This window comes from Novosphingobium sp. ZW T3_23 (genome assembly GCF_044987305.1).
In the GTDB taxonomy this organism is placed as follows: domain Bacteria; phylum Pseudomonadota; class Alphaproteobacteria; order Sphingomonadales; family Sphingomonadaceae; genus Novosphingobium.
Genome location: NZ_JBJDRF010000012.1, coordinates 57,069 through 104,163, shown reverse-complemented (window position 1 = coordinate 104,163; position 47,095 = coordinate 57,069). Strand labels below are relative to the sequence as shown.

The following is a 47,095-nucleotide window of genomic DNA, read 5'->3' as shown; positions in this document are numbered from 1 at the left end:
GCGTTCCCATCACGGCGCGTGCGTAGATTGCCTCTGCAATTGCGCTTCGGCCCAGTGTCTCGGTCGTCAGTTGCAACAACAAGAGCGAAACCAGGCCAAGCCACCACGCCGGATGGACGCGGCCGTAGCGCAGCTTGTCCCGGACGATGCCCGCTACGGGAAAAGCGATCATGCCAATGAAGACTGCAGTCAGCATCGAGTACATAAGCAGGGGCGCGGGTAGCAGCCGTCCGAAAGATGGACCCATGATCGCTGCCATGCCGCATATTATCAGGCGTGGATGCCATTCGCGATCGCGCCGCTTGACCACGGCCCCAATCAAAAGCGTCGCGAACAGTATCACGCTTAACGGGTTCATCAATACAAATTGCGCGGGTAAGAAGAAGAACGGCACCGCAGCTTTTTGGGCGCTCCATATCGTGGACATGGTGCCGACGATGACCATCGCCAAAGCCCAGCCTACCGCCAGCCAGCCCAATTTGCGATGAAGGGTCAGTGATCCCGCCGCTCCAAGCGAGACCTGAGACACGAACAGCAAAACCCACCCCATGAACAATATCGCGTGAACATGTACCGCAACGGGCGCCTGGAACGACGATATGCCCATGATTGCAAAGAACGAAAAAGCGCCTACGTTTATCAGCGCCATAACGATCGCCGTGATTACAAAGAACCGCGCGTCTGGTGCAAATACTGATCTTTGCGTAGTGGTCAACGCCATCTCAAACGTCCTGAGGTTCGCTTGGCTGATGGAATGTGATACAGCAGTCATCGCGGTCTTCATAGCTCATCAAAGGGATGAGAAAAGCATTGATATCGACGGTAACGCAGAGCTGTACCGGCCTCATGCGCGAGATACTTCTATTACCCATAGTTTGTCATTGTTGGATTTTTGAAGGGACTATCCCGGACAGTCAGTCTGTGCGGTTTGATCCTTGACGCTGCGTCTTTTTCCGCATTCCACTTTTGCTAGAATCTCGATGGAGAGGCAGGCCGTCGAACTGAAAATTCAAAATCGCCAAGTAAACTGACACAAACGGGTGCTTTCATCCGGACGTCCGACGCCTTGGATTGGGACAGAGCAGCCGCTATCCTCGAAAATCATACAGCCAGCTTCTGGCCCATTTGCTGCCGTAGCAGCCTCAGAGACTTCTGCTTGAAACAGCATATGCTGGGTGTCGAGGGAGCGAATGAGGCATATCAAGCGTGCTCTAACAAGACGTCGCGCAAAACGAAGGTGGCGGTCATGCGCTTCACGCCCGGCAACCGTTCTACTAAAGCACACCGAAGAAGCTCGAAACTCTCCGGGCTGGGCACCTGAATCCGCAGGCGATAGGACATGTCTTGGCTCACGAACAGGCATTCGCGGACCCCGGGACAGCTTCGCACGGCCTCCTCGAAACGTGCGTGACAGTCATAGGCCTCATGGTGCAGGCACACGTCCACGAGCACGTCGATCATGCCACCGGCGGCCGGCACTGTCATGATGCAGCCCCTAGAATAGGTTCCGTATCAGCAGCTTGCTCCGAACTTGCTGCGGTCACTCTGACGACTGCAAGCTCGCGATCGCGACCACTGCGATCCGGCCAGGAAATGACTTGTCCTTGCTGCAACCCGATCAGGCCAACCCCGACGGGCGTGAGGATCGATATTCGATGTGCAGCGATGTCCGCTTCGCCCGGATAAACCAGTTGCAGGGTGCGAGATGAACCGTTTGCCGCGTCAAGGAATTCGACGTGGCAATTCATGGAAACGGTGCTGGGGGGAAGCGTTCCGGCGTCGTGCAGTGTCGCGCGCGCCAACTCCGCAAGGAGGAGTTCAGCGACGGCCGGATGGCGATGCTCGGCCGCCAGCGCCAGATTGGTGAGAGTATCGGCCTCATCGACGATGAGGTGTATCGGCGGCCGTTCGACCGTTATCCTGGTATTCATGGTGCTGGCTATCCGCAAGAGAGTGGTCGCTGCACAAGGCAGCGGACGTTTTCTTGACATCCCCGGGCCAGGTGCGCGATGCACCGAACCCGGGGCTAGTTGCCTGCGAGAAGCTGTCCCCCGTGATGGGCGAACCGGATATGACGACGTGGTCCGTGCATAGACGCAGCAGCATGCCTTGCTTACGGCGGCGCGTCAAATTGGGTAAGCTTGCCTTTGCGCCGGGATGATGAAGACAATCTTCAGCCGGAATGTTACAGAGCGGGCATGATGTCCTTGTTCTCCTCGAAAAAGCCTGAGTTTGCTATTGATTTCGGCACGGCGAATGTTCGCGTCGTTCATCGCTCCGAGGGCATCCTGTTCGATGAGCCGTCACTTTGCTGCTTCACAGGCCCATTCGGCGCGGAGCAACTTCTCGCCGCTGGAAAGACTGCCTGGGCGATGCTGGACCGAACGCCGAGCCACATGCGGATCAAGCACCCGCTTCGCCGCGGCGTCCTTCAGGATATCGATGCCGCTACGCACATGTTGCGCTACGCGCTTCGCAGTTCGATGGGGCGAACGCGTCTGGGTGGCACGCGCGTCCTGATCGGAGTACCTGCGGACGCTACCCAGGCAGAACGCGCGGCCCTGCTGACTGCAACGAGTGACGCGGGAATCGGCGCCGTCCGGCTTGTGCCCGAGCCTCTGGCGGCGGCGGTCGGCGCCGAGCTTCCCATTGAGCGTCCTGCCGGTACCATGATTGTCGAATGCGGTGCAGGGACGAGCGAAGTAGCCGTCATCTCATTGGGCGGTATTTGCCGGACGCGCTCGGTTCGTGTCGGCGGCGCATCGCTGTCTCGCGCCATCGCTGACGACCTTCACCTGCGGCACAAATTGCTCATCGGCGATCTCACCGCAGAGCGCGTCATGGAAGAGTACAGCGAGGTCAAGCAAAACGCGGACCGTTCGGCATCCATTGAGGTGAAGGGCCGCAGTCTGCTCACCCAAATGCCAGCGGCGCTCTCGCTTTCCAGTACGGAGCTCGATCTCGTCGCGGAAAAGCATTTCCGCGTCATCATTGACGCTGTGCGTCAACTTCTCAGCGAAACCCCGCCGGAGCTTAGCCATGACATTCTCGTCGACGGCATCGTTCTGACCGGCGGTGGCGCACTTTCCCCCCTGCTGGGATCGCTTATGTCCCAAGAAACCGGTCTGGCGGTGCGTATAGCCGTCGACACGCGCGACTGCGTAGTCAAAGGCCTACAAGCTATGCTCCATTAAGATTGGCTTTAGCGGACTGGCGCCTCATAATATTCTTTGAAGACTGTCTGACAGATTTGAACCATGTATTCGGCTTTTCTGAAGCTGACGACCACGTTATGGGACATAACTGCCGATTGCCGCCGCCGCTGAGACGACCGGTTATGCTGAAACCGGCCATTTTTTAACGAGCGAAAAGAACTGCGACGAAGACTAGCCGATTTCGAAATCTCAACTTACGGGCTGGAAGGACCAGATCGCTGCCCGTCGGTGCAGGTCTTCAATCCTGACATGGCAACGTTGCGAAACTTCAGATCTTGACGCATTGATCGCCGCCCGTTCGAGCTGGGCGGTGGAAAGGAGATTTACGTTGGAGATCGATGGTCAATCTAGGGAGAACACGGAAGTCGTAAGCCGGCAACTCGAAGCTTATAATGCACGCGACATTGATAAATTTATGTCTTTCTGGGCAAGCGATGCGGAGGTCTTTGCATGGCCCTCAGAGACAATCGCTAAAGGCTGGGACCAGATCCGGGCCCGTCACATCGATCGGTTCAAGGAACCCGACCTATTCGCTCACCTCATCACGCGCGTTGCCGTCGGCGGCATGGTCGTGGATCGGGAAATTGTCACGCGTAACTTTCCAGAGGGTCGAGCGAAGCTCGACGTCATCGGCATCTATGAAGTTGAGAAAGGTATGATTAGGCGGGCTTGGTTCAAGCAAGGCCTTCCTGTCTTCGGATGATGATCTGCGCTCAGGTATTTCCGCTTTCCTCCCATCCGCGAATTCGCTTCGCCGGGGAGCGCGTGGGCCAGCGTACCTGCCCGGCTTTTGCCGCCCCTTCAGACGACCAGTATCGGCTTAGGCCGCCACTGCGGCATACGAATTGGAATGGCGTAAGCTGGTCGCGAATTGCCGGAAATACACGATCCGCAATGCAGGGTCGGAATATTTAACGTTCGACCTCAGGTCATTCGAATTCAATCGTTTCGGCGGGTCGCATCGCGAGAAACGTACCAACTTCCAGGCCACGCGTTTGCATACCGGCGGCAAGGCGCAGCGCTGGGTCGTCTTTCGCTTCGTCGGTAAGTTTGAACGTGCCCCAATGAATGCCAACAGCCGCCCGAGCCTCCAGGTCCAGCATGATCTGAATGGCATCGTCAGGGTCGGTGTGCTGCGCCGCCATGAACCAGCGCGGTTCATAGGCCCCGATGGGTAGCAGGGCGACATCGACCGGCCCGAACCGCAGGCGCAGATCCCGGAAGATCGCGCCCGTGCCATAGCCGGTGTCTCCGGCAAAATAGATCAGCCGATCGGCTGACCGCAGCATGAAGCCACCCCAGAGCGCCATGCGACGGTCCCGGGGGCCGCGGGATGACCAGTGCAGGGCCGGTACGATATTTACCTCCGTGCCGGGCGCGATTTCGAAGCGGTCGAACCAGTCCCCCGATTTGACGCGGGCGCCCGGAATGTGGCGATGGATGATGCTGTCATTGCCCAGCGGCGTGATGATCGGCGCGCCGTGGCGAGCCTGCAGGTCCCTCAAGGTTGCTATGTCGAGATGGTCGTAATGATTGTGCGACAAGAGGACGGCATCGATGGGCGGCAGGTCATCCATCCTTATGCCGGGCGCGGTCACGCGGCGTGGCCCGGCGAAAGCCAAAGGGCTCGCGCGGTCCGACCAGACCGGATCGGTGAGGATGTTGAACCCGGCAGTCTGGATCAGCAGCGAGGCATGGCCGACCATGGTGATCCGCAACCCGGGCACCCGCTCCTCCGGCACGACGGGGGAAACCGGCACGGATGTCGGCCATCTGACCTTAGCCGCGGTGCGATACCAGCGCATGATATCGCCGAGCGACCGATCCGTCTCCGGTTCTCCCGCAGGATTCAGGAAACGATGCCCGTCAAAGTGGGGGGAGACCGGCCCGGCATAATAGCGGTTTTTCAATGGCACCGGCCTCCGGCCCCAGAAGCTCACGCCTCCTTTGCCCAAGCGATGGCGTCAGGTCCAGCCGGCAGCACGGCCGGGCAATCCGGATCGTTCCCTGCGCGGAACACCGCATCCGCAACATCCTGGCCTACCGTCACCGTACCATCGGCTGCTTCCATCATCGCGGCCAGTGTCTGCTGCGCATAATCAGCGTAGGCTTCCGGAAAGCCGCCATCCTCCATGATCCGGCTCCGCGCCGTATCGCCAAAGCTGGTCGACGGCGCCATGCCGGGCATGACGATCCGGACGCTGATGCCAAACGGCGAGAGCTCGTGTGCGGCGGATTCGGTAAGGGCGTTCAGGGCCGCCTTGCTGGCGCGGTAGACGGAAAGCAAAGGCAAGGGCTTGTAGAGCGAGCTGGAACTAACGTTCACGATCACGCCCGAGCGCCGCGCACGCATTTCCGGCAGTACGGCCTGCATCATCGCAATCGTGCCGAACAGGTTGGTCTCGAAGAGATCGCGCACCGTTTCCAGAGGCGTGCCTTCCAGCGCGTTCAGCCAACCCGCGCCGGCATTGTTAACCAGAACGTCGATCGGCCCGGCCTCGGCGATCGCAGCCGCGATGCTGTCCGCATCCGTGACGTCTAGTGGCAGGACGCGCAAGTGGTCGGATGTAGGCAAGGTGCTGGCGGCAGGGTCGCGCATGGTGGCGAAGACGCGCCAACCGTGATCGAGGAAATGGAGGGCCGTATCGCGACCGAAGCCAGTGGAGCAGCCGGTGATGAGGACGGTCTTCATCGTAAATTCCTTGCAGGGAAGCGTGGGAACCCCCTAGATATGAAGGGTTCTTCAGTTTTGGTATTCGCATATGACTCGTCCGTCGCCTGCCTTGCTCAAACCCCGCAAAGCGCCGCAACAGGCGCGATCCGCCGTGACGATCGAGGCGATTCACGTGGCGACCATTCAGGTTTTGCTGGCCGGCGGAGTGGGACGCCTTACCACCACCCGCGTGGCGGAGCGGGCGGGTGTCTCGGTAGGGACAATGTACCAATATTATCCGCACAAGCAGGCGTTGCTTTTTGCGCTGGTGGAGCGCCAGTTCGATCTCATCGAGACGGCCATGCGGGATGCAGCTACGCGGTTAATGGGATGCGACCTCAAAGCGATCGCGAATGGATTGGCCACTGCCTGGCTTGACGCGAAAATGGCGGACATGGTCGTGTCCCGCGCCATTTACGGCATCGCCGCCGAATTCGACCTGTCTGAACTCATGAGCCGCGCGGCGCGCTGCATGACGGAGGCGATCGACGCGCTCCTTGCCAGCGCCGAAGATGCGCGCTTCGCCGACCGTTCGTCCGTCGCCTTCATGCTCGCGGCGCTGCTGGGCGGTTCGGTGCGCGTCGTCATGGAGGCGGAGCCTTCGGAAGAGAATTTCGCTCGCCTGCGCCGCGAACTGCCTCAAGCCTGCCACGCCTATCTCGCAGCCGCTAATCTAGCCACAACCTAATAAGTTGACCTTGCACACCCCTGAACCGCGAAATGTGTCAGAATGGCTGAGCCAGCCTCAGAATAAAGGTGATGCGCAGGCAGTTGCTGCTCTGCGAGATCGAGTTTCCCGGATGGCTGGTCCACGGAATAGCCGCCGTTCGCGCTTGTGCGGCACGACGGCAATTGCTGGTCGGAAGCTGCTGGAGCGTCCGCAGTTTATCGGGAGTAGCCCAACTTCCGATAGCTGTCATTTCTTAACTAAATATAGAATCCCATACTTTTGACAGAGCTTTTGCCAACGACTTGCCCGCTGACCCTGCGATAGCACCTACTACTGCGCCGGCAGGTCCGCCAGCTACACCACCAGACACGCCGCCGGCCACTGCACCTTTAGCATCGGCTTTGATCACATCTTTCGTATCTTGATTTCCTTCCCTCGCAATCGCCGTTCCCTGTATTCCCGCGCCAAGGATTTCGTAAAAGGGATTGTCAGGAGAGTAGATTGAAGATCGGCCCGACCGGAGAATGGCGATTGCGGTTCCCAGGCCGGTCGACAATCCTTCAATCTGATCATTGGTTTTGTCGCTCATCAGACCAGATAGCAATTTGTCGAGATCATCAGCGCCGTCGCACGCATCAATCTGGCGCTCGATCCCCGCCAATACTTGCTTTGTTTTTGCATTCAAGGTCACGTCTCCGCCTCGACCTTGCATGTGCTTCAATACATTCAAGGATGATCGCCGGGCACGCTCGTCCAGGGATGGAAGTCGAGCCAATGCGCCGATCAAGGCTTCCTCGGATATCTCCTTGCCAGCTCTCCGATCAGCGGAGAAAATCCGCGTAAGCGCAAGCGCGTGCGTCATACCCGCTTCGACGATTATGTTATGATCTTCGAAACTGATTTCTGGAGCTTCGCCATGTTGTGCGGCACTGAACCAATCAGGATTCCAGTCAGAAAAAATCATGCCCCATATGCCAATCGGAAGCCTGCCAAAGCTGAAGGGCCCTTTCGGGCTAGTTCGCGCAAGCGTCCGTAACGCAAGAGCTTGGATCTCGGTGTCAAGATCTTTAGCGATCTCCAATGGAAGCTCGACTTCGCCGAAATCGACCACGAATCTGGATCCGCGGCGTTGAACGAGATTAGCCATCTAATCCTCCATACATCCACAGGCCTTTTATTCGGGTCGGCTCACACAACTTCTGTAATTACGAGTGAGCAAACTTTGCAGGCCTGCAATCCGTTTTGGGCGAACCACCTGCATTGTGATCTGATCCCACATTTTGGGGTGTGCAAGCTTGCTTGCTCCGCCAAATGCACCAGCATTGCGTCGCTAACGCCGCATCGGGAATTGGAAAAATGAACGCATTTGGCTTCAATGCACGTCGCTGCAAACCGAAAATGCCGGCCTTTGGCTTCCGACATTTCAGTAGCATCAACAAAATCTCGATCAATCGGCCAAGGTTTCCCTAAGTAGTCAACGATCCCATTTCCGCCGACTACGCCTATCAGGCTTGATCCATTCTGGGATCGAGCACTTGGGCAAATTAATTGATCGGATGACATACTCTATCTCCGCACTGACGGATCGAGTCTTTATCAAATATAACTATCAATATGATAGTCTTTCTCGATAAACCACCTAATGGTTGTATACAACCTAGCCATTTGGCGTAATCAATTTGGCTTAGCTCTATTGGATATGCCTCTCGCTTTCCGCCTGGAACGCGCGTCTGTGTAAGGCTGGCTCATCATATCGGATTGGGCCCGGCGTTGGTGTTCAAGGCCAATAAGGGTCCCCAGGCGAGTGCGCAGCAATGAACGGGCGGGTTCGATCAACCGGATCGAGCACCCAGCAATAAGGCCCCGTTCCGTTATTCCGAAATCTTCACCTAGGATCGCGCGCCCTTACGACCGCGCGGAGCGAAACAAGTTTACAGCAGAAACTTTGCCGTTGCGGGCGACAAGTAGGTCGTATCCGATCGCTTGCCCAGCCTCGAGATTCCAAATTCCCGAAGAGATCACCGCCGCTATGTGTACGAAGCAATCCGCCCCGCCATTTTCAGCCGCGATGAAGCCGTACCCTTTCCGCGCGTTGAAAAACACAACCTTGCCTAACGGCATCCGCCCCGTCCCCTCGAAATGAAAAATCTCTTTACACTGCGCAAGCGAGTCAACGATTGCACAAGTGAACACATCAGCGCCGGGTTAAAGGTACGTCGCAAAGGGGGACAGGTTTCCGGGACGAGATGTCGATTTTCGCTGTAAAGTGCGGCGCGCCGCTACGGGAGAGTTCGTGGATAGCGCTAGCTGCGTCACGCATACGCGTCTTGAATTCGCTATGCCCGGAATGGTGGTGCCCCGCCGGTTCCTGGTCGGATTGATTGGAAGATGGCAGCAATTACCGCGAGCGTCAGGTTCAGGATTTAGCCGACGTCGCCGAATTGGTCCGGGAATGGCGGCGGATTCAACCGGTCGTCGCAGCGCTTCAAAAGGTGAGGCAGGCGATGGATATCAAGAAGCGACGTTCAGATCGGTGCACGCGATCGCAACTGCGGTCGCCTGGCAGGCCACCGGTTGCCCAGCGGCATGAGCGTGCGATGTTCTGGGAGTATGTTGCTGCCGGAATGAGCCGAGGTAGCAGCGGCCAAAGCTGGATTGTCACAACCGGTTGGAAGCCGTTAGTTTCGGGAGGCAGGCGGTATGTCACCAGCGGAGTTCAGGCGTTCGGCTAAGCCCTTGTCGGGCAGGTATTTGTCACTGACGAAACGAGAAGAAATCGCGTTGCTACTGGTCCAGGGGCATAGCGTGTGTGAGATCGCGCGCCGGCTCGGTAGAGCAGCCTCGACGGTTTCCCGCGAGATCCGGCGCAACGCGGCGACCCGTATTGGCAATTTCGAATATCGTGCGACGACAGCTCAGTGGCATGCCGAACGCGCAGCGCGCCGACCGAAGGTCGCTAAGCTCGCGGCCCACGACACTCTACGGTGCTGGGTCGAAGACCGTTTGAGCGGGGCAGTTGCCAAGCCCGGAGATAAGCCTGTCACCGGACCCACGGTCTCCTGGAAGGGGCGGCGACATGGGCCGCGGCGGAACCGGCGCTGGTCAAAGGCATGGAGTCCGGAACAGATTGCCAGGCGTCTGCCCATCGACTTTCCGGATGACCACAGCATTCGCATCAGTCACGAAGCCATATATCAGGCGCTGTTCGTACAAGGCCGCGGGGCCCTGCGCCGTGATCTTACCGCACGTCTGCGTAGCGGACGTGCTCTACGTGTGCCTCGAGCGCGTGTTGGCCAGCGCGGCAAAGGCTTCGTGTCACCTGAGATCATGATCAGCGAGCGTCCTGCTGAAGCCGACGAGGGGGCCGTACCGGGTCACTGGGAAGGCGACCTTATCCTCGGGATCGGCAGCTCGGCGATCGGCGCGCTGGTAGAACGCACCGCACGCTTCACGATGTTACTGCACCTGCTGCGCATGGAAGGCTACGGTGCTGCCCCCGGGGATCAAGAACGGACCAGCGCTGGCCGGACACGGTGCCGAGGCGGTGCGGGATGCCATCTCCCGCACCATCACCACCTTCCCCCGAGAGCTGCGACGATCGCTCACTTGGGATCAGGGCGCGGAGATGGTTCAGCATGCTCGCTTGAAACTCGACGCCGGCGTGCAGGTCTACTTCTGCGACCCGCAAAGCCCGTGGCAACGCGGCTCCAACGAGAATACCAACGGGCTATTGCGCCAGTACTTTCCCAAAGGCACCGACCGCAGCATGCATAGCGCACCGATCTGTCCCTATATAGCCAGGCCAAGCTAAGTGCCGTTGCCAAGCAACTCAACGAAAGACCAAGGAAATCGCTCGAATACCAAACCCCCGCCGAGCGGTTTCAAGCTTGTGTTGCCGCCACCCATTGAACCCACCGGCGCTCACGGTATGTCCGGATTTAGTCGCGAGCGGGTGGTATGCGGGCGATTATGGTTGCCAGACGAACTTGTCGCGGCTGCGAAGTGATCGTCGATAAAGTTCATTCGGTATCATCGGCTCGTTAGGCTGCGTCCACCGAGCGTACCCCTCACGGGTCCACACCATCCGCAATTCGTCATCGAATTCACCGTTCAGGCCGGCCCCATCGCAAGGGCCTCCAACCAATTTTATCCGGCTCAAACTAAATCCTCCGCATCCGAAAAAGCTGATTATGAGAACCAAGTGCAATAGCGGCGCGAAGGTTTCAATGGCTGAGATGGAGCGGGCCGGGGAAGGCCGGTTTCGGATTAAAAATCGTGCAAAGCCGAGATCTGCAAGGTTCTGGCGGGAGCGGACACCCAGAGGGCCAGCTCGGAAAGGCTTAAGTTGGTCGACAGCTACGACGTCTATCGTGTCGCAAAAGCCATGTCTTCCGATTGGTTAGGCCGGAATCGTGTTGTCGATAAAGCCGGGATAACCGGTGGATAACGGGCGCGTGATGGTTAGCACCGAGACTGCGCCGCCATTAGAAGCACGCGCTCGCTCGAGCCCGGACCCGCCCTCGTTTTCGGTCACGATCCTGTCACGCCGAATGACCGGGGTCGAACTGGCTGCAGCTTGCAAGAACCAGCAGTTGACCGAAGTCGAGCTTGGCAAAGCGATCGGATATCGGGATCCGGCTCGTTCGGTACGCCGCCTTGAGGCATCGGTCGCGGTCAATTCGCGGGCGCTCAATATGATCAAGGTGACTTTCGGCGCGGTCGACCAGGACAATGTGCGGGAACGCGGGTCGCGCCGGCGCGTGCCCCATCCTGACCAACTTTCTTTCGCCTTCTGATCGAGACCCGTAGCCTCACGGTTTGTGGGTTCGAGGAGTACCCATGCGCCCCTTCCTCTCCTGAGGCTAAGCATCGCTGGTCGCTTGGTTGATCTGGAGTTGCCCTCTGGTAAGCGGAATTTTAGATTACTCGGGGCATATCGCGTGACGTTGACGCCGCCATTTCGGATGGATCGGTGGAATTGTCGCGAATTTGACGCAGCACAATGCTATGTGCCCCTGTCGCTGTCAGGTCGGCAAACCGACCGAGGCGACTGGAGGAGTTTGAATGAGCATCTACACGCTGAAGTTCCCGGACGACGGGAACGCGGGCGCGCTGCGCCTGGACTTCGATGCAGAAGACGCCGCTGAAGCCCTGGTCAGTGCCCACCGGCAGGCAGGTGGCCTTCGCTCAGGGGGGGCCGCAGAACTGTGGCAGGGCGCTCGTAAACTGTGCACGATCCGCCGCGCACCGAACAGCAGTGACGAAGCGCGCCGATCTACCAGGTTTCAGACGACCTGAGGCCTGAATGAAATGCGGTAGCCCAAAGCACGACCCTGCAAATCCTTGGATCATCGCTTCTGACTGGCGATTGCCGCCGATCATGTGCTCGTGATCTGCTGCGGCGCTCGCATCTGGTGGCGGATCAAGCACTTCTTCCGGGAGGTACGGCGAGCCGGCCCATGACCCCTACCTTGCGGTTTACTCACAGTCGGGGCTTGAGGCTTCTCCTCGACCATTGTTGCCCGTAATTTCTTGGGAGCGATGATCACGCGCATCTTCAGGTTGCCGCCGTGTCTTTCGAGATCGCGCTCGGTGCTGGCGGGATTGCCTATCCTCCCTCTTCGGGTCGTAGACGAAACAGACGAGGGTCTGGCAATCGGAATCGCGCTCGTCGCGCGCGCGATCGATGATCAATTCCTCGCCGAGATCCTCTGCTTTCATCGAGGCCCGTGTTTTCTTGACTTCGATGACGATCTGCTTGTCCTTCAGTAAGAATTCGACCAGCTAGGGCGCACCGGGTTGGCTTGGCGAATATTCCTCGGGCCGGACATCGCCGAAGTGCAGGCCAAGGATCATGTGCAGGAGATCCTGTACGTCATATTCGTCATTGATAGTGAGCGCGCCGCGATCTCCATGCCGGTTCTGCAGCTGGCAGGCGGCGGTGTGAAAGCGCAGGCAGAGCTTTTCGATCGGGGCCAACCGATCGGGCGCGTTTTCCGCCGCATCATCGCCGAGGCTACACTCTTCGATCTCGCAAACCACCGGATCCAGCACCGCCGCGGCATGTTCCAGACCACTGCGATACGCTTTCGCGAACTCCCGGTCAGGCGTGTCGGTCATGAACATGGCCGCCGAGTATCCGACCCTTTTGAAATCGTGGAGGTTTCGGGTCTAAGCACCAAACATGCGTTCGATCGCGATCTCGGTATCACGCTTCCACTTGGTGAAGTCGGGGCTCGACGCGCTGACACCCAGCAGAGCAGTTGTGGCAGCCCGCTGACGCTGCACGATAGTGATCGACTGTTCCTTTTCCATTCTGCCTGCTCCCACAGCCGAAAGGGCTGGGCCAGCCAAAGTTGCTTTTGAACAAAACCTTTTAGCTGGTGAACAGGCCATTCCTGACAAAGATGCCCGATTGGGGCCCAGTGGGCAATGGTCGGTTCTTGTCTTTGGCGGTCGTGCCGAGCGGTCTATGGTGCCGTCACCGGTAGGACAAATCCGCAGCAGCGCTTCCCCAGAGCTGCCGCGAACCTGTCCGTACCGTAGATCAGGAGTTTCAGCCGCCGGTTGCGGGCGCCACCTCGTTCACTGCTACAGAGGCAGTGCCGGTTTCGGGCTCTGCCTTCCCTGCCGTTTTTGCCTTGGAAGCGGCCTTGGCCGACTTCACCGAGTTCGGCTTGGACTTGGGAGCCACTTTGGCAGCGGCCGACTTACCCGGGGCAGTCTTCGCAGCGGCTTTCTTGGCAGGCGCTGCAGCGTTTGCCGTCTGAGCAGTAGCAGCGCTGGTCTCTGCCGAAGGCAAAGCAATGCCAAGCGTCTTGCGGGCCTTGGGCGCGGGGGCCGGGGCCGCTGCGGTGCTCGGCTGTGCGGTTTCGGTGGTCTTGGGACGCGCCATGCGGCGCGCGGGCGTCTTGGCGGGGGCCTTTTGCTTTTCCGCAGCCGGTGCAGCCGCCTGTGCTTTGGCTGCAGCAGTCTTGCCAGGGGCCGCCTCGACAGTCGGCGTCGTCGTGGCAGCCGGGACAGGGGGCGTCTTTGCTGGCGCCTTTGCCGGTGCCGCCTTGGGCTTGGTTACCTTTGTCGTCTTTGCTGTCTTCCCGGCGCCCGAGGAAGCAGAGGTGTCGGCCTTGGCGGCGACTTTAACTGCGCCGGCCTTGGGTGCCGGAGTCTTCGCTGCGGGTGCCGTCTCCGGCGCGGCAGTACGACCGCCGAGGCCGCTCGCCTTGGCAAACGCGCGGCGCTTGTCGGAATAGCTGGGCGCGACCAGCGGGTAATCCGCAGGCAGCTTGTAGCGCGCGCGGTACTCCTCCGGGCTGAGGCCGTTGTTGGAGAGATGGCGCTTCAGGGCCTTATAGGGCTTGCCGTCGATCAGGCTGAGGATGTGATCTCGCGAGGCCAGGCTCTCTTCGATCGATACTGCAGGGCTATATTCGTTCTGCGTTTCCGCTTTCGCAGTGACGTCCCCGGCTAGCGCTGCGCGGGTGGTTTCTATCAGTGCAGCGAGGTTGTCACTGGGCACCGGATTGTTGGCGACATAAGCGCTCAGCAATTCTACGGTAAGGCGTGCCAGTTCTGGCTGCTCGGTCTCGGCCATGAAGAATTTCCCTTTCTTGGGGAGGATAGAAGGGCGCTTGTCGGCCTTGTGGCCGGTCATGTAAAGTCCAATGTTAAACTCGGTACCGTTGCCCCGGACTTTATCTCAGGTCTGCGGAGCAGGCGATCAACGGAGCGCTAATCTGCCTTCTTTGTCGAAGACTTTCACTAGTGGACAGTTGTGGATCCGGGAACATCCTCCGGATCAGATATGTGTCCGTCCTTCATCCTGTGTTCGCGGTGCCGCTCCCGCCTGGCGGCGTCCTGAAGGACGGCAAAGAGTGTTCGAAGCCATTTACTGTAGAAGTACTGGCACCCATGTTCATCCCGATCGCCAGGGAAGGGCGGTGTGGCGGATACCCTCTGCCGCGTGTCCCGCGCTCTATCTACGCGATGCGTCCCGCATCGCTAGCTCGGGAGGAATGGGGCGCGGGAATTGGCCTCGCACGCTAGCCGGGAAGAACCCGGCGAGGTCGGGAATGGGAGAAGAGGGGGACCTTTGAAGGTGTCGCTTCGGGATTTTCCGAAAGCGGCAGTGTCAAAGGAGAAGTCAGATGAACATTGGTGAATTCCAGCTCCGCAACGGTCGTCTCATGGGTTCGATCGCGACCCGGACCATTGATCTGCCCCACCTCGGTTTGCGGCCGATCGAAAGCGAGAACGATCGCGCCCCGATCTACGAGATCGTCGCGCTCAATGTCGGTAATCGCTGGGTCCAGATCGGGGCGCTTTGGGAGGCCGTCGCCCGCAATACCACGGGGGAAGCCTTCCTCCAGGGCTCGATCGACGATCCCAGCCTTCCCGAACCGCTCCCGATCGCGCTCTTCGGCACCGAGCAGGAAGGCCTGCGCGTCGCATGGCGTCGGCCCCAGCGCCGCGACGACTTCGGGTCCGCGACACGGACCGGTCGGCGCGATTATGAGGGTGGAAGCGAGGGCAGCGCCGGAGGCGGTTTCGGTGACAGCACGGCGGATGGCGATGGTTCGCTCTCGGGCAGCCTCGGCGAGGAACTCGACGACGAGATCGCCTTCTGAGCACCCGTTCGCAGCCGGGGGGCGCACTTTATGCGTCCCCCGGTTTTCCCCTCCTACCAACTGCGGGAGACACGCGATGTCCCGTTCTTCGTCCATCGATCGCTTCGCCGATCTCAAGACCCTCTATGCCGAAATGACTGCTACACCCGAGTTTCGCGCGGCTTTTGGAGATCCCATGCCGCTCTCGATCGCGGAGCCCGGGGATGACCCTGCCGAGCACGAGATGCCCGAGCCGCTGGCCGCGCAGGCCGACTGTGGCGGTATCATCGCGACCATCTTCGATCTCTTCACCGGAACCCGTCTCGAGCCGCTTGCAGCGGACCTTGCATGGGGCTTCGTCAATTCCTTCCACTTCGTTGCCAGCAAGCTTGAGCGGCGCGAGGACGCGCTGGCGGACGAGATTGGCGAAATGGCCCGGTCCCCTGACATGAGCGAAGTCTTCACCGGTCAGCTTGAAGAGAAGCAACTCCTTTGCCGGTCGATGGCCGAGCAGCGTGAGGCGCTCGAATGCATGCGCGATTATGCGGCCGAGACTTACCGCGCGCTGTCGGGATGGCCCTGGTCCCCCGCGCGCGGAAGCAGAGTGTCACCAGCCTCATCGGCCAGCCAGATCGCGGCGCAGGACTTCCTTCGCCAGCGTGCGCTGATCGCGCGAGAGAAGCATATGCCGCAAGGCCCCATCGTGGTCTTTTCCGGCCCGGCGCAGTGGCATGACTGGGAGCCGATCTGGGACCGGCTCGACCAGATCCGCACCCGCATCCCGTCGATGACGCTGGTGACGACGGGGCAGCGCAAGGGTGCAGATGCGATAGCGGCTGCATGGGCGGCAAGGCCGGAAGTTGGCGTGCCGCTGGTAGCCTACGGGCTCTACGGTTCGGGGCGCAAGGTCGCCTTCACCCGCAACCGCAAGCTTGTCGAGCTGCAACCGGTCGAGGCGGTGCTGTGCGAAGGTTCGGGTCTCCAGGCCAATCTCTATCAGCTTCTCAGGAAAGCCGGGATTCCAATCCATGCCTTTCGCAAGAGTGGGCAGGCGGCCGATCCGGTTCCACCGGGAATGCACAGGCCGCGCCTGCGCGTCGTAGCCTGAGGGAGGACAAGCCATGGCAATACCCCGCACCTTCCGGCGCAACTTCGACACACTGAAACGTGCCGCGCGCGACGGTCATCTCGCGCTTCTTGAGTGTACCTGCGCGGTGACCGGTGAGCGGCGCTACGTCATCTGCGCGGTGGGGCACGATGAGAAAGGGTTCGTCTTTACGCCCTTCGGCCACCTCCATGAGGGTAATCCCTTCGAGTCCTACGTCCCACCGGCTTCGTGAATGAAAAGGCGCGCCCGCTTTCAAAAGAAAGTGGGCGCGTTGTTCTATGAAGGACAGTTGTGCCCTGCCGAATTGGCCCTCAGGGGGCATTGAGCCCCCTTCGGGCCAGCTCTCCCATCTCTCTCAGGATCTTCAAGCGTGGCACGGGATCGCGGCGGCCTCAAGGACGATGGGGCCCCACCATTTTGCTTCGCAAAATCGTTGCCCCCATCGCCGCTGGCGCGGTCACGGGGCTGAAGCCCCGCGATCCTTGACCCCGCCGCTCGGAGCCCGTGCCGATGAAGGGACCTCTTCAAGACAAGGAGGTTTCGATGACAAAGGCTTCAAGGATTTCCCGCAGCTTCACCGAGATTGCCGACCTGCTCGCCGAAGATACGACCGAACCGGCCGACAGCTTCGCAGCAGCTTTTGCCGAAGGCGCATGCGAAGTGCGGCTTGCCGCGAGCGATGAATGCGTCAACACCGAGATGCCCGACGGCCGGGAGGTGCAGCTGGCGATCGAGATGATGGCGACGACGCTCTTCGATGTTCTGCGCGATACCCGCCTCGAGCGTCTCGGCGAGCGCATCGCATGGGGCGTCGTGCACAGCTTCCACAAGGTCGCGAGTAGCCTCGAAGGCGAGGCGGACCACGCAGCGCGCAAGCTCCGCGATCTCGTACGCGAAAACGACGGCAGCGAGATTGCTACGGCGGAGATCGAGGAGGTGCAGACGCTCTGTCATGGTCTCGACGAGGCGGTGGAGGCGGTAGCCTGCATGCGCGACCACGCAGCGCAGATGTTCCATGCCGAGACCGGCCATCCGTGGTCGGCGCCGCGCGCCACGCTCACTTCGGGCAAGCGCACGGCCTCGGTGATTGCGGCTGCCGATTTCCTCGCCGCGCGGCGGCAGCGGCGCATCGAGGCGCAGGCGCCGAGCGGACCGATCGTGCTCTTCTCAGGCGGGCAGATCTGGGAAGACCATGCCCGGATCTGGGGCGAACTCGAAGCGATCCGCACCCGTATTCCGGCGATGATCCTCGCCACGACCGCACAGGACAAGGGCTGCGATGCGATAGCGGCGGCATGGGCGGCCCGCTCGGGGATCAGGCTGGTGGCGTTCACGCTCGACCGGCGCCTGGGCAAGCGCGCGGGCTTTGCGCGCAACGAGGCGATGATGCGGCTTCATCCCGTTGAAGCGGTGGTCTGCGAAGGCTCGGGGCTCCAGTCGCACCTTGCAAGGCTGGTGCGGGACGGCGGGGTGCCTGCGCATTTCATAGCGGCGGATGCAGCAAGGACCCGGCATCGGGGGTGAAAAGGCGATGAGGTGGAGCCGGCGAGGGCGGGGGCCTTCGCCGGCTCCATTTTTTTGCGAGAGGTGGGAGATCGCCGGGCTCAGGGACCCGGCTAGAGGCCGGGTCCGTCGCCCGCCGATGCGGCGCCCTGGTCGGGTGCCGGCCTCCTGCGCGCGGCTCCGCCGTGCTCGTCGCTGGGACGCCGTTCCGGCGCAGTTGGGGCTTTGGGGGGGACCGGCTGAAGCGGCTTGAGTGCGGTGAGTGTTGCGCTGCCGCCAAGCCGAATGGCGTGGCCGACGATCTCGCGGAACTCACGCTCCGAGAGGCGTTCGACGGCGAGCTCGCCGCAGATCGCGCCGTAGCCGGATCGAAGGGTACGGCGCACGGCTTCCGCTTCATCGGCGAGCCTCTTCTGGTCGCTCTCGATCTTGGCGAGGCGCTCGCGTTCGGACATCTTAGGCATTAATAGACTCCTCATGGAGGAGGCCTGCCCGCCGCAGTGATCTTCCCCAAATCGCGCCTGGCGCGCAAGGCAGGATTTGCTGCGGGCCTGCGGCCCGCGAAGAACAAGAGGTCCCCTCCCGGGGAGCCCCGCGCCTTCCGGCACGAGGCAGCGCAGCGGGCAGGCCGCTGCGTAGCAGCGACGCACGCCGCGAGGGCGTCTGTAATGCACCGTACGCACGGGTGCTGCGATGCGAATCGCGAGCTTTTCTGCGGGGTCGGACCGTCTCGATCCGTCCGCCGCGAGGTCACAGAACGTCGGATATGTCGGACACCGCCGCAGCTTGCCCGGCGCAAGTCCTTGATCGCCATTGGCACCGAACGTCGCAGATGTCGGACGTTTCAAATCCTTGAGAACTCCGTGGTTTCCTGCTATCGATGGTAGGCTTCACCACGTGCCGGCGCAGCATGGAACTGCGCATGGCAAGGATTACCATCCGTCTCGGCGACGACCTGTTCGAGCGCGTGCTCGATCAGGCAGTGACGCTCGGCACCACTCCCTCGGGTTATATTCGCGATGTTCTCGAGCGTTTCGAGGGCAACGATCCCGCCGGCTATCATGCCCGTTTCGACGAACTCCACGCGACTGCGATCCAGACCCTGGCGATCCTCGCCAAGTCGGTCGGTGTCCGCGCGCCCGCCATCCTGGAAGAAGGACTAGGCGAAGCGCGGCGGCTCCTGCGAGAACGGGGGCTGCTCGATCCCGAGCAGGACCGCCCGTGAGTATCTTCCGGCACGACACCCTCGGTTCCTGGACCCGGGGCGGGCAGGCCATCGTCCACAACCTTCGCATGACGACACAGGTCTTTTACCAGACTTGCCTCGCTGGCCTCGTCGTCTGGATCGGCGGCGTCGTCTGGTACGCGCTCGAACGCTCCAGCGAGTACGAGCGCTACGTCATGACCATGATGGGACAGGCTCTCCTCCTGGGAGATACGGTTCCCGGAAACCAGACCCCCATGCTGTTCCGCTCCGAGCGCGGAATGGAATACTGGACGACACCTGCGGCTTTGATGGATGCGGAGGTAGCCCGTGAGACGCTTCGCGCAGTTGAAGGTTACCTCCTGCACGGCGCGGCGCTTTCGGGCGCTTTTGCCCTCACCATGCTGCTTTGGGCCTGGTTCTACTTCACCCGGACGGGGAGGGGGCTCGGCTCCAACCAGTTCCTGCGCGGGGCCCGCTTCGGCACCGTCCGGCAAGTCCGCCGGGCGCTTTGGGCGCAGGCGCAAGGCAGCTTCGAGATCGGCGGCGTCCGGGTACCGGATGCCTTCGAGCCAGAGCACATCCTCATCTGCGGGGCTCCCGGAACGGGCAAGACGAACATCATCGTCAAGATGCTCGCGGGGATTCGGACAGCAGGGCGCCGGGCGATCGTCTACGACACCGCCGGCACTTTCGTGGAGAAGTTCTATCGGCCCGGGATCGATGTGCTGCTCAACCCGCTGGATGTACGCTCCGACCGCTGGTCGCCCTGGACCGATGTCCCCCGCGACTATCATTACGACCAGATCGCGGAATCCACGATCCCGGACAAGTCCGGCGATCCGTTTTGGGCCAAGGCCGCGCGCGGTACCCTGGTGGCAGTCATGCGCAAGCTTGCACGGCAGGAGCGCACGCTCGTCTCGATCCTCCTCGACACACTGCTGCGATCCAAGCTGAAGGATCTGGCCGCCTTCGCCGCCGGTACCGACGCGGCCGCTTTTATCTCGACAGAAGGTGAGCGGACGTCGGCCGGCATCCAGGCCGAACTCGCCTCGGTGCTGCGCAGCTTTTCCTACCTAGACGATACCGCAGACGGGCTTTCGATCCGCGATTGGGTGGCCAACGAAAGGGACGACAGCTGGCTCTTCATCACCGTGAAGGCTGACCAGTTGCCCTCGCTTCGCCCCCTGATCACGGTCTGGCTCGATATCGCGATCAGCGCAATCATGAGCCTGTCGCCGGATCGCAATCGCAGGCTCTACTGCGTGATCGACGAACTGCCCTCACTTCACAAGCTTCCCTCGCTCTCGGACTTTCTCGCGCGTGCCAGGAAGTACGGCGGCTGCGGTGTGCTCGGTTTCCAGAGCTACCCGCAGCTGGAGGCTACTTACGGCACTCAGGATGCGGCGGCAATCACCGGCTATTGCTCGACCTGGGTCGCGCTCCGGGCCAATGACACACCGACCGCGAAGCACGTCAGCGAGAACCTCGGACAGGTCGAACAGGTCGAAGCCAACGAGGGCATGTCGTACGGCGTGAACGATATGCGGGACGGCGTGAACCTCTCGCGCATGCAGGTAACCCGGCCGTTGGTCATGCATACTGAGGTAACAAACCTTCCGAACCTGGCGGGCTACTTACGCTTCGGCCGTGATCTCCCGGTCGTGCGGTTCGAGGACAGCTTCCACAAGGTCGCTTCCATCGCGGTTGCCTTCGAGGAGAAGCTCGATGCACCCGTCTGTCTTGCCGTTCGGGAGGAACCGTACCCATCGGAGCCGCAACAGCCGCAACCGGAAGCCAGCGCTAAACGAAGGCCTGCAAAGCGGCGTACCCATCCGAAATCGGATTCTGCCGCGTCTCCGATGCTTCCGCTGGAGGCCGAACGTGGGCCTGTGACGCCCGGGCAGCAGAATGGAGAACTCGAGACCGAGCCGGCGGCGAGCGAGCCGGAACCGCTTACCCTTCTCGGCAAGCCGGCCGACTTTCGGCTCCATCAGCATGGTCGCCGCGTTGGCGCGCGCGATACCGCGAGGCCGGCATGATCCACCCTCGGCGCCTGAAGGGCACACCGAAAAACCTTGCGCGGTACTACACCGTCGGGGACTACTACACGAAGGGGGAGGGTGAGCGCTCGGAGTGGGGCGGCCTGATCGCAAGGGAACTGCGTCTCTCCGGCAAAGTCGACCCTGCGACGCTCCGCGATCTGCTTGAAGGTAAGATTGGCGAGGTGCGACTGGGCCGCCGGCGAAGCGATGGCACGATCGAGCACCACCCTGGCTGGGACTTTGCCGTCAACGCCCCGAAGTCCGTGTCGATCATGGCTCTGGTGATGGGCGATGAGCGCATCGCCGCCGCACATGAGGCGGCAGTCACCACGGCGCTGGCTTACCTTGAGGAGTACGCGACACTTCGCCGCCGTTCAGAGGGCGAAATAGCCCACGAGACGACGGGCCGGCTCGTCTACGCCCGCTTCACAGAGCATGCATCGCGCGAACTCGACCCCCACCTTCATACCCATGTCGTCATCATGAATATGACCAACAGGGCGCCGAGCAGCCCGATGGCAAGCCTTGAAACCAGGGCCATGTACGCCGAACAGAAGGTCGCGGGACAGGTCTATCGAAACCAGCTTGCGCACCGGATCCGGGAGCTTGGTTATGAGGTCGATTTCGATCCGCGCCGTGGACTGTTCGAGATCCGCGACGTTCCCCAGGATCTCTTACGCGAAATGTCCCAGCGCGCAGAGCAGATCGACGCCCATGCCAAGGAGCATGGCCTGGAAGGCCAGGCGGCGCGGCGAAAATCCTTCTATGAAACGAGGGGCCCCAAGGCGCGCGCCACGCTTCAGGATCTGCGCGAGCGCTGGGCTGCTCAGGTGGGACAGCATCGCGCAGCGCTTGAAGGGGTCCAGGAAACCGCCTCGGAAAGAGGCAATCGCTCAATCGGGCCAACCCCGGCCTTAGCGGCGCGCGCGATGCTGTTTGGTATGCGACATTCGGAAGGGCGCGAGGCCGTGAATAACCTCGGACAACTCCTTCGTGCAGGACTGGCTTCCCATCTCGGCGAAGTTCGGCTGTCCGATATTCGTCCGCTCGCCGAGGATCACGAGGCAAGGCGCAAGCTGCTGGAGGCGCGGCAGTCTACCGGCGACCTGGTCCTGACCCGGGGGCGGACCACGCGGCGAACCGCCCGCCTCGAACTTGCTCTCTCCGATCATCTGGCCCTTTCGCTGAATGACGCCGCCCCGCTCGCCACCGAGGCTCGCCTGCGCGAGGCAAGCGAAAAGCATGGTCTGATCCCGGCGCAGGCGACAGGGTTGCTGCACCTTGGAACTAGCCCTGACCGGCTGGTCGGCGTGCACGGTGTCGCCGGTGCGGGCAAGTCGACCCTGGTGGGCGCTTTGCATGACGCCAGCGATGAGCGTTTCACGATGATCGCTCTGGCACCAACCTCCTCAGCTGCGGCGGAACTCGGCAAGCGGGCAGGCATCGAGAGCCGGACGGTTGCCAGCCTTCTCGCGCGTGGAGGAAGGGGGCTCGACGAGAACTCCGTCCTTATCCTCGATGAGGCAGGACAGCTCGGTAACCGGCAAGCCGTCCGCTTGCTTCAACTCAGCAGGCTCTCAGGAGCCCGCCTCATCCTGCTTGGCGACAATCGCCAAACCGGTGCGATCGAACAGGGGAAGCCGTTTTGGTTGATGCAGCAACTCGGTCTCTCTCGGGTGGATCTGATGGTGTCGGTTCGTCAGGAAACCAGGGCGATGAAAGCGGCCGTCGCGCTGGCCCGGGCCGGCGATTATGCGAGCTCACTCGACAATCTCGACAAGGTCTTCACTGCGGAGAAGCCGGAAGAGCTAGCCGGCGGACTCGTGGGCGAATGGACGCGATTGAAGCCAGAAACGCGCAGTACGACGAACATTCTCGTATTGGACAATGCCACGCGCCTCATCGTGAACTCGAAGGTGCGGGAGGCGCTCAGGACAGAGGGCGCCATCGGGGCGGAGGACGTGCGATTGTCCGTCCTGACGCCGGCAGGGTTGTCTGATGCCGAGAAGCGCTATGCCCGGTTCTACTCCCAAGGACAGGTTCTCACGTTTTCAAGTGACATTGCCCGCCTCGGGATCGCCCGGGACGGGGAGTATCGGGTCGTTCGGATGGTGGCAGATGATAGAGAACGTCAGGTGCTGGAACTTGCCGATGAGAACGGACGCATCCTCCGATGGAACCCGGGGCTGGACAAACCGCAGCGGTTAAATGCCTTCAACGAGGAAGATCGGAAACTGACGCAAGGGGATCGCATCCAGTGGCGGCTGGTGAGTCATGATCTCGATGTCAAAAATGCCGAGCGCGGGACCGTTGAGGTACTCGAGGGCACCCGCGCGACGATACGCTGGGACACTGATAGACGGCGCCAGTCAATCGATCTGGCCGCCCACAAGACCTGGGACCACGGCTATGCAGAAACGATCTACGCCGCCCAGTCAAAGACTTACGACCGGGTGTACGTCTTGGCGCCGCTTGGATCGCCGCTGGTAAATGGGCAGAACTACTACACCGCCATCACTCGCGCCCGCTTTGGCGTAAAGCTCTGGACCCAGGACAAGGAAAAGCTAGCGAAATTTTTGTCACGCCGGTCGGGCGAAAAGACCTCTGCTCTGGAGGGGCTTGGTCGCATCGCAAAAGATAACGTCAAGGGAAGGGCGCTTCGCCATTCCGAGAGGTGGGATCGCCTGCGTGAGGAGCAGTGGACCGTGCGGACTCAGCGCAGGGAGCGACTGGCCGCGCTGCGTGAAACTCGCCAGCGTGGCCAGCCCAAGGGGCTCGCTGCAGACCTTGCAGAACGGGGCCGGTCGGCGGCGAAAACTCTCGACGCATGGTTGCAGTCCCTTTTTTCCTCGGACCGTTCCGATCGCGGCGAAGCCAAAAACGTACCTGAGCACGAAAATTTGCCCAGGCAAGGCGCACACGAAAATGGAGAGAACCGTGACCGGTAGGCAACTAAGGCTCACAGCCGGTTTCACCTTGATGATCATGAGCGTGGTTTCGACCGAGATTAAAGCGCGTCCCGCTTTGAACGAGCAACACGAAGCCGCTATCGGGGAATGCATCCGTCACGCAGCGTCCGGCCGGGCTTGGTTGGAGCGAACCCTTTGGGGCCTTAGGGATCAGGAAGCCGGATGGATTGGGGCCGAGGTGCCCAACACCAACGGTACTCATGATCTGGGCCCATTGCAGATTAATAGCTGGTGGATACCCCGGCTGTCAGTACTTATCGGCCGCCCTCCAGAAGTCGTCCGGGCTTGGCTCATTCGTGACGCGTGCTTCAACATCCAGGTGGCTCGCTGGATCTTTCTTACCGAGCTGCGCTCCAATCGAAACTATTGGAAAGCGATTGGCGCCTTCCACAGTCCCACCGTTTGGAGACAGCGTAACTATGCTCTTGCCGTGTCGCGCAAAGTTACGGCGCGCTTCCGGGGAGATTGACTGGAATTAGAACGTTTTCATGTTGCCCCTGAGGGCGCGCGAAAAGTGGCGCGATGGACGAGAAAGCGTAGGGATCAGCTCGCCACCAAGGTCAGGAACCTACCGCAATCCTGATTGCAGAGACATCTGCGCCGGCGCGGCCGGCCAGGCCCGGCAATTCGTAAGTGGCAGCGACCGTTGTAACGGTGGGCTAGCGAAATAAAATGCCCCGCCCTGCAATATCATTGCGGATCGTGACAGCGGCGACCCCGGCCTCGCCCATCGCATGGCTGATCTGGTCGAGACCTTTGGCAACATCTCCCGCCGCGTAAAGGCCAGGAATGGAAGTGCGTTGATGATCGTCCACGACGAGGCACCCATCGTGGGTGCCTTCCGCCCCGATCGCCGTCGCAAGTTCGGATCGGATAACCGAGCCCAGCGCTGGGTAGACGCTATCAAATTCAAGTTCGCCGAGCGGCGTCGGTACAACCACTTGGTCATTTTCGGTCCGGAGCGGTGCGCAGGGGCCATCGACCAGGACTACACCTGCCACAGCGAGCCGAAGCTTTTCATCATCTGAGAGGTCGTGGTCCCCTTCGGTAGCGATCAGCGTCACATTGCGGGTATACATCCGAAGGAAGATTGCTTCATTGAAACCATGGGAACGGGTGCCCAAAACACCAACCCGCTTATCGGTAACCTCGTAGCCGTCACATATAGGGCAGTACCGAAGCAGCCCGCGGCGCAACGCTGCATCGTGGATGTCCGGTGCGATCTGAGGCCGATTGTTGACTACGCCGGTGCAGAGGAGGACAGTGCGCGCCGACCATTCACGGCCCGGTGCACGAGCAATAAAACCCTCTTCGGTCTTCTCCAGTCCCTCGATCAAACCTTCGGTCACGACCGCTCCAAAATCGGCAGCCTGATCTCGCATCAACCCAAGAAGTTCGGTGCCAGCTATCCCGCCTGGGTATCCGGCGTGATTGTGCGTACGCGGGATCATGGCCGCTCTGCTATGCCCTGCATCAACAATTGCGATTGAGAAGTGAAAGCGCGCAAGATAAATGGCGGCCGTCAGGCCTGCGGGCCCTGCGCCGATCACAAGACAGTCGAGGGGCTGTTTCATTGGATGCGCAAACGGCGACGGGGCATGTCGGTTCCCTGCTCAAGACAACCTTACTGGAACTCAAGGCTCTGGGACGGGTTGCAAAACAGGCAGTCGCGAAGAAAGGAAGTGCAACATGGCAGATGATACATCTCAGCGCGCAGGTGCCGACCGCCGCACTGTGGCCGGCGGCGAGGACTATGAAGTCGATTACTTCGCTCGAAAGCATGGCCTAACTGTCAAGCAGGCCCAGAATCTCATCGACAGATTTGGCAATGATCGCGCGACGCTGGACGCTGAGGCAGAAAAACTAAGCAAGGTATGAGCGGAATGGGGGCGGCCAACGGTGACCTCAGTTTCATGGCAGATTTCAATGGAATCACTCGCAGTCGCGAGCTTGCGCCCATCGCCGTTCCTTTGACATGGGGTGAACTGCACGATCTCGACGCGCCTTCTCGCTGGCATATCGGTGACGGCGCCGAAATGCTGAAGCGCGCGACATCAAAGAACGTCGCCTACTGGGGACGTGCCGACCAGGTATTGCCGGATCTGTAGCCTGGCAAAGGCCGAGCTTAATGTAAAAAAAAAGGTCGGCAAAGCCGGCCTTGCAGTTTGGGAGAGGATGCCTGAAGGGCAAAGCCATGCTGCATCTGCGAACACTTTTGTGCAAGCGCGAAATTAAGGGGTGGGTCGGCCGCGCCGCAGGCTCAAAAACCTGCCAGACAGCCGCGGGGCGGCTTCCAAAGACAAATGAGAACGATCTGCTGGCAAGGTGAGGGCAAAAAAGTCGCGCGCCTACCTGACGGTGGCTTCACGGGCTGCTATCAACACGACCGTGACCGGGCCTCTTGGCCATTACACGCTGATGAGGTTAATTCGTGACGCAGACCCTTCCTCGCTTTCCGACCGGGATCCCTGGCCTAGACACCGTTTTCGGCGGCGGATTCGTCGAGGGGGCCTCCTACATCGTGCAAGGTCAGCCCGGCGCCGGCAAGACGATCCTGGGCAATCAGATTGCCTTCGCGACGGCAGCTACCGGCAAGAAGGTGCTCTACGTCACGCTGCTTGCGGAAACGCATGATCGGCTATTCCAATCGCTTTCGACGCTGAGCTTCTTTCAAAAAGACCGGCTCGGTAGCAACATCGTCTATGTCAGTGTTTTCCAGACCCTCACCAAGGAGGGGCTCGGCGCCGTTGTTGATTTGCTGCGCAAGGAAACCAAGCGCCAAAACGCTTCGCTAATCGTATTCGATGGCCTGCTAAACGCCCGTGACCGCGCCGAGACGGACCTCGACGTGAAAACGTTCGTGGCTGAGGTCCAAAGCCAGGCTGCGTTTGTGGGTTGTACCGTCCTGTTCCTGACCAGCGCCGGGATCCATGACGATAGCCCGGAGCACACAATGGTGGACGGTGTGCTCGAGCTTCATGAAGAACTTGTAGGTGTCCGCACCGTACGCCGGCTCCGCGCCCGTAAGTCGCGGGGCAGCGCGGCCCTGGGCGGGTATCATCAATATGAGATCGGTGATGACGGGATTTCTGTCTTCCCACGGATTGAGGCCGCGTTTCATACCCCGTCTGCAACCGATAATCCGGACCCCAAGCCCTTACGCTCGGGGATCCAAGGCTTCGACGAAATCACCGGTGGCGGACTACCACAAGGGTCGATCACGTTGCTCATCGGGCCTTCTGGATGCGGCAAGACGTCGTTTGGCCTCAATTTTCTCTCGGCTTCCTCGGCAGGGGAACCCGGCCTGCATTTCGGCTTTTACGAATCTCCGGAACGTCTGTTGCTCAAAGCCAACGCCCTAGGCCTTGACCTCAAGGGAAATGTCGAAAGGGAAGAGGTCGATATCTTGTGGCAGCCCTTGACGGAAAACCTCATCGACAAGATGGCTTACCGCCTTCTCGATGCTGTTTCGGCCCGGGGAGTAAAGCGGCTGTTCCTCGACTCCTTTGGCGGATTCGAACGCGCGGCTGTCCACCGGCCTCGTTTGGTCGAATTCTTTGCGGCCCTGACGAACGAATTGCGGGCCATGGGTGTTACGACGGTTGGCACGTGGGAATTGCGTGACCTCTTCGCGTCCGAGGTTGCAGCGCCGGGTCCGGAGATCTCCAGCCTGCTCGATAATCTCATTATGATGCGCCAAGTTGAAATCCGGGCCGAGTACAAACGTGTATTGTCCGTCCTGAAAATCCGAGACCAGTCCTATCAGGCCGCTCCCCAGGAAGTCTACATCGACGGGCATGGGCTCGCGATCCGGGGACAGTTTGAACAGGCTGCCGGGATTTCGACCGGGTTGGCCAAGCCGCTTGAATCATGACAGCGGTCATGGACAAAATCCCTTGGCGGAGTTCTCCATGAAGATAGTCGTTGTCGAGGACGAGTTCCTGATCGCCGACTTGCTGGTGGTTAGTCTGGAAGATGCTGGCCACGAGGTGCACGACGCCGCACATGGTGTTGACGCGCTGAAACTGGTCCGCACCCTTGAACCTGATCTGGTCATTACGGACTTCATGATGCCGTTGATGACGGGACTCGAGCTGGCCGAAACGATGAAGGCCGACAGCGTCATGCAGGGCATTCCTATTATCCTGGTGAGTGGTGCTCAGGGTGGCATAGCGAGGTCTCGTACCGATCTTTTTGACCTGGTGTTTGACAAGCCGTATGCAATGGATCGCTTGCTCACTGCTGTTGCAGTTCTGGGCGGGGAAAGAGGACAGCCTTAATGGCTGCGGAAGTCGCGAAGGGTATGAATGGGGAAGAAGGATCTGAACAGCGAGGCGCATTGAGCGCCGCCGATCGGCTCGCAGCCATCATTGAATCTTCCGATGACGCCATCATCGGCAAGACGCTCGATGGCATTATCACGGACTGGAATGCCGGCGCCGAGCGGATTTTTGGCTATTCGTCCAGCGAGATTGTAGGCGCCTCGATCCTAACCCTGATTCCGGAAGATCGCTGGTCTGAAGAAAACGAGATCATCTCGCGCCTTAAAACGGGGGAACGGGTCGAGCATTTCGAAACCTTGCGCCGGCGCAAGGACGGGGTGCTGATCCATATTTCTCTCACCGTGTCCCCGATCAAAGCGGCTGACGGTCAGGTAATCGGGGCCTCCAAAATCGCACGCGACATCACTGTGCGCAAACAGACCGAGGCATTGCTTACTCAGCAATCCGAGCGTCTGCAGACCCTCTACCGCGTCGCCAGCGAAATCTCCCGCGATCTCGATCTTGACCGGATTGTGCAGTCAGTGACCGACATTGGCACCGAACTGAGCGGCGCGAAATACGGTGCGTTCTTCTATAATGTAACCAATGCCGCCGGTGAATCCTACCAGCTCTATACCCTTTCAGGTGCTGCTCGAGAGGCTTTCAATTTTGGAATGCCCCGCAACACCGCCGTTTTTGCGCCGACCTTTTCGGGCGAAGGGGTAATCCGGTCCGACGATATCCGAAAAGATCCGCGCTACGGGCACAGTGCACCCCACTATGGCATGCCGGCAGGGCATCTTCCTGTCGTCAGCTACCTCGCGGTTCCTGTGACGTCAGTGTCGGGCAAAGTGCTGGGCGGATTGTTTTTCGCTCATGATGAGCCCGGTAAGTTCACGGCTGACACCGAAAACCTTGTCTCCGCGATCGCAGCCCAGACCGCTGTCGCGATGGACAATGCGCGATTGCACAAGGCAGCCCAGCAGGAAATCGAGCAGAGAAAACGTGCGGAGGAAGCGAAGGAGATACTTCTTCATGAACTGAAGCACCGGGTCAAAAATACGCTGGCGACAATCCAGGCCGTGGCGATGCAAACGTTTCGCCTGGCCCCACGCGCGGAGACGGAGGCATTCAACGCGCGCCTCTTCGCCCTGTCTGAAGCGCATGATCTGCTCACGCAGCGCGATTGGGAAAGGGTCAACCTCACCCATATCGTACAGCGGGCCTTATCCCCTTTCGCAGCTGAGGCCGATAAGCGATTCGAAATCAGCGGGCCAGACGTGGAAATCTCAGCTGAGCGCGCGCTTCAGCTTGCCATGGTTCTTCACGAACTGGCCACGAACGCAGCGAAATATGGGGCTCTTTGCAATCTTACTGGAACGGTGAGGATTGTCTGGGAGCATCATGCCGAGAGCAATATCGAGTTCCTGAAAATCCGATGGATTGAGACTGGGGGGCCCGAAGTGGCCTCACCAGATCGAAAAGGTTTCGGCTCGCGGATGATCTCACGCGCCCTTCGCGGCGAGGGCTGCGGGGTCGAGTTCGATTTTCGCCCCGAAGGCTTAAGCGTCGAACTTAGGTTTACTCCTGGCTGACGTGAGCTGGCGGCAGGCGGGTAGAAAGAGTGCGTCGCATCGCAACGCACCCTTTTTAGATAGCCGCAGACCTTACCGGGATGATCTCGTGCCCAAGGTTCCATAGTCGGGGCATATGGACCGGTCTTCTCGGTTTTAAGGCGCGGCGTTTTATTAGCAGGTTTCAGGCGATAGGCGCGCCAAGCTCGACTTTCACAGGGCTGAGAGTCCGTGTAGTCGGCGTTGGCAGACCGTCCGCTTCGAATTGAGCCTGTAGTTCGACCTTTCGCTCGGCCATCTGAGCGCCGAGTGCATCCAAGTCCACGTCCGCCGCGCGCGCCTGCGCGAACATGCCCTCTTTGGGCATCTCTTCTTCATGGACGTGATGTTTGATTTCCTCGGACAGAACGGTCACCTTGGCTTCCCAGAAATCCTGGCCAGGCTCTCCGGCCAGGATCTGGCTAATCAGCAGCTTGGCACCATCATGCTCGACATGCGCTTCGTCATACATGTCGTCCTCGATCTTACCCTTGAGGGCGGGGTAGAAGATTTCTTCCTCGATGATTGTATGAATAATCAACTCGGTGCAAATCTGCTTCGCAAGCGTCGCCTGCTTGGTCGGAGCCTTGGCGCTCTCAAATTTCTCGAATAGCTCCTCAACAGTACGGTGATCCGCCTTGAGCAAAGCGATCGCATCTTGCGCTTTCTTGGTCATGGTTTTTTCCTTCACTGTTATCTTTCGGCAGGTGGCGTGCCTTCCGCGATAACAAGCGATCTAGCCTTTCGCTCCTGTTGCGGATCACTCTCAAATGGCTTGGCGGATGACCTATTCCGCGCACGTGCAAGGGCGGTCGCTCCTAGACGATGAAAAGCGTTCAGAGGGGCGCAAGTCTCACAAGCTGCTGTCAAACGCTACCTGGCGCCGCGCGGGTCTGCGATGCTCATGATTCTCGGCAGCTTAGCGCGCCGCTGGCGCAACCATGCCAGGTCTCGAAGGCTGCACTGCTCGATGTGGCGCCAACTTCGGACAAACCCTAGCCGCCTTCCGGTTGGTGCGCCTTTGCGAAGCAAAACCGTCAATGATGCCGGTAAGGACTGCGGAGCCAGCATGCTTTTCAAATTGATCGAAGTGGACGTCAGCAACCAGCCGTCCGGACTGTGATCGAACCGGCGATGCCATGACAATTGGTTCCGAATAATGCCCAATCCCAATTGAGCGTGAGGTCGCGCCGAAGGTCGATCAGGTTCGCAGAGTGATCGCCGCCCATTGGTTGTGCAGGAAGCTCCTGCGACCAATGCATTCGACGAAGGTGTCGCGGGCGCTGGCCTACCTAGCAGTTTTTCAGGCGCAGCCATGGAGCAAGTCACTGGACTGGCACCTATGGCACTTTACCTGCCATATTGCGCTTCGGGTAAAGTGCCATAGCTGGAAAATCTTGGATACCTGCAGATAGGGGATTCACCATCGAATGCATTCCCGCTAGATTCGTGTTATGTTCCACCAGCTCGACCTTTTCGCACCAAAGCCATCCGCCACGAAGCGGATAGATATGCCAGCTCTGGTGGAGCGGATCATGGCCGTCTCACCGCGCCCGCGATATACTTTACTCGTACTCAATCTCCTTGCTCGTGCCGCCAACCCCAAGGGAGTTGCCGGTCCTTATATCATTGAGGAAGGCGAGCGCGTGCCGGTCCGGGACTGGCTCGGCAAAGCCATGATTCCGATGGCACAGCGCCATCATCGTCGGCAGGCGATCCGGCAGAAGCTGCTGGAGGAGATGAAGAACAACGGTGCGATGCCCGACAATCCGGCGGATGTGGAACTGTTACTCGATACCGAGATTCAGGAGCGCTTGCGGCATTCTGCAAGGTGCGGTGTGAGCCGGGCAGTTTCCGATCTGGTCCGCGCTGGTCTTGTGCATCGGCACTATCAGGGGTACCGGGTGGATCATCACAACCGGGGCGCGCAGCGAGAGGCGGTTTACACGCTTTTGCCCGAAGTGAAAGCCGCGCTTTCATAATTCGTCCGACCGTGCAAGGTGCGCAAGAACAGGAATGCACCCGTATGGACGACGGATCAACCTTGACCGCCCTCGCTGATCCGCTCAGCGGCGGGTAGATCGAGATGGGCGTGCCCTTCTTTTCGCAGCTTGAGACCTTCCGCAAGCGAAGCTGTCAGAACAGCATCGGCCCGCATGTCATACAGAACCTTAGCCCGAATAAACCCCCTTCAAAGCACAGGAAAATCCAGCGGGACGGGTCATAACAGTCCGCTGCGCAAACCAGTTCAAATCATCCGTCGCACGAACGGGGCGTCACATCGAAGGCAAGCTTTGCATAGCCAGCTTCTCGGAACTCAGGCAGTTGAGCGGTGTTCGTTGATCAAACAGATTGGCGGCAAGTTCATGGATTTCAAATCAGACACAAATAGGTGGGCCGGTATCAGCCTGCCCTACGCCCTTGTTAAGCGGCGGACCGTGCAACGCGCCTGGGATGCGCATAGAGCTCAAATTATTGCCACCTGCCGGGTTTTACGCTCCGGCAATGAGCAGCGACCCGGGGGTGCAATCTAGAGCATAATCCAACATGACTGGGTCGCAGCGGATTCCAATCGCAGCGAATTCCAATAGTGCGGGAAATCTGATTCAACCTGTCAGTTGGCCCGAGAGGCCAGCCTGGCATGACAAAGACGATCTTAGAGTATCTACGCTCGCGGGTAACTGCGGCGGTTGATAAGGGCTTATCCCGGCGCGGGTGGTTCAAGGCCTTGCTTGATCTCGCCCGCGAACGGTGGGTGTTCATCAATGAAGCCGGCGGTTCAACGAAGATGGCGCGCCTGCGCAGTCGGGCACAGCGCGGTATGCGGTGTCGCTCGCCAATCCCGCACGGCCACTGGAACACCACCACATTCACCGGCGCATTACGCTCGACGGGCATGACAGCACCTAAGGTCTTGGACGGCCCCATGACCGGAATGGTTCGCTGCCTATGCCCAGCAGGTGCTAGCGCCAACGCTGCGTCCCGGCGACATCGCCATCCTCGACGATCTAGCGGCTCATAAGACGATAGCAGCGGGTGAAGCCATTGAAGCGGCCGGGCGCGCGTATGCTGTCCCTGCCGCCATACAGCCCCGACTTTAATCCAATCGAAAACGCCTTCTCGAAGCTCAAAGCCATCCTCCGATAAGCCGCTGCTCGACCTGTTCCGGAACGATGGAATGCAATTCGAGAGGCATCGCCGCGCTTCACCCCAGAAGAATGCGCAAACTATTTCACAGCCGCCGGATACGAGCCAAAGTGATCGGATTGTGCTCTCGATAAGCCGGCGAACCAATCGGCATAGGGACCAGTACGGGCCATATGACGATTTAGGTCCGGCGCCCCGTCGTCCCACCAGACCGGGCCGCGCTCGCCTAGCGCCCGCTTGGCGGCATCGACAGCATCATGCGCATCACCCTCAGCCTTGGCATCACCTTGACGCTTCGCGACTCCGACTGCACGCCGTGCCCGCATCAGATCTGCGACAAGATCACGTCGCACATCTTCATCAAGGGTCGGATTTGCCTTTCGCCATAGTCGGCCGCGCACCACGAAGTAGCGCCCGTCTGGCGTAACTGGATATTTGTCCGCCTGGCGATCGGCTCCTGTTGTCAATGTGCTGCTTTCCATCAGCGGAGCTGGCTGTCCTTGCTGCCGCGTCGATTGAACCCGGCAGTGCGGATTGTCGCATCTCGTGCGGTCTGGCAGGCAACGCAGGTTCGTGTGCCGGGCAGCGCCAGCCGCCTTCTTTCAGGAATGTCCTCGCCGCAGTCGTCGCAATGCTCCGCGGATGCGCCGGCCGGCATCATCGTCCGAGCCCGCAACACAGCGTCTTTCACCGTATCATCGATCTGATTCTGCACCGCGTCGTCGGGCGCCCATCCATTTGCCATCGGTCTTTCCTTCAGATGCTAAAGGTAATCCGTTCTTAGTATTCCCAAGCTCTTCGAGCCGCTGATGAACTCGCTGTTCCTGACCTGTTGCTGTTATAATCTACAAAGGAACGCCGTTGCCTGCACATAAGTTCGACGCTGCCCTGGTTTTTAGTGCCTCGGCAGGCACGGCGGGAATGCACTATCACGGGTCCGCCCCAGAAATCCGATTATCTCGATTTCCTTTGCTTAAAAGAGCTGCGCGAGCATTGCTGGGCCGATCCAGTGCCTGCCGATCCAGTGCCTCAGGTTCGCACCGCGGCCTCCTCAGCCCGAAACCGGATCGAGGACGAAGGCGGTCCGCTCGGCGAGATCGCCGATCTCGGCAAGATAGGCCTGGAAATGCGGGGTCGCGCGGTGCGCGGCAGCCGCGTCAGAGCTGGTGTAGAGCTCGTCCAACACGAAGCGCGCAGGCTCGCTCTGATCCTGCCAGAGATCATAGCGCAAGTTGCCGGCTTCCGCCCGGCTCGGCGCGAGCATGCGGTCGAGTAGAGCGCGGAGCTGGTCGGCGGCGCCGGGACGGGCCGTCAGGACCGCGACGATCTTCACAGGGTTGATCAAAGGAGTAAACCTCAACGAAAGGTTGGGAGTGGTGGGGCGCACCCGCAGCGTGCCAGCTGTCATGCGCGTGCTCATGCCGCCGTATGCGTTCCGCCGAGCGCTTCGATCATAGCCTTCGCAACCGCGTGATCGGAGGCCGGGTTCTGGCCGGTGATCAGTTCGCGATCGACGATCACGTTGGCGGCGAAATCTTGAGGAGCGGCCGAAACCTCGCCGCCTGCCAGCCGCAGCGCCTTGGGCATGTCGAAGTAGAGTTCGCCCTTCAGCAGGTGCTCTTCTGCAATCTTCTCTTCGCTCGCCGAAAAAACCGTCATACGGTAGCCTGCATAGATCCAGCCCTGGGCGAAGTGGGCCGCTTTGGCATCGTCGCCGTCGATCAGGGCCGCCCTGTACTCGGCCGGGTCGGCCAGGGCGGCCACGACCGCGACGGGACCATGGCAGAGCAGCCCGGTCGGCTTAGCCGCCGCATGGAAGTGCCGCAGGATGGCACCCGCCTCGCGGTCCTGCATCAGGTCGACCGCCGGTGCATGGCCGCCGGGGACGAACACGCCTGCGAACTCGTCCAGACCCTGTTCGATGACCGAGGCCAGGGTGCGAACCTCGTTCATAGCGGGGTGCTCGGCGAAGAAGTCACGGGCGCGCTTATAAGCGGTTTGGTCGCCCCCGAAATGCTGCGCCGTATCCGAGGCTTCGTCGATGTGCGGCTTGGTGCCGTCGGGCGTGGCGAGCACGACATCGTAGCCAGCCGCGATTAGCGCCATTGCGGGCACCACCGTTTCGTTCAGGTACTGACCGATCCTGGCCGAGCCGCCGCCACGCAGCTCAATCTGCGTGGCGTTGGATCCGAGGAAGAGTACTTTCGCATGGGTCATTTGAGCCTCCATTGTCTCACCGCAATCGCTGCGGACGAGTGGAAACTGGCTCATCCCCACATATTCCAGAAGTTTATTGTTTGGATTTCAGATATACGCTCTAGAGCATGTCTGTATGCGATACGACCTTAACCTGCTCCCGATCTTTGTCGCCCTGATGGAAGAGCGCAGCGTCACACGCGCGGCCGAGCGTGTGGGGATGACGCAACCGGCGCTGTCGAACGCGCTCTCGCGTTTACGCCTGATGCTGCAGGATCAACTGTTCATCCGCGAACGGTACGGGATCCAGCCCACTGCCGTCGCATTAGAGCTCGCGCCCGCGATCGCCGATGCTCTGGCGAAGCTCGATGATGCGGTGCTGGGACAGCAGGGCTTCGATCCCGCCAAGGCCGAGCGGGTCTTCACGATAGCGCCCAACGGCTATGTAGAGTTCGTGCTCGTCCCCGCCATCGTCGCCCGGCTTCAGCAGGTCGCGCCAGGGATCAAGCTTCGGCTGACGCCCTATGGCAACGATCTGGTCGAGACCGGCGTCGTATCAGGCACCACCGCGCTGGTGCTCGGCCGTATCGTCGATCCGCCCGAAAACCTCGTTGTCCAGCACATGATGGACGATAGCCTAGCGTGTGCCGTGAGAGCGGATCATCCCACCGTCGGCGATGCGATGACCCGCGTGCAGTTCGAGGCACTCAAGCACGTCAATATCATTCCTCCCGGGCGCATGCGTGCCGGGCTGTTTCAGGCGCTCGCGCAGCAGCAACTCAAGCGCGAGGTCGCAATCTCGGTGACTAACTTCTTCGCGGTTGCCGAGATGGTGGCGGTAACCGATTACTGCGCGACGCTTCCGTCGATGATCTGCAGACGGTTGCAACAGGATCAGCGGCTGAAGATACTCCCCGCACCCGTGGATCTGGGCACGTTTCCCGTCGAGATGGCCTGGCATCTGCGATACCGACAAGATCCGGCCCATCGCTGGCTGAGAGGATTCGTCAGCGAGATCGCGCGGGAGTTGGCGTGCTTGGACTGACCCCGCCGAGTGCGCCGCCTCCAGCCTGATCAAAGGGAACGCCGATCGGTTCTCTCACCGTTCTGTTCGAAAGGCGAAAGGCCGGAGGATTTGCCGCCCGAGACAGCAAGCCTTCCGGCCTTCGAGATCAACGGTCAGATCTGGACCTGGCCTCCGTCGACAAAGAGCTCGACACCATTGACGAAGCTGGCGTCTTCCGAGGCGAGGAACAGAACGGCCTTGGCGATTTCCTCTGGCTGTCCGACCCGGCCTGCGGGGATCAGGCTGGCGAGATAATCCTTTGTACCTGCCGCCTCTTCACCGCCGCCAAAGAGGTGATCGAGGCCCGCGGTATCGGTGACCCCGGGGCTTATTGCGTTCACGCGGATGCGGCGATCCTTGAGGTCGAGGATCCAGTTGCGCGCAAAGTTGCGCACGGCTGCCTTGGTCGCGGAATAGACGCTGAAGGCCGGCGTACCCGAGATGCTGGTGGTCGAACTCGTCAGGATGATCGAAGCCCCGTCTTTCAGGAGCGGTAGTGCCTTCTGGACTGTGAACAGCACGCCCTTCACATTTGTGTCAAAAGTGCTCTGGTAATGCTCCTCGGTAATGGAACCAAGAGGGAGCATCTCGCCGCCCCCCGCATTGGCGAATACGACGTCGATCTGTCTGTGCTGCTGCTGGACCGCATCATAGAGCCGGTCGATGTCGGCGAGGTTGGCCATGTCGCCCTGCACACCGGTTACGCGCCCGCCGATTGCCTTCACAGCCGCATCGAGCGTCTCCTGCCGCCGTCCGGTAATAATTACCGATGCGCCCTCCTGCGCGAATGCCTTCGCCGTCGCCAGCCCTATGCCGCTCGTACCGCCGGTCACAACCACCACCTTGTTGTTGAACCTGTTCGTCATCGTCTTTCTCCTTTGGGTTCGGCCCAGTGCCGCGTCCCGTACGAAATAACTTCAGAACGATGATGCGAGTAGACAGCGATTGTGGCACTTAGCGTTCCAATGGAGGAACGATGACGCGGATCGACCTTAACGACTATGCCTATTTCGCCGAGGTGGTGGCCCATGGTGGCTTCGCTGCGGCGGGGCGGGCCTTGCGGGAGCCCAAATCAAAGTTGAGCCGCCGAATAGCGGGGCTGGAGGAGCGCCTTGGCCTGCGCCTTATCGAACGCTCAAGCCGGCGCTTTCGCGTGACCGATACCGGCCTTGCATTCTACGAGCGGTGCCGCGCCATATTGGCTGAAGCTGAGCAAGCCGAGGCTCTGGTCCTGCAAGCGCAGGCGGAGCCCCATGGGCGCATCCGCTTCAGTTGTCCCACCGGCATGATCGAGCCGATATCTGGCCTGATGTCCTCGTTCCTCGTCCGCTATCCCAAGGTGCGCTTGCAGCTTGTGGCGACGGACCGCGCAGTGGATCTGATCGAGGAGCGGATCGATCTTGCCCTGCGGGTCCGTTCGGCGCTGACCAGTGATGCGGCCCTCACTATGCGATCGCTCGGAAAATCCACTCGAATCCTGGTTGCCAGTCCTGAATTGGCACGCCAGGTGAGGGACGTAAGGCAACTCCCAACGCTGCCCGCGCTAGCGACCCACGACGATGCCAACGATCTAGAATGGCATCTGGAGAGCGAGGACGGCGAGCAATGTGTTATCCGCGTCGAGCCTCGCATGGCCTGCGCTGACATGGCTGCGGTGCGAAGGGCTGCTATCGACGGCCTCGGCATCGCGATTCTCCCTGACCATGTCTGCCGGGAGGCGCTTGTCGCAGGCGAACTCGTCCAGGTACTTCCACAATGGCGCGGACTTCAGGGGATCGTACATCTGGTCTTCACCACTCGCCGAGGATTGCCGCCCGCCGTGCGCGCGTTGATAGACCATCTCGCGGCAGCGTTTCCCCGCGAGGTTGTGCCGCGGATGCCTTGAGCTCAAGTTCGGCGAAAAACCACTGTGGCAAGAGACGGCCTCTTCCAGCCTGTTGAAGAACGCGCGGCCTTCAACCATCGCGCAGCCCGCCATCTATTCTACGCCGCATATTGCCTTGACGCGGTGGTGGCAGGCGCACCGGTCCAGCCTGAGCGCCGCGAAACCGGCTCCGCCAGTGAGGTGACATCGTCAGGCCAGCCTGGACGACCGCAGGCGGAACCGAGGACTTGCGCGAATGTCCGGCGCTTGAAAGCGCTCACGGAACGTTGCATGCCAGACCTTCGGCGATCACCGGACCAAAACGCTCTTCTGACATCGCGGAAACCTCTGGCGCCGCCTGCGGATCGCACAAATTGGCTATCGGCGAAATGGCCGGCTGGACAGTATCGGTCACCAAGGCGCGGAGCGATGCTGGTACGATGATATCGACCGTGCAGCACCGGCTCGGCGGTCCGAAGCGGGAGAGCCATCAGCCGAGCTGCCTAACGGGCTCTTCGATGCTCACGAGGCTAAAGCCAAAAGCGCATGGTCTCGTTCGCGCAGGGCCCGTCCCAGCAGATGCGTAGGAATTCCGAGCACGCCAGCGGAAGGTTTGGCGGCCGGATGCGAGCGATTGGAGTTGATGCCAACCGTCAGGCAAACCCGCGCTGGCCCCCGGGGCGACGCCGCGTCGCCCCAGGGGTCTCGTGCCCTGAAGTTAGGTCGATCAGGCTGCAGGCCGCGCATCCAGATCCACTTCGAGTTCCCGGGGCCAATGGCGCAGCAATCGGCATGCCGCCACGAAATCTCCGGCATCCTTAGGCCGGGCCAGCGGCAGGCAGGCTTCGTCGAGGATGTCGGCGACACCGGCCGCGATGAAGATTGCTTCGGCTTCGGCCGTAAACCCGATGAATTTGCAGTGTGCGAAAGCATCGGTGACAAAATCCTTGGCCGCGGCATCGATCGAGAGCATCGCGGCGCCCTCTGTCGAAACCAGAATGGCGACCGCATCGAACAAAACGGACGGTCCGCCGTCGATCTTCTGCTTGGCCGCCACCGTGGTACCGTCGGACAAGGTAACACCGGCGATCTTCGGCGCGACGACCTCGTAGACCGCACCCTCATCGTTAAGCGATTTTACCAGCGCCTTGAAGATCGCTGCATCGGCGCCGTCGCTCAGTAAGATGCCGAGCTTGCGGCCCTTGAAGCTGCTCGGGCCGTTCTTGACTATGCTCAGTTTGTCCGATGGTGCAAGATCGGTGATCGTCTTGCGCGCGGCCACAGCCGGTTCAGGCAGCGTCAGCCCGAGGCCGTCGGCCACCGTGGCGGCAAGGGCCGCGTCGATGTTGAGAAGATGGGAAACTGTGCGCGAGCGGATGTCGGGCCGCTCCACCTTCGAAAGCTCGAACACCAGCGCGTCACCGATATGCTTCTGTTCGATAGGCGCCTGACTGTTAAAAAACTGCCTGGCCTGGCTGTAGTGATCGGCAAAGCTGTCCGATCGAACACGCTGTTTGCGGCCGTCCGGCTCTTCTGCGAAGCTGGTGAAGCCCCGCGCGTGATCCTCCCGCGGACCGCCTTGAGTCGCGCCCCAACTGTTGGGTTCGTAGTTCGCACGGCCCTTCGGATTGCGCATGGCCATATGGCCGTCCTGTTGGAAGTGAGCCATGGGGCACTTGGGCGCGTTGATGGGAATATGCGTGAAGTTCGGGCCGCCCAGGCGCTTGATCTGGGTGTCGAGGTAGGAGAAGTTCCGGCCCTGCAGCAGCGGATCGTTCGAGAAGTCGATGCCGGGGGGGACGTTCTGCGTACAGAAGGCCACCTGCTCTGTCTCGGCAAAGAAGTTGTCGACGACACGGTCGAGGACCAGTCGTCCAACCACGCGAATTGGGACCAGTTCTTCGGGAATGATCTTGGTGGAATCGAGTACGTCGAATTCGAAGCTGTCGGCGAATTCATCGTCGAAAAGCTGCACGCCCAGTTCCCACTCGGGGAAGTCGCCCGAATTAATCGCGTCCCAAAGGTCGCGGCGGTGGAAGTCCGGATCGGCGCCGTTGATCTTGACCGCCTCGTTCCAAACGACCGACTGCAGGCCCTGTTTGGGCTTCCAATGGAACTTCACGAACGTTGACTTGCCTTCCGCATCGAGCAGTCGGAAGGTGTGGACGCCGAAGCCCTCCATGGTCCGGTACGAGCGCGGGATCGCGCGATCCGACATGATCCACATGATCATGTGGAAGCTTTCGGGTGTCAGGCTGACGAAATCCCAGAAGTTGTCGTGCGCGGTCTGAGCCTGAGGAAAGTTGCGGTCCGGCTCAGGCTTGGCCGCGTGAATGAGGTCGGGAAACTTGATCGCGTCCTGAATGAAGAACACCGGAATGTTGTTGCCGACGAGGTCCCAATTGCCCTCCTGGGTGTAAAGCTTGACCGCGAAACCGCGAACATCGCGCGCGAGGTCGAAAGAACCCTTCGAGCCTGCCACTGTAGAGAAGCGAACAAATGCGGGTGTGCGCTCGCCCACCCGCTGGAACACGTCCGCGCGGCTGACGTCGGATAGGCTGTCGGTCAGTTCGAAGAAACCATGCGCGCCGTAGCCGCGTGCATGGACGACACGCTCCGGAATCCGTTCATGGTCGAAGTGGAAGATTTTTTCGCGGAAATGAAAATCTTCTAGCAGCGTCGGACCGCGCGCGCCCTGCTTGAGACTGTTCTGGCCGTCGGCGACGGGGATGCCCTGCTGGGTCGTCAGCGTCGCGACATCGCCGTCCGTAGATTGGTGAATATCGCCGCCGCTGCCAAGGTTCTCTGCGAACGAGGGCGTGATTTCTGCATCTGCCGGTATCACAGACGCCTTGGCAGGCGTCTCACCGCCAATATCGACACCCGCCAGATCGGCAGGGTTCAAATGTCCTGAACTGCTGGAGCGTGGTTTCGTGGGTGTCTTAGCCATGGAATGCCCTCTCGGAATAGCACAACGCAATACTTATGGCTGCCGCAAGCTGCAGGAATGCCGCACCATTCGATTTGCCATCTCCAGCCAACTCGCGGAGAGGAGCCGAGTTGCAGGCAATTCAACGAATTAACTTTTATCAATACGAATAGCTTGGCGTCGTTTGCAACGCTCTTTGAGGCAGGAGGTTATCAGAAAGCACGTTGTTACTGCCTCTTATCTGAAACTTCTCGCAAAAGGTGTGCATGCTTACGGACCGGTTCCTCATCAATAAACGCAATGTTAGCCTTTCACCGGGCGAACGCGAATGTCTTGAGGCAGCAATCAGTGAAGTGCGGAGAGTTGAACCGCGACGTATCCTGGTTAAGGCCGGCGATACCCTTGATCATAGCACGCTGCTCGTCGAAGGAATCATGTCGCGCCACATCGATGATAAAAACGGCCTCCGCCAACTGGTGGCCATTCACGTCCCTGGAGATTTTGTCGATCTTCACGCCTACCCATTGAAGACTCTCGACCACGACGTAGCGACCATGACGACGACAACCGTGGGTCTAGTCCCCCACCGGAAATTGGACGATATCATTGCAGCGCGCCCGCAACTCGGACGAAAGCTTTGGTATGCAACGCTCCTGGATGCCGCCATCCACCGTGGGTGGTTGTTTCGGCTCGGACGGCTGGCCGCAGTTGGCAGAGTTGCGCATTTCCTGTGCGAAACCAACGCGCGTCTCGCGGCAGTGGGCCTCAGTGACGGGCGACAATTTCCACTGGCACTCACGCAAGCCGACATCTCCGAAATCTGCGGATTGACCCCTGTTCACGTCAATCGGGTGATGCGCCAGCTTCGTGAAGAACGCCTGTGCATTTTCAGATCCTCCATCGTCGAAGTCCTGGATCCGGCGGGCTTGGCAGCGCGGGGCCAGTTCGACCCGTCCTATCTGTACATCGATCCGTGAAATAACCTTCAACCCTTTGAAAGTGCGAGTCATGACAAACCAGAATAGTGAACGCCGACCGGAGACGCAGCCGGGGATCGCCAGCGCCGAAGGCGGACTGGTTATTCTCGACGGTCCTAACGGCGTTGCCGTGACTATGACCGCCGCTGCTGCCCTGGAAACCGGCAATAATCTGTTGGAAGCAGCGCGCGCGGCGAAAAGACAAACCGAAACTTTGCCCGGTCCGGACGAGACCTGACGTTCCGCGCGTGTCTTCGAACTCTACAGCATCGATGAGAGGCAAAGCTCCTGAACGAACTCGCTGGATGGATCGCCCCGACTGCCACGATGCTGGCGGCGATGATGACTGCCGCAAATCTCGGAGCCCGACTAACGGGCTGGGGCTTCGTCATTTTCACGTTAGGCTCAGTCGCCTGGACAATCGTCGGGTTGACCTCCGGCCAGACCAACTTGATCGCGTCCAACGGCTTTCTTACGCTGGTGAACGTGGTGGGTATCTGGCGCTGGCTGGGGCGGCAACGCAAGTATGAGGACGGTGGCCGATCCGCCCGGGAGGCAAGCCGCAGATCGCCCGAGCCTACGCTGTTCACAGCGACCGGGCTCGCCGGGATGCCCGTGCTGCTGGAAGACGGTACGCCGCTCGGCAAGTCCGTCGAGGCACTGATTGAATGCCGCTCGAGCGAAATCAGCTACGTGGTTGTCGCCACGAGTTCCGCGGCAGGGCTGGAGGAGCAACTTCGCCCCGTGCCCGCCCGGTCGATCGATTTCGGCTGCGACCGGCTGACCCTCGAGATATCGCGCGGTGAATATGAAGCCATTGCACCCCTTCACGGTGAAGCCTGGCCCGTTTCTGCCGAGCAAGATACCAAAGCGGTCTCGTGAACCTTGTCCTGCTTGCCGTGTGCATGGCTATGAGGATGTCGTGTTCCTGCGTCTGGCACTTTTGCATGTGTGATCGACCAAGTGGGCTAAAATAGGCGCGCGATCGCGCTAATCTACGCGCCGGCAAGCTTGCCTCCGGCCATCGGCAGCATGAGCGCGGGGAAGCTTGTGTAGCCGCACCACGTTTTCCAACTCCGCGGGAATGACCTCGGGATCAGGAAGATGAAGGGCACCGGCTACTCGCATTGCACGAATTGTCTCGCAACGGTTGATCTTGATCAACATCTGAAACTCCGTGGCTGCTGCTTGCTTAGAATAGGCATGGCACGCGCGTGTGTCCCGGAACCCGCTTCGCGTCAGACAAACCGAAGCGCATGAAGTCGGAGATATGGATGTCCTTTCTTGACAAGATAGCAGCGACGCTTGCGCCGGCCGCTTCGGACGAAGCGAGGGATGAAGCCCGGCGCAATGTGCAGTCCCTTGCGTCCGCAGAGCGCTGGCTCGCACCCATCGTCGATCAGCACAAGCAGATCGAAAGCCTCGTTCTGGAAGCCATCAACGCAAACACGTCCGATGCCCGGATCACTGGCATGCGTGAACTCGCGGCCGTTCTCACTGCGCATTCGATGGCGGAGGAAGCGGCAATCTACCCCGACATTTCCGAGTACGACAGCAAGAGCCATGCCGCTGTCGCCTATGAAGAACACGCCATGACAAAGGTGCAACTCGCTAAGCTCGAGAAGATCGAGCCGATGAGCGAGGAGTGGCATGAAAAGCTGCGCCACATCGAAAGCGCGCTCCAGCAGCACATGTACCAGGAAGAGAAAAGCTGGCTTCCGGCTCTGGCAGCGAACCTCCCCGCCGCCGAGAAGGATCGTATCGGTGCCCGTTTTGCTGAGGAGTACAGCCGATACCGTAGCTGCGCGGAACGATCGCCGCCTTCCGCCCACGCCATATCGACCTCGGGAGCCGCTGGCATGCACAAGGCCGATTTACCTGAAACAACCCACCAGACCCAGGCAATGCCCCACGACGGCAATCCCGGCGCGCCGGATGGCGTCAACACACAGGCCCAGTTTAACGCAACCGACGGCAGCGATGCAGGGGCGCCTTACCCGAACGCGCACACCGGCAAGTCGGACGCAGAGCGCGAGGACATGGGCAACACCGTGATGGGTCATGGCGGCCAGTCGTCCATAGGGTACCACGGCAGCGGACGCCTCGGCGACAAGAAGCTGAAGCCCGGAGGGAATCTCAACTCGGGGGCCAGTGGCGATTAATCGACCGCTTATTCCCGCGCCGATGGCTTGCCGTCGATGAAGCCTGGCCGCCTCCTGGAAACATTCTGGATCGGCCGATCTCCCTGGCCGGACGAAGCTGAGCGAACATGCGCATTCATCATCTCAACTGCGGCACCGATTGCCCCCTCGGAGGACGACTTTTCGACGGTCGCAGCAAGGGTCTGACCGGCAAGCTGGTCTGCCATTGCCTGCTGGTCGAAACGGATCGCGACGGGCTTGTCCTCATCGATACGGGCTACGGCCTGCGTGACGTTCGGCACCCCCACCGGCATCCGAACCCCAGGATCACGCGTGTCATGCGCACGATGCTGAGCATTCAGCTGCGCGAGGAAGACACCGCGCTGCGCCAGATCGAAGCGTTAGGGTTTCGCGCGGAGGATGTCCGCCACATCGTGCTCACGCATCTCGACTTTGATCATGCCGGCGGCCTGGAAGATTTCCCCTCGGCTGTTGTTCATCTGCTGGAAGAGGAGTGGTCCGACGCCACCGGGCCGCGCAGAGGTTTTGTCAGCCGCAATCGCTATCGGCCGGCGCAACTGGACGGGGTACGTAACTGGAGGCGCTACGGCGCTCAGGGGGAGCCTTGGTTCGGCTTCGACGCCGTGCGCGACCTGGAGGGGCTTCCTCCCGAAATCCTGATGGTACCCTTGCCGGGCCACACCTGGGGGCACGCGGGCATTGCCGTAGCGCGCGAGGATGGATGGTTGCTCCATGCTGGAGACGCATACTTCTATCGCGGTGAGATGCGCAACGCGAGGCGCCGGTGCCCCGGCGGTCTGCGCGGCTACCAAACCATGATGGAAGTCGATCGCAGCTTGCGCTTGGCCAATCAGGAACGCCTTCGCCGGCTCTCGATCGAGCACGCGGGGGAGGTTCGCATCCTGTGCGCTCACGACGTCCAGGAGTTCGAACAGGCAGCAACCGGGAATTTTCTCTGACACTGACGAGGGTACACCTGTTTCCGAACACATTTTCGGCCAATCGGCGATCTTACGCACAAAAATCGAAACAACCGCGAGCGGCTGAGCGATCCGGTGATCGGCTCCCGTCAATGTCGAAGGAGTGGAGGAATGACCGAACCGTCCCATCGGGAACCTTCCGAGCATGCCGGCAGGTCGCACCATGCCGGCTTTGCGGAGATGGGTTTAGACCTCACGCTGGTCCTGAGCGGCGGCAACGCTCTTGGCGCCTATCAGGCCGGCGCTTACGAGGTTTTGCACGAAGCCGGCTGGTTGCCTCATTGCATCGCGGGTGCGTCCGCAGGTGCGATAAACGGTGCGATCGTCTGTGGAAACGCGCCCGACGAACGGCTCCCGCAACTACGCGCCTTATGGGCGCCTTCCCATGCAACTCGCCGCAGTAGGGGCGGCTCGGCAGAAGATGTAAGGCGAAGCGCCGCGGCCCTGATGACTTTGACCACCGGACGCCCCGGCCTGTTCGCGCCCCGAAGCCTCGGCTGGCCTTGGGACCTGCTCGGCCTCCGCGATCGCAACAGCCTCTACGACACATCACCGATGCGGCAAGAACTGACCCGGCTGATCGATTTTGACCGTCTTAACGACGGCGCCATGCGCTTCCTGGCGGCTGCGGTCGATGTCACGACGGGAGAGGACGTGATCTTCGATACGCACCTGCACAGGATTGGACCAGATCATCTGAGGGCAAGCGCTGCGCTGCTGCCGGCCTTCCCGCCGGTCGCTATCGAAGGTCGACCTCTTGCCGATGCGGGGATCTCCGCCAACCTGCCGCTGGACTTCGTCTTGTCCCAGCCCAGGGAACGGCCCTTGCTATGCCTCGCAATCGATCTTCTTCCTCAGAAGGGCGCTCCGCCGACGACACTGGGAGAATCGGTCTCGCGCATGCAGGATCTGATGTTCGCGACCCAGAGCCGCCGAGCCATTGCGGCTTGGCAGGCCATTCACGACGAACGGAAGGCCAGGCGTCAGGGCGCGCCGATCACCTTGGTACACGTCACCTATTGCGATCAAGCGCGCGAGGTGAGCGGCAAGGCTTTCGATTTTTCCCCGGCTTCAGCAGCCGATCGTTGGCAAGCCGGAAAGAACGACATTGGCCTCATCCTAGAAGGCTTCGCTTCGGGCCATCTGCGCGTGAGGCAGGAGCCCGGTATGTCGGTCTATGCGCGGCCCAGCCCCGACGCCGATTTCGAAAGGACGCGTTTCGAACTCGCGCCCAGGATGCCCTGAAAAATGAGGACGCCCTGCTTCCGCCGCCGGAATGCCGACACAGGTTTATATACTGGAACCCGGCATAATCGCTTGGTGTTGGCTGCTCATGGAACAGGATAAGACACCGCACCAATCCATCGCCGGCCGTCGCATACTCGTTACCGGCGGGACCACCGGCATCGGCAGAGCGATTGTCTTGTCGCTGGCCGCGCTCGGTGGGCGCGTCATGACCTTCGCGCGGGATCGCGCCGCTCTCCGCGAGACGCTCACCGCAGCAGGCCTGAGCGAGCATTGCGGCCTTGCTGCCGACGCAAGCGATCCCGAAGACCTGGAAAAAGTCTTTGCGGCGGTTGACGAGCGTCTCGGCGGCATCGACGTTCTCGTCGCCTGTGCGGCCCTTGGCGCAGGGCCGCTTCATGAAATGGAGGATGCCGACTGGCGCTACGTCGTCGAGACCAACTTGATGGGCTCGCTCGCCTGCGCCCGCGCCGCAATCCTGCGGATGTTACAGGAAGGTGGCGGGCATATCGTGCTGCTCAGTTCGATCAGCCCGGACATAAAGGCTCCGGGCGAAAGCGTCTATGCCGCGACCAAAGCGGGCGTGGATGCCTTTGCACTGACTTTGCGCAAGGAAGTCGGAGA

At 60.5% G+C, this 47,095-nt stretch carries 46 protein-coding genes and 3 pseudogenes (1 of these 49 running past the window's edge); 29 read left to right on the top strand and 20 right to left on the bottom strand.

The features are described from left to right. The 3 genes from ACI3K3_RS09420 to rnk form a co-directional block, all read right to left on the bottom strand. Positions 1-784 (bottom strand): hypothetical protein (locus ACI3K3_RS09420; RefSeq protein ID WP_404913328.1); only part of this gene is annotated, 784 nt, incomplete at its 3' end. 416 nt (positions 785-1,200) lie between these two features. Then, complete coding sequence (locus ACI3K3_RS09415) at positions 1,201-1,485, bottom strand: Lrp/AsnC ligand binding domain-containing protein (protein WP_404913327.1); 285 nt, start codon at positions 1,483-1,485, stop codon at positions 1,201-1,203. Next, positions 1,482-1,931, bottom strand: a complete 450-nt coding sequence (rnk, locus tag ACI3K3_RS09410; protein ID WP_404913326.1) for a nucleoside diphosphate kinase regulator — start codon at positions 1,929-1,931, stop codon at positions 1,482-1,484. Before rnk ends, ACI3K3_RS09415 begins: the two co-directional genes overlap by 4 nt. A 216-nt stretch (positions 1,932-2,147) precedes the next feature. Between rnk and ACI3K3_RS09405 the strand changes: the two genes are divergently transcribed. Further along, positions 2,148-3,194 carry a rod shape-determining protein gene (locus tag ACI3K3_RS09405; RefSeq protein ID WP_404913325.1) on the top strand — a complete coding sequence of 349 codons (1,047 nt, stop codon included), beginning with the start codon at positions 2,148-2,150 and terminating at the stop codon, positions 3,192-3,194. A 349-nt stretch (positions 3,195-3,543) separates the two neighbouring features. Then, complete coding sequence (locus tag ACI3K3_RS09400) at positions 3,544-3,918, top strand: nuclear transport factor 2 family protein (RefSeq protein ID WP_404913324.1); 375 nt, start codon at positions 3,544-3,546, stop codon at positions 3,916-3,918. Between the two features lie 226 nt (positions 3,919-4,144). Here the strand turns inward: ACI3K3_RS09400 and ACI3K3_RS09395 are convergent, their stop codons facing one another. Continuing rightward, complete coding sequence (locus ACI3K3_RS09395; protein ID WP_404913323.1) at positions 4,145-5,155, bottom strand: MBL fold metallo-hydrolase; 1,011 nt, start codon at positions 5,153-5,155, stop codon at positions 4,145-4,147. After that, positions 5,152-5,907, bottom strand: a complete 756-nt coding sequence (locus ACI3K3_RS09390) for an SDR family oxidoreductase (RefSeq protein ID WP_404913322.1) — start codon at positions 5,905-5,907, stop codon at positions 5,152-5,154. Before ACI3K3_RS09390 ends, ACI3K3_RS09395 begins: the two co-directional genes overlap by 4 nt. Before the next feature lie 133 nt (positions 5,908-6,040). Here ACI3K3_RS09390 and ACI3K3_RS09385 point away from each other — a divergent pair, with 133 nt between their 5' ends. After that, entirely contained in the window at positions 6,041-6,616 is a 576-nt protein-coding gene (locus ACI3K3_RS09385) for a TetR/AcrR family transcriptional regulator (RefSeq protein ID WP_404913321.1), read from the top strand. Between the two features lie 235 nt (positions 6,617-6,851). Here ACI3K3_RS09385 and ACI3K3_RS09380 read toward each other — a convergent pair whose 3' ends face one another. Both ACI3K3_RS09380 and ACI3K3_RS09375 read right to left on the bottom strand, forming a co-directional pair. Next, a complete protein-coding gene (locus tag ACI3K3_RS09380; protein WP_404913320.1) occupies positions 6,852-7,745 on the bottom strand; it encodes a hypothetical protein in 894 nt (297 codons plus the stop codon). Between the two features lie 758 nt (positions 7,746-8,503). Beyond that, positions 8,504-8,719, bottom strand: a complete 216-nt coding sequence (locus tag ACI3K3_RS09375) for a cold-shock protein (protein WP_404913319.1) — start codon at positions 8,717-8,719, stop codon at positions 8,504-8,506. Positions 8,720-9,102: 383 nt separating this feature from the next. Here ACI3K3_RS09375 and ACI3K3_RS09370 point away from each other — a divergent pair. From ACI3K3_RS09370 to ACI3K3_RS09360, 3 genes and pseudogenes are all read left to right on the top strand, one after another. Continuing rightward, positions 9,103-10,507, top strand: a pseudogene (locus ACI3K3_RS09370) (IS30 family transposase). Positions 10,508-11,148: 641 nt separating this feature from the next. Next, positions 11,149-11,394 carry a hypothetical protein gene (locus ACI3K3_RS09365; RefSeq protein ID WP_404913318.1) on the top strand — a complete coding sequence of 82 codons (246 nt, stop codon included), beginning with the start codon at positions 11,149-11,151 and terminating at the stop codon, positions 11,392-11,394. A gap of 268 nt (positions 11,395-11,662) precedes the next feature. Beyond that, positions 11,663-11,896, top strand: coding sequence for a hypothetical protein (locus ACI3K3_RS09360; RefSeq protein ID WP_404913317.1), 234 nt, complete (start codon positions 11,663-11,665; stop codon positions 11,894-11,896). Between the two features lie 180 nt (positions 11,897-12,076). Here the strand turns inward: ACI3K3_RS09360 and ACI3K3_RS09355 are convergent. The 3 genes and pseudogenes from ACI3K3_RS09355 to ACI3K3_RS09345 all read right to left on the bottom strand — a co-directional run bounded on the left by ACI3K3_RS09355 (position 12,077) and on the right by ACI3K3_RS09345 (position 14,189). Next, a pseudogene (locus ACI3K3_RS09355) lies at positions 12,077-12,718 on the bottom strand (hypothetical protein). Between the two features lie 51 nt (positions 12,719-12,769). Then, positions 12,770-12,913 carry a hypothetical protein gene (locus tag ACI3K3_RS09350; protein ID WP_404913316.1) on the bottom strand — a complete coding sequence of 48 codons (144 nt, stop codon included), beginning with the start codon at positions 12,911-12,913 and terminating at the stop codon, positions 12,770-12,772. A gap of 241 nt (positions 12,914-13,154) precedes the next feature. Further along, on the bottom strand, positions 13,155-14,189 hold the full coding sequence (locus ACI3K3_RS09345; protein ID WP_404913315.1) for a MucR family transcriptional regulator: 1,035 nt from the start codon (positions 14,187-14,189) through the stop codon (positions 13,155-13,157). Between the two features lie 553 nt (positions 14,190-14,742). Here ACI3K3_RS09345 and ACI3K3_RS09340 point away from each other — a divergent pair. The 4 genes from ACI3K3_RS09340 (at position 14,743) to ACI3K3_RS09325 (ending at position 17,833) form a co-directional block, all read left to right on the top strand. Then, a complete protein-coding gene (locus ACI3K3_RS09340) occupies positions 14,743-15,222 on the top strand; it encodes a DUF736 domain-containing protein (protein ID WP_404913314.1) in 480 nt (159 codons plus the stop codon). A gap of 76 nt (positions 15,223-15,298) precedes the next feature. Continuing rightward, entirely contained in the window at positions 15,299-16,309 is a 1,011-nt protein-coding gene (locus ACI3K3_RS09335; RefSeq protein ID WP_404913313.1) for a DUF2493 domain-containing protein, read from the top strand. Positions 16,310-16,322: 13 nt separating this feature from the next. Further along, entirely contained in the window at positions 16,323-16,541 is a 219-nt protein-coding gene (locus tag ACI3K3_RS09330) for a DUF6117 family protein (RefSeq protein ID WP_404913312.1), read from the top strand. Positions 16,542-16,852: 311 nt separating this feature from the next. After that, the gene (locus tag ACI3K3_RS09325) at positions 16,853-17,833 is read left to right on the top strand and encodes a DUF2493 domain-containing protein (protein ID WP_404913311.1); all 981 of its coding nucleotides are present in this window, start codon (positions 16,853-16,855) and stop codon (positions 17,831-17,833) included. Between the two features lie 92 nt (positions 17,834-17,925). Here the strand turns inward: ACI3K3_RS09325 and ACI3K3_RS09320 are convergent, their stop codons facing one another. Further along, positions 17,926-18,276 (bottom strand): hypothetical protein, encoded by a 351-nt coding sequence (locus ACI3K3_RS09320; RefSeq protein ID WP_404913310.1) that lies wholly within the window; start codon positions 18,274-18,276, stop codon positions 17,926-17,928. A 458-nt stretch (positions 18,277-18,734) separates the two neighbouring features. Here ACI3K3_RS09320 and ACI3K3_RS09315 point away from each other — a divergent pair, with 458 nt between their 5' ends. From ACI3K3_RS09315 to mobF, 3 genes are read left to right on the top strand one after another with little or no spacing between them, the layout of a single operon-like run. Beyond that, positions 18,735-19,037: a hypothetical protein gene (locus ACI3K3_RS09315; RefSeq protein ID WP_404913309.1), complete on the top strand. Its 303-nt coding sequence runs from the start codon at positions 18,735-18,737 to the stop codon at positions 19,035-19,037. Further along, positions 19,034-21,058: a type IV secretion system DNA-binding domain-containing protein gene (locus tag ACI3K3_RS09310; protein ID WP_404913308.1), complete on the top strand. Its 2,025-nt coding sequence runs from the start codon at positions 19,034-19,036 to the stop codon at positions 21,056-21,058. The genes ACI3K3_RS09315 and ACI3K3_RS09310 overlap by 4 nt, the downstream gene beginning before the upstream one ends. Further along, positions 21,055-24,009 (top strand): MobF family relaxase, encoded by a 2,955-nt coding sequence (gene mobF / locus ACI3K3_RS09305; RefSeq protein ID WP_404913307.1) that lies wholly within the window; start codon positions 21,055-21,057, stop codon positions 24,007-24,009. Before ACI3K3_RS09310 ends, mobF begins: the two co-directional genes overlap by 4 nt. Before the next feature lie 680 nt (positions 24,010-24,689). Here the strand turns inward: mobF and ACI3K3_RS09300 are convergent. Continuing rightward, positions 24,690-25,604, bottom strand: a complete 915-nt coding sequence (locus tag ACI3K3_RS09300; protein WP_404913306.1) for an NAD(P)/FAD-dependent oxidoreductase — start codon at positions 25,602-25,604, stop codon at positions 24,690-24,692. Between the two features lie 115 nt (positions 25,605-25,719). Between ACI3K3_RS09300 and ACI3K3_RS09295 the strand changes: the two genes are divergently transcribed. The 5 genes from ACI3K3_RS09295 (at position 25,720) to ACI3K3_RS09275 (ending at position 29,887) form a co-directional block, all read left to right on the top strand. Beyond that, positions 25,720-25,908: a DUF3606 domain-containing protein gene (locus ACI3K3_RS09295; protein WP_404913305.1), complete on the top strand. Its 189-nt coding sequence runs from the start codon at positions 25,720-25,722 to the stop codon at positions 25,906-25,908. A 5-nt stretch (positions 25,909-25,913) separates the two neighbouring features. Further along, positions 25,914-26,138: a hypothetical protein gene (locus ACI3K3_RS09290; protein WP_404913304.1), complete on the top strand. Its 225-nt coding sequence runs from the start codon at positions 25,914-25,916 to the stop codon at positions 26,136-26,138. A 323-nt stretch (positions 26,139-26,461) separates the two neighbouring features. Continuing rightward, positions 26,462-27,904, top strand: a complete 1,443-nt coding sequence (locus ACI3K3_RS09285) for an ATPase domain-containing protein (protein WP_404913303.1) — start codon at positions 26,462-26,464, stop codon at positions 27,902-27,904. Between the two features lie 37 nt (positions 27,905-27,941). Continuing rightward, positions 27,942-28,310, top strand: coding sequence for a response regulator (locus ACI3K3_RS09280; protein ID WP_404913302.1), 369 nt, complete (start codon positions 27,942-27,944; stop codon positions 28,308-28,310). Further along, on the top strand, positions 28,310-29,887 hold the full coding sequence (locus ACI3K3_RS09275; protein WP_404913301.1) for a PAS domain S-box protein: 1,578 nt from the start codon (positions 28,310-28,312) through the stop codon (positions 29,885-29,887). Before ACI3K3_RS09280 ends, ACI3K3_RS09275 begins: the two co-directional genes overlap by 1 nt. A gap of 163 nt (positions 29,888-30,050) precedes the next feature. On the opposite strand, the gene ACI3K3_RS09270 is transcribed toward ACI3K3_RS09275, so the two are convergent. Next, entirely contained in the window at positions 30,051-30,581 is a 531-nt protein-coding gene (locus ACI3K3_RS09270; RefSeq protein ID WP_404913300.1) for a hemerythrin domain-containing protein, read from the bottom strand. Between the two features lie 778 nt (positions 30,582-31,359). Here ACI3K3_RS09270 and ACI3K3_RS09265 point away from each other — a divergent pair. Both ACI3K3_RS09265 and ACI3K3_RS09260 read left to right on the top strand, forming a co-directional pair. Continuing rightward, entirely contained in the window at positions 31,360-31,887 is a 528-nt protein-coding gene (locus tag ACI3K3_RS09265) for a hypothetical protein (protein WP_404913299.1), read from the top strand. Between the two features lie 725 nt (positions 31,888-32,612). Beyond that, a pseudogene (locus tag ACI3K3_RS09260) lies at positions 32,613-33,166 on the top strand (transposase); the annotation flags it as partial. On the opposite strand, the gene ACI3K3_RS09255 reads toward ACI3K3_RS09260, so the two are convergent. From ACI3K3_RS09255 to ACI3K3_RS09240, 4 genes are all read right to left on the bottom strand, one after another. Continuing rightward, the gene (locus ACI3K3_RS09255; protein WP_404913298.1) at positions 33,133-33,534 is read right to left on the bottom strand and encodes a hypothetical protein; all 402 of its coding nucleotides are present in this window, start codon (positions 33,532-33,534) and stop codon (positions 33,133-33,135) included. The pseudogene ACI3K3_RS09260 and the gene ACI3K3_RS09255 sit on opposite strands and share 34 nt — an antisense overlap. Beyond that, positions 33,534-33,797, bottom strand: a complete 264-nt coding sequence (locus ACI3K3_RS09250) for a DksA/TraR family C4-type zinc finger protein (protein ID WP_404913297.1) — start codon at positions 33,795-33,797, stop codon at positions 33,534-33,536. The genes ACI3K3_RS09255 and ACI3K3_RS09250 overlap by 1 nt, the downstream gene beginning before the upstream one ends. A gap of 306 nt (positions 33,798-34,103) precedes the next feature. After that, positions 34,104-34,385 (bottom strand): putative quinol monooxygenase, encoded by a 282-nt coding sequence (locus tag ACI3K3_RS09245; RefSeq protein WP_404913296.1) that lies wholly within the window; start codon positions 34,383-34,385, stop codon positions 34,104-34,106. 83 nt (positions 34,386-34,468) lie between these two features. Beyond that, on the bottom strand, positions 34,469-35,323 hold the full coding sequence (locus ACI3K3_RS09240; protein ID WP_404913331.1) for a type 1 glutamine amidotransferase domain-containing protein: 855 nt from the start codon (positions 35,321-35,323) through the stop codon (positions 34,469-34,471). A gap of 61 nt (positions 35,324-35,384) precedes the next feature. On the opposite strand from ACI3K3_RS09240, the gene ACI3K3_RS09235 reads away from it, so the two are divergent. After that, the gene (locus ACI3K3_RS09235) at positions 35,385-36,293 is read left to right on the top strand and encodes a LysR family transcriptional regulator (RefSeq protein ID WP_404913295.1); all 909 of its coding nucleotides are present in this window, start codon (positions 35,385-35,387) and stop codon (positions 36,291-36,293) included. A gap of 134 nt (positions 36,294-36,427) precedes the next feature. Here the strand turns inward: ACI3K3_RS09235 and ACI3K3_RS09230 are convergent, their stop codons facing one another. Next, the gene (locus ACI3K3_RS09230) at positions 36,428-37,180 is read right to left on the bottom strand and encodes an SDR family NAD(P)-dependent oxidoreductase (protein WP_404913294.1); all 753 of its coding nucleotides are present in this window, start codon (positions 37,178-37,180) and stop codon (positions 36,428-36,430) included. A gap of 110 nt (positions 37,181-37,290) precedes the next feature. Here ACI3K3_RS09230 and ACI3K3_RS09225 point away from each other — a divergent pair, with 110 nt between their 5' ends. Next, positions 37,291-38,199, top strand: coding sequence for a LysR family transcriptional regulator (locus tag ACI3K3_RS09225; RefSeq protein ID WP_404913293.1), 909 nt, complete (start codon positions 37,291-37,293; stop codon positions 38,197-38,199). Positions 38,200-38,455: 256 nt separating this feature from the next. On the opposite strand, the gene ACI3K3_RS09220 is transcribed toward ACI3K3_RS09225, so the two are convergent. Further along, positions 38,456-38,593, bottom strand: coding sequence for a hypothetical protein (locus ACI3K3_RS09220; RefSeq protein ID WP_404913292.1), 138 nt, complete (start codon positions 38,591-38,593; stop codon positions 38,456-38,458). 312 nt (positions 38,594-38,905) lie between these two features. Next, complete coding sequence (locus ACI3K3_RS09215) at positions 38,906-41,128, bottom strand: catalase (protein ID WP_404913291.1); 2,223 nt, start codon at positions 41,126-41,128, stop codon at positions 38,906-38,908. 245 nt (positions 41,129-41,373) lie between these two features. Here ACI3K3_RS09215 and ACI3K3_RS09210 point away from each other — a divergent pair, with 245 nt between their 5' ends. The 7 genes from ACI3K3_RS09210 to ACI3K3_RS09180 form a co-directional block, all read left to right on the top strand. Then, a complete protein-coding gene (locus ACI3K3_RS09210; RefSeq protein WP_404913290.1) occupies positions 41,374-42,084 on the top strand; it encodes a Crp/Fnr family transcriptional regulator in 711 nt (236 codons plus the stop codon). A gap of 31 nt (positions 42,085-42,115) precedes the next feature. Further along, complete coding sequence (locus ACI3K3_RS09205; RefSeq protein ID WP_404913289.1) at positions 42,116-42,322, top strand: hypothetical protein; 207 nt, start codon at positions 42,116-42,118, stop codon at positions 42,320-42,322. A gap of 89 nt (positions 42,323-42,411) precedes the next feature. Further along, positions 42,412-42,966 carry a PRC-barrel domain-containing protein gene (locus ACI3K3_RS09200; protein WP_404913288.1) on the top strand — a complete coding sequence of 185 codons (555 nt, stop codon included), beginning with the start codon at positions 42,412-42,414 and terminating at the stop codon, positions 42,964-42,966. Positions 42,967-43,358: 392 nt separating this feature from the next. Further along, entirely contained in the window at positions 43,359-44,246 is an 888-nt protein-coding gene (locus ACI3K3_RS09195) for a hemerythrin domain-containing protein (RefSeq protein ID WP_404913287.1), read from the top strand. A gap of 107 nt (positions 44,247-44,353) precedes the next feature. Further along, positions 44,354-45,205 (top strand): MBL fold metallo-hydrolase, encoded by an 852-nt coding sequence (locus ACI3K3_RS09190; RefSeq protein ID WP_404913286.1) that lies wholly within the window; start codon positions 44,354-44,356, stop codon positions 45,203-45,205. Between the two features lie 132 nt (positions 45,206-45,337). Beyond that, entirely contained in the window at positions 45,338-46,471 is a 1,134-nt protein-coding gene (locus ACI3K3_RS09185) for a patatin-like phospholipase family protein (RefSeq protein ID WP_404913285.1), read from the top strand. Between the two features lie 88 nt (positions 46,472-46,559). Further along, positions 46,560-47,095: the 5' portion of an SDR family oxidoreductase gene (locus ACI3K3_RS09180; protein WP_404913284.1), read on the top strand. 211 nt of this gene lie beyond the right edge of the window; only the first 536 of its 747 coding nucleotides appear in the window; the start codon lies at positions 46,560-46,562; its stop codon lies beyond the right edge, outside the window.

Bases quoted from the DNA above. Each gene is read 5' to 3' on its own strand.
- ACI3K3_RS09215 (WP_404913291.1), bottom strand. From the start codon at position 41,128: ATGGCTAAGACACCCACGAAACCACGCTCCAGCAGTTCAGGACATTTG.
- ACI3K3_RS09365 (WP_404913318.1), top strand. From the start codon at position 11,149: ATGACCGGGGTCGAACTGGCTGCAGCTTGCAAGAACCAGCAGTTGACC.
- mobF (WP_404913307.1), top strand. From the start codon at position 21,055: ATGATCCACCCTCGGCGCCTGAAGGGCACACCGAAAAACCTTGCGCGG.
- ACI3K3_RS09315 (WP_404913309.1), top strand. From the start codon at position 18,735: ATGGCAAGGATTACCATCCGTCTCGGCGACGACCTGTTCGAGCGCGTG.
- ACI3K3_RS09345 (WP_404913315.1), bottom strand. From the start codon at position 14,189: ATGGCCGAGACCGAGCAGCCAGAACTGGCACGCCTTACCGTAGAATTG.
- ACI3K3_RS09280 (WP_404913302.1), top strand. From the start codon at position 27,942: ATGAAGATAGTCGTTGTCGAGGACGAGTTCCTGATCGCCGACTTGCTG.
- ACI3K3_RS09200 (WP_404913288.1), top strand. From the start codon at position 42,412: ATGCTGGCGGCGATGATGACTGCCGCAAATCTCGGAGCCCGACTAACG.
- ACI3K3_RS09265 (WP_404913299.1), top strand. From the start codon at position 31,360: ATGTTCCACCAGCTCGACCTTTTCGCACCAAAGCCATCCGCCACGAAG.
- ACI3K3_RS09340 (WP_404913314.1), top strand. From the start codon at position 14,743: ATGAACATTGGTGAATTCCAGCTCCGCAACGGTCGTCTCATGGGTTCG.
- ACI3K3_RS09320 (WP_404913310.1), bottom strand. From the start codon at position 18,276: ATGCCTAAGATGTCCGAACGCGAGCGCCTCGCCAAGATCGAGAGCGAC.
- ACI3K3_RS09210 (WP_404913290.1), top strand. From the start codon at position 41,374: ATGCTTACGGACCGGTTCCTCATCAATAAACGCAATGTTAGCCTTTCA.
- ACI3K3_RS09225 (WP_404913293.1), top strand. From the start codon at position 37,291: ATGACGCGGATCGACCTTAACGACTATGCCTATTTCGCCGAGGTGGTG.
- ACI3K3_RS09300 (WP_404913306.1), bottom strand. From the start codon at position 25,604: ATGAAACAGCCCCTCGACTGTCTTGTGATCGGCGCAGGGCCCGCAGGC.
- ACI3K3_RS09230 (WP_404913294.1), bottom strand. From the start codon at position 37,180: ATGACGAACAGGTTCAACAACAAGGTGGTGGTTGTGACCGGCGGTACG.
- ACI3K3_RS09380 (WP_404913320.1), bottom strand. From the start codon at position 7,745: ATGGCTAATCTCGTTCAACGCCGCGGATCCAGATTCGTGGTCGATTTC.
- ACI3K3_RS09390 (WP_404913322.1), bottom strand. From the start codon at position 5,907: ATGAAGACCGTCCTCATCACCGGCTGCTCCACTGGCTTCGGTCGCGAT.
- ACI3K3_RS09190 (WP_404913286.1), top strand. From the start codon at position 44,354: ATGCGCATTCATCATCTCAACTGCGGCACCGATTGCCCCCTCGGAGGA.
- ACI3K3_RS09360 (WP_404913317.1), top strand. From the start codon at position 11,663: ATGAGCATCTACACGCTGAAGTTCCCGGACGACGGGAACGCGGGCGCG.
- ACI3K3_RS09415 (WP_404913327.1), bottom strand. From the start codon at position 1,485: ATGACAGTGCCGGCCGCCGGTGGCATGATCGACGTGCTCGTGGACGTG.
- ACI3K3_RS09240 (WP_404913331.1), bottom strand. From the start codon at position 35,323: ATGAGCCAGTTTCCACTCGTCCGCAGCGATTGCGGTGAGACAATGGAG.
- ACI3K3_RS09295 (WP_404913305.1), top strand. From the start codon at position 25,720: ATGGCAGATGATACATCTCAGCGCGCAGGTGCCGACCGCCGCACTGTG.
- ACI3K3_RS09250 (WP_404913297.1), bottom strand. From the start codon at position 33,797: ATGGCAAATGGATGGGCGCCCGACGACGCGGTGCAGAATCAGATCGAT.
- ACI3K3_RS09350 (WP_404913316.1), bottom strand. From the start codon at position 12,913: ATGGAAAAGGAACAGTCGATCACTATCGTGCAGCGTCAGCGGGCTGCC.
- ACI3K3_RS09325 (WP_404913311.1), top strand. From the start codon at position 16,853: ATGACAAAGGCTTCAAGGATTTCCCGCAGCTTCACCGAGATTGCCGAC.
- ACI3K3_RS09275 (WP_404913301.1), top strand. From the start codon at position 28,310: ATGGCTGCGGAAGTCGCGAAGGGTATGAATGGGGAAGAAGGATCTGAA.
- ACI3K3_RS09255 (WP_404913298.1), bottom strand. From the start codon at position 33,534: ATGGAAAGCAGCACATTGACAACAGGAGCCGATCGCCAGGCGGACAAA.
- ACI3K3_RS09330 (WP_404913312.1), top strand. From the start codon at position 16,323: ATGGCAATACCCCGCACCTTCCGGCGCAACTTCGACACACTGAAACGT.
- ACI3K3_RS09205 (WP_404913289.1), top strand. From the start codon at position 42,116: ATGACAAACCAGAATAGTGAACGCCGACCGGAGACGCAGCCGGGGATC.
- ACI3K3_RS09235 (WP_404913295.1), top strand. From the start codon at position 35,385: ATGCGATACGACCTTAACCTGCTCCCGATCTTTGTCGCCCTGATGGAA.
- rnk (WP_404913326.1), bottom strand. From the start codon at position 1,931: ATGAATACCAGGATAACGGTCGAACGGCCGCCGATACACCTCATCGTC.
- ACI3K3_RS09270 (WP_404913300.1), bottom strand. From the start codon at position 30,581: ATGACCAAGAAAGCGCAAGATGCGATCGCTTTGCTCAAGGCGGATCAC.
- ACI3K3_RS09335 (WP_404913313.1), top strand. From the start codon at position 15,299: ATGTCCCGTTCTTCGTCCATCGATCGCTTCGCCGATCTCAAGACCCTC.
- ACI3K3_RS09195 (WP_404913287.1), top strand. From the start codon at position 43,359: ATGTCCTTTCTTGACAAGATAGCAGCGACGCTTGCGCCGGCCGCTTCG.
- ACI3K3_RS09290 (WP_404913304.1), top strand. From the start codon at position 25,914: ATGGGGGCGGCCAACGGTGACCTCAGTTTCATGGCAGATTTCAATGGA.
- ACI3K3_RS09375 (WP_404913319.1), bottom strand. From the start codon at position 8,719: ATGCCGTTAGGCAAGGTTGTGTTTTTCAACGCGCGGAAAGGGTACGGC.
- ACI3K3_RS09185 (WP_404913285.1), top strand. From the start codon at position 45,338: ATGACCGAACCGTCCCATCGGGAACCTTCCGAGCATGCCGGCAGGTCG.